Origin of the sequence: Bradyrhizobium sp. 33ap4, assembly GCF_032654765.1 — a bacterium.
Classification (GTDB): domain Bacteria; phylum Pseudomonadota; class Alphaproteobacteria; order Rhizobiales; family Xanthobacteraceae; genus Bradyrhizobium; species Bradyrhizobium australafricanum.
Map to the genome: position 1 here is coordinate 1 of NZ_JAUMTJ010000007.1, position 56,324 is coordinate 56,324.

At 65.0% G+C, this 56,324-nt stretch carries 51 protein-coding genes and 3 pseudogenes (1 of these 54 running past the window's edge); 34 read left to right on the forward strand and 20 right to left on the reverse strand.

Annotation, left to right across the window (positions count from 1 at the left end):
• The 5 genes and pseudogenes from Q2M23_RS07210 to Q2M23_RS07230 all read left to right on the forward strand — a co-directional run.
• Positions 1–210 (forward strand): annotated as a pseudogene (locus Q2M23_RS07210) (transposase); the annotation flags it as partial.
• Positions 211–303: 93 nt separating this feature from the next.
• A complete protein-coding gene (locus tag Q2M23_RS07215) occupies positions 304–879 on the forward strand; it encodes a GNAT family N-acetyltransferase (protein ID WP_316395102.1) in 576 nt (191 codons plus the stop codon).
• A gap of 31 nt (positions 880–910) precedes the next feature.
• Positions 911–1,985: pseudogene (locus Q2M23_RS07220) on the forward strand (helix-turn-helix domain-containing protein).
• Between the two features lie 311 nt (positions 1,986–2,296).
• Complete coding sequence (locus Q2M23_RS07225; RefSeq protein ID WP_316395104.1) at positions 2,297–3,733, forward strand: serine hydrolase; 1,437 nt, start codon at positions 2,297–2,299, stop codon at positions 3,731–3,733.
• 129 nt (positions 3,734–3,862) lie between these two features.
• Positions 3,863–4,153, forward strand: a complete 291-nt coding sequence (locus Q2M23_RS07230; RefSeq protein WP_316395106.1) for a DUF1330 domain-containing protein — start codon at positions 3,863–3,865, stop codon at positions 4,151–4,153.
• A 272-nt stretch (positions 4,154–4,425) separates the two neighbouring features.
• Here the strand turns inward: Q2M23_RS07230 and Q2M23_RS07235 are convergent, their stop codons facing one another.
• A complete protein-coding gene (locus Q2M23_RS07235; RefSeq protein ID WP_057015325.1) occupies positions 4,426–5,796 on the reverse strand; it encodes an MmgE/PrpD family protein in 1,371 nt (456 codons plus the stop codon).
• Positions 5,797–5,958: 162 nt separating this feature from the next.
• On the opposite strand from Q2M23_RS07235, the gene Q2M23_RS07240 reads away from it, so the two are divergent.
• Complete coding sequence (locus tag Q2M23_RS07240; protein WP_076824532.1) at positions 5,959–7,098, forward strand: FUSC family protein; 1,140 nt, start codon at positions 5,959–5,961, stop codon at positions 7,096–7,098.
• 14 nt (positions 7,099–7,112) lie between these two features.
• Here the strand turns inward: Q2M23_RS07240 and Q2M23_RS07245 are convergent, their stop codons facing one another.
• The 9 genes from Q2M23_RS07245 to rpsT form a co-directional block, all read right to left on the reverse strand.
• Positions 7,113–7,586 carry a DUF2867 domain-containing protein gene (locus tag Q2M23_RS07245; protein WP_076824534.1) on the reverse strand — a complete coding sequence of 158 codons (474 nt, stop codon included), beginning with the start codon at positions 7,584–7,586 and terminating at the stop codon, positions 7,113–7,115.
• The gene (locus tag Q2M23_RS07250) at positions 7,583–8,980 is read right to left on the reverse strand and encodes an MATE family efflux transporter (protein WP_057015328.1); all 1,398 of its coding nucleotides are present in this window, start codon (positions 8,978–8,980) and stop codon (positions 7,583–7,585) included. The genes Q2M23_RS07245 and Q2M23_RS07250 overlap by 4 nt, the downstream gene beginning before the upstream one ends.
• Positions 8,981–9,037: 57 nt before the next feature.
• Positions 9,038–10,330 carry a UDP-N-acetylglucosamine 1-carboxyvinyltransferase gene (gene murA / locus Q2M23_RS07255; RefSeq protein WP_057015329.1) on the reverse strand — a complete coding sequence of 431 codons (1,293 nt, stop codon included), beginning with the start codon at positions 10,328–10,330 and terminating at the stop codon, positions 9,038–9,040.
• A 164-nt stretch (positions 10,331–10,494) separates the two neighbouring features.
• The gene (gene gyrB, locus Q2M23_RS07260) at positions 10,495–12,930 is read right to left on the reverse strand and encodes a DNA topoisomerase (ATP-hydrolyzing) subunit B (RefSeq protein WP_057015330.1); all 2,436 of its coding nucleotides are present in this window, start codon (positions 12,928–12,930) and stop codon (positions 10,495–10,497) included.
• A gap of 485 nt (positions 12,931–13,415) precedes the next feature.
• Complete coding sequence (recF, locus tag Q2M23_RS07265; RefSeq protein WP_057015331.1) at positions 13,416–14,552, reverse strand: DNA replication/repair protein RecF; 1,137 nt, start codon at positions 14,550–14,552, stop codon at positions 13,416–13,418.
• 46 nt (positions 14,553–14,598) lie between these two features.
• Positions 14,599–14,886, reverse strand: coding sequence for a GIY-YIG nuclease family protein (locus Q2M23_RS07270; RefSeq protein ID WP_057015332.1), 288 nt, complete (start codon positions 14,884–14,886; stop codon positions 14,599–14,601).
• A 52-nt stretch (positions 14,887–14,938) separates the two neighbouring features.
• Positions 14,939–16,057, reverse strand: a complete 1,119-nt coding sequence (gene dnaN / locus Q2M23_RS07275) for a DNA polymerase III subunit beta (protein WP_074126563.1) — start codon at positions 16,055–16,057, stop codon at positions 14,939–14,941.
• 264 nt (positions 16,058–16,321) lie between these two features.
• Positions 16,322–17,752 carry a chromosomal replication initiator protein DnaA gene (dnaA, locus tag Q2M23_RS07280; RefSeq protein ID WP_057015334.1) on the reverse strand — a complete coding sequence of 477 codons (1,431 nt, stop codon included), beginning with the start codon at positions 17,750–17,752 and terminating at the stop codon, positions 16,322–16,324.
• Positions 17,753–18,979: 1,227 nt separating this feature from the next.
• Complete coding sequence (gene rpsT / locus Q2M23_RS07285; protein ID WP_057015335.1) at positions 18,980–19,246, reverse strand: 30S ribosomal protein S20; 267 nt, start codon at positions 19,244–19,246, stop codon at positions 18,980–18,982.
• 373 nt (positions 19,247–19,619) lie between these two features.
• On the opposite strand from rpsT, the gene Q2M23_RS07290 reads away from it, so the two are divergent.
• From Q2M23_RS07290 to Q2M23_RS07300, 3 genes are all read left to right on the forward strand, one after another.
• The gene (locus tag Q2M23_RS07290) at positions 19,620–19,937 is read left to right on the forward strand and encodes a hypothetical protein (protein ID WP_016842666.1); all 318 of its coding nucleotides are present in this window, start codon (positions 19,620–19,622) and stop codon (positions 19,935–19,937) included.
• Positions 19,938–20,067: 130 nt separating this feature from the next.
• Complete coding sequence (gene msrA / locus Q2M23_RS07295) at positions 20,068–20,724, forward strand: peptide-methionine (S)-S-oxide reductase MsrA (protein WP_316395115.1); 657 nt, start codon at positions 20,068–20,070, stop codon at positions 20,722–20,724.
• A 173-nt stretch (positions 20,725–20,897) separates the two neighbouring features.
• Positions 20,898–21,653 carry a polysaccharide biosynthesis/export family protein gene (locus tag Q2M23_RS07300; protein WP_410469699.1) on the forward strand — a complete coding sequence of 252 codons (756 nt, stop codon included), beginning with the start codon at positions 20,898–20,900 and terminating at the stop codon, positions 21,651–21,653.
• A gap of 131 nt (positions 21,654–21,784) precedes the next feature.
• Here Q2M23_RS07300 and Q2M23_RS07305 read toward each other — a convergent pair whose 3' ends face one another.
• The 3 genes from Q2M23_RS07305 to Q2M23_RS07315 form a co-directional block, all read right to left on the reverse strand.
• On the reverse strand, positions 21,785–22,459 hold the full coding sequence (locus Q2M23_RS07305; protein ID WP_057015338.1) for a dienelactone hydrolase family protein: 675 nt from the start codon (positions 22,457–22,459) through the stop codon (positions 21,785–21,787).
• Between the two features lie 134 nt (positions 22,460–22,593).
• Complete coding sequence (locus tag Q2M23_RS07310; protein ID WP_057015339.1) at positions 22,594–22,929, reverse strand: hypothetical protein; 336 nt, start codon at positions 22,927–22,929, stop codon at positions 22,594–22,596.
• The gene (locus Q2M23_RS07315) at positions 22,926–23,714 is read right to left on the reverse strand and encodes an alpha/beta fold hydrolase (protein WP_057015340.1); all 789 of its coding nucleotides are present in this window, start codon (positions 23,712–23,714) and stop codon (positions 22,926–22,928) included. The genes Q2M23_RS07310 and Q2M23_RS07315 overlap by 4 nt, the downstream gene beginning before the upstream one ends.
• Before the next feature lie 309 nt (positions 23,715–24,023).
• Between Q2M23_RS07315 and Q2M23_RS07320 the strand changes: the two genes are divergently transcribed.
• The 4 genes from Q2M23_RS07320 to Q2M23_RS07335 all read left to right on the forward strand — a co-directional run bounded on the left by Q2M23_RS07320 (position 24,024) and on the right by Q2M23_RS07335 (position 29,626).
• Complete coding sequence (locus Q2M23_RS07320) at positions 24,024–24,515, forward strand: (2Fe-2S)-binding protein (RefSeq protein ID WP_026192016.1); 492 nt, start codon at positions 24,024–24,026, stop codon at positions 24,513–24,515.
• Positions 24,512–26,797, forward strand: a complete 2,286-nt coding sequence (locus Q2M23_RS07325; RefSeq protein WP_168856618.1) for a xanthine dehydrogenase family protein molybdopterin-binding subunit — start codon at positions 24,512–24,514, stop codon at positions 26,795–26,797. Before Q2M23_RS07320 ends, Q2M23_RS07325 begins: the two co-directional genes overlap by 4 nt.
• Before the next feature lie 290 nt (positions 26,798–27,087).
• Positions 27,088–28,185, forward strand: a complete 1,098-nt coding sequence (locus Q2M23_RS07330; protein WP_076824550.1) for an HD-GYP domain-containing protein — start codon at positions 27,088–27,090, stop codon at positions 28,183–28,185.
• A gap of 151 nt (positions 28,186–28,336) precedes the next feature.
• Positions 28,337–29,626, forward strand: a complete 1,290-nt coding sequence (locus Q2M23_RS07335) for a cytochrome P450 (protein WP_316395125.1) — start codon at positions 28,337–28,339, stop codon at positions 29,624–29,626.
• Between the two features lie 102 nt (positions 29,627–29,728).
• Here the strand turns inward: Q2M23_RS07335 and Q2M23_RS07340 are convergent, their stop codons facing one another.
• Positions 29,729–31,309 carry an AMP-binding protein gene (locus Q2M23_RS07340; RefSeq protein WP_316395127.1) on the reverse strand — a complete coding sequence of 527 codons (1,581 nt, stop codon included), beginning with the start codon at positions 31,307–31,309 and terminating at the stop codon, positions 29,729–29,731.
• A 209-nt stretch (positions 31,310–31,518) separates the two neighbouring features.
• The gene (locus Q2M23_RS07345) at positions 31,519–31,938 is read right to left on the reverse strand and encodes a VOC family protein (protein WP_057015344.1); all 420 of its coding nucleotides are present in this window, start codon (positions 31,936–31,938) and stop codon (positions 31,519–31,521) included.
• A gap of 204 nt (positions 31,939–32,142) precedes the next feature.
• Between Q2M23_RS07345 and Q2M23_RS07350 the strand changes: the two genes are divergently transcribed.
• The 13 genes and pseudogenes from Q2M23_RS07350 to Q2M23_RS07410 all read left to right on the forward strand — a co-directional run bounded on the left by Q2M23_RS07350 (position 32,143) and on the right by Q2M23_RS07410 (position 41,611).
• Positions 32,143–33,114 carry a Bug family tripartite tricarboxylate transporter substrate binding protein gene (locus Q2M23_RS07350; RefSeq protein ID WP_057015345.1) on the forward strand — a complete coding sequence of 324 codons (972 nt, stop codon included), beginning with the start codon at positions 32,143–32,145 and terminating at the stop codon, positions 33,112–33,114.
• Positions 33,115–33,285: 171 nt separating this feature from the next.
• A complete protein-coding gene (locus Q2M23_RS07355; RefSeq protein WP_410469700.1) occupies positions 33,286–33,573 on the forward strand; it encodes a DUF3551 domain-containing protein in 288 nt (95 codons plus the stop codon).
• A 130-nt stretch (positions 33,574–33,703) separates the two neighbouring features.
• Positions 33,704–34,159, forward strand: coding sequence for an ArsR/SmtB family transcription factor (locus tag Q2M23_RS07360; protein ID WP_225162100.1), 456 nt, complete (start codon positions 33,704–33,706; stop codon positions 34,157–34,159).
• A pseudogene (locus Q2M23_RS07365) lies at positions 34,144–34,506 on the forward strand (SRPBCC family protein); the annotation flags it as partial. The gene Q2M23_RS07360 and the pseudogene Q2M23_RS07365, both read left to right, overlap by 16 nt.
• A gap of 18 nt (positions 34,507–34,524) precedes the next feature.
• Positions 34,525–35,262 carry a DUF899 domain-containing protein gene (locus Q2M23_RS07370; RefSeq protein WP_076824560.1) on the forward strand — a complete coding sequence of 246 codons (738 nt, stop codon included), beginning with the start codon at positions 34,525–34,527 and terminating at the stop codon, positions 35,260–35,262.
• A gap of 144 nt (positions 35,263–35,406) precedes the next feature.
• Positions 35,407–35,763 carry a DUF1428 domain-containing protein gene (locus tag Q2M23_RS07375; protein WP_028335567.1) on the forward strand — a complete coding sequence of 119 codons (357 nt, stop codon included), beginning with the start codon at positions 35,407–35,409 and terminating at the stop codon, positions 35,761–35,763.
• Between the two features lie 128 nt (positions 35,764–35,891).
• Entirely contained in the window at positions 35,892–36,509 is a 618-nt protein-coding gene (locus Q2M23_RS07380; RefSeq protein ID WP_057015349.1) for a hypothetical protein, read from the forward strand.
• The gene (locus Q2M23_RS07385) at positions 36,496–36,918 is read left to right on the forward strand and encodes a transcriptional regulator (RefSeq protein ID WP_057015410.1); all 423 of its coding nucleotides are present in this window, start codon (positions 36,496–36,498) and stop codon (positions 36,916–36,918) included. Before Q2M23_RS07380 ends, Q2M23_RS07385 begins: the two co-directional genes overlap by 14 nt.
• 29 nt (positions 36,919–36,947) lie before the next feature.
• Positions 36,948–37,688, forward strand: coding sequence for a di-trans,poly-cis-decaprenylcistransferase (locus Q2M23_RS07390; RefSeq protein ID WP_057015350.1), 741 nt, complete (start codon positions 36,948–36,950; stop codon positions 37,686–37,688).
• A gap of 113 nt (positions 37,689–37,801) precedes the next feature.
• Positions 37,802–39,328: a magnesium-protoporphyrin IX monomethyl ester anaerobic oxidative cyclase gene (gene bchE / locus Q2M23_RS07395; RefSeq protein ID WP_316395134.1), complete on the forward strand. Its 1,527-nt coding sequence runs from the start codon at positions 37,802–37,804 to the stop codon at positions 39,326–39,328.
• A gap of 211 nt (positions 39,329–39,539) precedes the next feature.
• Positions 39,540–39,863, forward strand: coding sequence for an aminoacyl-tRNA deacylase (locus Q2M23_RS07400; RefSeq protein ID WP_225646649.1), 324 nt, complete (start codon positions 39,540–39,542; stop codon positions 39,861–39,863).
• A gap of 54 nt (positions 39,864–39,917) precedes the next feature.
• On the forward strand, positions 39,918–40,073 hold the full coding sequence (locus tag Q2M23_RS07405) for a response regulator (RefSeq protein WP_316395137.1): 156 nt from the start codon (positions 39,918–39,920) through the stop codon (positions 40,071–40,073).
• 314 nt (positions 40,074–40,387) lie between these two features.
• Positions 40,388–41,611: a threonine ammonia-lyase gene (locus tag Q2M23_RS07410; RefSeq protein WP_316395138.1), complete on the forward strand. Its 1,224-nt coding sequence runs from the start codon at positions 40,388–40,390 to the stop codon at positions 41,609–41,611.
• Between the two features lie 139 nt (positions 41,612–41,750).
• Here the strand turns inward: Q2M23_RS07410 and Q2M23_RS07415 are convergent, their stop codons facing one another.
• The 3 genes from Q2M23_RS07415 to Q2M23_RS07425 form a co-directional block, all read right to left on the reverse strand.
• On the reverse strand, positions 41,751–42,272 hold the full coding sequence (locus tag Q2M23_RS07415) for a DUF1697 domain-containing protein (RefSeq protein ID WP_316395139.1): 522 nt from the start codon (positions 42,270–42,272) through the stop codon (positions 41,751–41,753).
• Between the two features lie 3 nt (positions 42,273–42,275).
• Complete coding sequence (locus tag Q2M23_RS07420) at positions 42,276–42,581, reverse strand: hypothetical protein (protein WP_316395140.1); 306 nt, start codon at positions 42,579–42,581, stop codon at positions 42,276–42,278.
• 153 nt (positions 42,582–42,734) lie between these two features.
• Complete coding sequence (locus tag Q2M23_RS07425; RefSeq protein WP_316395141.1) at positions 42,735–43,847, reverse strand: helix-turn-helix transcriptional regulator; 1,113 nt, start codon at positions 43,845–43,847, stop codon at positions 42,735–42,737.
• A gap of 657 nt (positions 43,848–44,504) precedes the next feature.
• Between Q2M23_RS07425 and Q2M23_RS07430 the strand changes: the two genes are divergently transcribed.
• The 4 genes from Q2M23_RS07430 to greA all read left to right on the forward strand — a co-directional run bounded on the left by Q2M23_RS07430 (position 44,505) and on the right by greA (position 50,894).
• Positions 44,505–45,641: a hypothetical protein gene (locus Q2M23_RS07430; protein ID WP_316395143.1), complete on the forward strand. Its 1,137-nt coding sequence runs from the start codon at positions 44,505–44,507 to the stop codon at positions 45,639–45,641.
• A gap of 312 nt (positions 45,642–45,953) precedes the next feature.
• Positions 45,954–47,189: an efflux RND transporter periplasmic adaptor subunit gene (locus Q2M23_RS07435; RefSeq protein WP_410469701.1), complete on the forward strand. Its 1,236-nt coding sequence runs from the start codon at positions 45,954–45,956 to the stop codon at positions 47,187–47,189.
• Positions 47,186–50,332: a multidrug efflux RND transporter permease subunit gene (locus Q2M23_RS07440; RefSeq protein WP_316395145.1), complete on the forward strand. Its 3,147-nt coding sequence runs from the start codon at positions 47,186–47,188 to the stop codon at positions 50,330–50,332. Before Q2M23_RS07435 ends, Q2M23_RS07440 begins: the two co-directional genes overlap by 4 nt.
• A 79-nt stretch (positions 50,333–50,411) precedes the next feature.
• On the forward strand, positions 50,412–50,894 hold the full coding sequence (greA, locus tag Q2M23_RS07445; protein ID WP_316395147.1) for a transcription elongation factor GreA: 483 nt from the start codon (positions 50,412–50,414) through the stop codon (positions 50,892–50,894).
• 227 nt (positions 50,895–51,121) lie between these two features.
• On the opposite strand, the gene Q2M23_RS07450 is transcribed toward greA, so the two are convergent.
• The gene (locus tag Q2M23_RS07450) at positions 51,122–51,760 is read right to left on the reverse strand and encodes a GntR family transcriptional regulator (protein ID WP_316395149.1); all 639 of its coding nucleotides are present in this window, start codon (positions 51,758–51,760) and stop codon (positions 51,122–51,124) included.
• A gap of 124 nt (positions 51,761–51,884) precedes the next feature.
• On the opposite strand from Q2M23_RS07450, the gene bioB reads away from it, so the two are divergent.
• The 4 genes from bioB (at position 51,885) to Q2M23_RS07470 (ending at position 55,988) form a co-directional block, all read left to right on the forward strand.
• Positions 51,885–52,880, forward strand: a complete 996-nt coding sequence (gene bioB, locus Q2M23_RS07455) for a biotin synthase BioB (RefSeq protein ID WP_316395150.1) — start codon at positions 51,885–51,887, stop codon at positions 52,878–52,880.
• 65 nt (positions 52,881–52,945) lie between these two features.
• Positions 52,946–54,100, forward strand: coding sequence for an 8-amino-7-oxononanoate synthase (locus Q2M23_RS07460; RefSeq protein ID WP_316395152.1), 1,155 nt, complete (start codon positions 52,946–52,948; stop codon positions 54,098–54,100).
• Positions 54,097–54,729, forward strand: coding sequence for a dethiobiotin synthase (gene bioD, locus Q2M23_RS07465; RefSeq protein ID WP_316395154.1), 633 nt, complete (start codon positions 54,097–54,099; stop codon positions 54,727–54,729). The genes Q2M23_RS07460 and bioD overlap by 4 nt, the downstream gene beginning before the upstream one ends.
• Positions 54,726–55,988: an adenosylmethionine--8-amino-7-oxononanoate transaminase gene (locus tag Q2M23_RS07470; RefSeq protein ID WP_057015366.1), complete on the forward strand. Its 1,263-nt coding sequence runs from the start codon at positions 54,726–54,728 to the stop codon at positions 55,986–55,988. Before bioD ends, Q2M23_RS07470 begins: the two co-directional genes overlap by 4 nt.
• Positions 55,989–56,101: 113 nt before the next feature.
• On the opposite strand, the gene Q2M23_RS07475 is transcribed toward Q2M23_RS07470, so the two are convergent.
• Positions 56,102–56,324: the final stretch of a hypothetical protein gene (locus tag Q2M23_RS07475; RefSeq protein ID WP_316395157.1), read on the reverse strand. Its footprint extends 947 nt past the window's final position; the window shows 223 of its 1,170 coding nt (coding positions 948–1,170); its start codon lies off the right edge, out of view; its stop codon occupies positions 56,102–56,104.

Below are 56,324 nucleotides of genomic sequence, written 5' to 3' on the forward strand. Positions count from 1 at the left end.
ACGCTCAGGGCCATCAACAAAACCATGAAAGGTCGCACCGAGCTTCAGAAAAACCACCATCGCCCCAACACTCTTGCTTGGGCGGCATGGATCATCGCAAAACTCGGCGGATGGACCGGCTACGCCTCCCACCGTCCACCTGGACCAATCACCTTCCACACCGGAATGGCCCGCTTCCAAATCCTCGCAAATGGCCCGACAAACGTGTAGATGCACTAGTGCTTTCGCAGGGACGACGAATTACTTGTGGCTTGCACCTGCTCTCGATGGCAGCAAGTTCAAACTTGGAAACCGGAGACAGTCATGGTTTCTCTGATCAAGCCAGGCGCAAGTCTGCTGCAGGTCGACGGTCCCGTGATCGAGACCGCGCGGCTCATCCTGCGGCCGTGGCGCGCATCGGATATTACTGCGAACACGCGGATGCTGTCCGATCCCGAGACGGCGCGCTTCATCACGCCGGATCACCAGCCGGTCACGTCTGAGCTGAAGGGCTCGCGCAATGCCGCCGTCATCTCGGGCCACTGGGCGCTGCACGGCTTCGGCATGTTCGCGGTGGAGGAGAAATCTTCCAGCCGCTACATCGGCCGCGTCGGCCCGTATTATCCGCCGGAATGGCCCGGCTTCGAGGTCGGCTGGGGCATCGCCAAAGAGCATCGCGGCAAGGGCTATGCGGTGGAAGCGGCGCGTGCCGCGATCGACTTTGTGTTCGCGAACTTCACGGTCGACCGCATTATCCATTGCATCGATCCGGCCAACGCAGCTTCCCAGGCCGTGGCGCGGCGGCTAGGTGCCGTGAATGAGGGGCCGGGCCAGCTCGAGGGTGATGTCGTCGACATCTGGGGGACGTCGCGTCAACGCTGGCAGCGCGAGCCATCTTGAAAAACCACGTCCGACCGACGATTGTCCGGCGATGACATCGGCTGCTTCACATTGGCCTGCACTTGAACTCTGCCTGCGCAGCGCCAGCGTGGCGCTGCTGCTGGTGCTTGCCGCCTTGCTGCTGACTGATTTTCGTAAGGCGCTTTCCGGGCGCCTTGCGGCCGCTTTCGCGCTCGGTTCGGCCGCGCATGCGGTGACCGCGTCGATCGGTGCCGGGCCGCCGGTCTCGGACTGGCATGCGCCACTGATCGCGCTCTCGACCGGCGATATCGTGGTGTTCTGGCTGTTCACGCGCGCGCTGTTCGATGACGCGTTTCAGCTGCGCTGGTGGCACGGCCTGATCTGGGCCGCGGTCGTGGCCTACAGCTTCGTCAATTGCATGTGGATTGCACCCGCCGGTCACGCGCGGATCGCGATCATCATGGTCAATTCGCTCACGCTCGTCTTCGTTGCGCTCGCGGTGGCGCAAACCATCGGATCGTGGTCGGCGGATCTGGTCGAGCGTCGCCGACGTGTCCGCGTCTTCATCGTCGCCGCCTCTGCGCTGTACGGCGGAATGAACGCGCTGCTGCAGATTGCCTATGCCGGCAGCCGCGTGACCGTGGAATGGGCCAACCTGGTGAACGCGGCCGTGCTCACCGCCATCGTGGCCGCAATCACCTGGGCGATGATGCGCGTCGACGGCGCCGACCTGTTCACGGTGCCGGCGGAGGCCGTCGTGCCGACGAAGCCGGCCGCGGCCGAGGAGGCGGCCGACCGCAAGCTGATCGATGCCCTGATGCGGCTGATGGCGGACGAGCGGATCTACCGCCATGACAATCGTCACCATCGGCGCGCTGGCGACCCGGTTGAAAATCCCTGAATATCGTCTCCGACGGCTGATCAACCAGCGGCTCGGCTACCGCAACTTCAATGTCTTCTTGAACAACCACCGGATCGAGGAGGCCAAGGCGGCGCTCGCCGATCCCTCCCAAGCCGAAGTCCCGGTCATCACCATCGCCATGGACGCCGGCTTCCAGTCGCTCGGCCCCTTCAACCGCGCCTTCAAGGCGACGACCGGCGTGACCCCGACAGAGTACCGGAAGCTGAAGGCAAGCGCGGTGTAGATGTCCTGCTTGCGGCGGATACCGCTGCACCCTCTCCCCTTGTGGGAGAGGGTGGATTCGATGCGGTAGCATCGAAGCCGGGTGAGGGGTTTGTCTCCTCGGATAGAGAGAGACCCCTCATCCGTCGCGGACTTCGGCCGCGCCACCTAAGAGGCGTCGCGATTACAGGCCCTTGTAATCGCTGTAGAATTCCAGAATCGACCAGTCGCCTCCAATCCTCGACCAGCCCGATTTCCAAATCCGGCGAGCGCTCTCTCGTCCCCGGCGGCCCGATCCGGCCACGCGCCCGTTGCGCCATGCCGGAGGATCCCGTGACCCGTCGAAAGCTCTTTCTCATTCTCGCCGCCACCACCGCCTTCGGTGCGTTGGCGCTGTCCGCCGCCCGCGCCCGCGATGTGCCTGAGGTCGCGACCGGCTTTGTCGCCAACGTGATCTGCTCGGAGACCTTCGTCAGCGGGCTCGACCCCAGGCGAAACCTGACCGAGACCACTGACGCGATGCCGGGGGCCGGCCTGATCACTTGGGCGATGGACACCGAGGTCGACCTCGACCGCAAGGACGTCACCGTGACGCTGTTCGGGCTTGGCCGCAGCCATGCGGTCTATCGCGAGGGCATGGGCTGCACGCTCGAACATGACGAGACGCTGGGCGAGACTGCGTTGCCGCCTTTGAGGCCGCAGGCCGCGCTGCTGCCCGAGATCGCCGGCCCCGCGCTCGTCGCGCCGCAAACCCCGCAGCTTGCGGCTGCGCTCGACCGCGCCTTTGCCGAGCCGGCCGAGCCGGCCGAGCCGCCGTTCCGCCGCACCCGCGCTGTCGTCGTGATGAAGGACGGCCGCATCGTCGCCGAGCGCTACGCCGCCGGCGTTGGCACCGACACGCCGCTGCTCGGTTTCTCCGCGACCAAATCGGTGATCTCGGCGCTGATCGGAATCCTGGTGCGCGAGGGCAGGCTGACGCGCGACCAGCCGGTCCCAATCGCGGCCTGGCGGAATCCTGACGATCCGCGCCACGCGATCACGGTCGACGAGCTGTTGCGCCACACCGCGGGCCTCGCACTCGGCAGTTCGCTGCAGGCGTCGCTGGCATCCGTGCTCGAGCCGGTCAACCGCATGAAGTTCATGGAATCGGATATGGCCGCCTTCGCCGAGAGCGCTCCGCTGGAGAGCGCGCCCGGCCGGGTCTGGAACTATCACGACGGCAACTACCTGATCCTCTCGCACCTGATCCGCAACGCCGCCGGCGGGCATGCGACTGATGTGATGCGCTTCGCGCGTGAGGAGCTGTTCGGACCGCTCGGCATGCGCAATGTCGTGATGCAGTTCGATGCTGCGGGCACGCCGGAAGGATCGGGCGCGATGATGGCGAGCGCGCGCGACTGGGCGCGCTTGGGTCAGCTCTATCTCAATAACGGCGTGGCCGGCGGCAAGCGTATCCTGCCCGAGGGCTGGGTGAAATACTCGGCATCGCCGACGCCGAATGCCTTGGTCGGCTATGGCGCGGGCTTCTGGACCAATCTCGGCGACAGCTTTGGCGCTCGCTTCCGTGTCGAGCACGGCTGGCCGCGCGATGCCTTCTTCGCCAAGGGCACGATCGGGCAATATGTGATTATCGTGCCGTCGCAGCACCTCGTCATCGTCCGCCTCGGCCGCTCGCCGAACATGCCGCCCGAGGCGGACGGCGTGTTCGATCTGGTCCGTGACGTCGTCACAGCGACGTCTGCAAGTGCGCGGCTCGCGGGCGGCAATTGACCGGCATGTCACACAACACCCGCGCGATCGTGAATTGAATCTCGGCCTCCGGAATTTTCTGATGCTGTGGCGCATCTCGCGAGGAGGCGCGCCATAGTTTCTTGAAGCACGCGTCAACCGGAGACCATCATGCCGAAAGCCTACTGGATCGTGCACGTCACGGTTCACGATGAAGCGCGCTATCCCGAATATCTCGCCGCCGCGATGCCGGTGTTCGAAAAGTACGGCGCCAATTTCATCGTGCGCAACGGCCCCTATGACGTGATGGAAGGCGCAACGCGCCAGCGCAACTTCGTCATCGAATTCAGGGACCGCGCCACTGCGATGGAATGCTACACCTGCCCGGAATATCAGGCCGCGAAGGTGATCCGGCAGAAATATTCAGAGGGGGATTTTGTGATTATCGATGGAGCGGAGTAGGACGCGCCGTCATTCCAGGGCATGCGAAGCATGAGCCCGGAATCCATTTCGCCACGCGGGCGATGACACCGCGCTGTTTGACTTCTTGAATTACGACGCATCCCCGCCGTCGTCGTCCCGGCGAAGGCCGGGACCCATTACCCCAATGAGACTTGTTGCGCGACGCTGGGGCCACGATCCCCTTCATGATCAAATGCGGTGGTTATCGGTCCTGGCTTTCGCCAGGACGACAGCTGTGGGCGTGGCGTGCAGCCTGCGCCTCGACGGCCTGCTTACTGCCTTCCCAGCTGCGTCGCCTTCTCCACGCGATCGAAGCGCTCCAGCGTCAGGATGGCGTCGGCGAGCTGGTCGGCGCGCTTGTCGAGCACCGGGCGAGCCAGCGTCAGGAATTTCTGCTGCATCGCCTTTGCGTCGGGGAACGAGGTCGGCTCGCCGGAGGGATCGGCATAGAGGCGCTCATGGGTGCCGTCATCTGTCGTGATCGAGACGCGGGCGCCGAACGGATGGGTGCGGCCGACCTCGAGCCGGTCGTCCTGCACCACGTCGAACTTGTCGGCGAGCGCGTCGATGGCCTTGTCGCCCAGCCGGTCGTAATCGTCCCAGCCGAAATGGCCCTGGTCGAGCGCGATCGCGCCGGTGAAGAACATCGAGAACTGGCCGCCGACCACCGAGGTCGGGTGGCGCTTGGTGGCGGCGTCGCCGGTCAGCGTGATGCCGTTGCGGTGCAGACCGATTTCGACCTTCCTGATCTGGTCCGGCGTCAGATTGTGCTCGCGCCGCATCGCGATCAGCGCGTCGATCGCGGCGTGGGTGTAGCGGCAGCTCGGATACGGCTTCACGCCGATCTTCAGCGTCTCATAGGTGTGGCCCAAGTCCGCCACCGCCTTGTCCGGATGCGCATCGTCGCTGTAGCCGACCAGCAGGCCGTGCTTGCCTTCGACCGACTCGCTCGAGCCGATGAAGTCGTTGCGCGCCAGGGTCGCGGCGATCACGCCGTTCATCGCGGCGGCACCGACCTGGTAGCGCTTGTTCCAGGCGCCGTTGACCAAAAATTGCAGCGAGCCCGCGGCCTGGCTGCCGGAGACGCCGAACGCGGAAACGATCTGCTCCTTCGACAGGCCGAACAGCTTGGCCGCCGCCGCGGCAGCGCCATAGGTGCCGGCGGTCGCGGTCGGATGGAAGCCGCGGGCGTAATGCGAGGTCGGGTCGAGTGCGTTGCCGAGCCGGCAGCACACTTCATAGCCGGCGACGATCGCGGTCAGCACGTCGCGGCCGGAGGCGCCGACCATCTCGCCGACCGCAAACGCGGCGGGCACCACCGGTGCGCTCGGATGCAGCGAGGAATCGGCATGGGTGTCGTCGAAGTCGAGCGAATGGCCGAGCGCGCCGTTGAGCAGCGCCGCGACCGCCGGGGTCCAGGTCTTGGTGTCGCCGAATACGGTGGCCTCGCCCTTGCCGTCGAGCGCCAGCGCCTCCAGCATCTTCATCAGCGACGGCGTCGATTCCGCATCGCGCCGGGCGCGGATGGTGCTGCCGAGGAAATCCAGCGTCAAAACCTTGGCGCGCTCCAGCACCTCCGGCGGAATGTCGGAATATTTCAGGTCGGCGACATAGGCGGCGAGCGTTGCGGTTTCGTGGGCCATCGTGTTTCCTCAATTTTGCGGCGCAGGGTAGGCGGGCAGGTCAGGCCTTTCAAGCCACCTTGCCGCCGCGGGCAGCTGCCATGCTCCAGATCGGTTAGCTTCAGGTCGGTTAGCTTCAAGTCATGTAACACGGGCCTTTCCTTTGATTGCGGATCACGGTGCATGAGGACCTTCGCAAAACGCATGTTCGACCAGCTCTGGGCTCGCAAGACGCAGCTGGCGCTGGCGGTCCGGATCGCGTCCGCCGGCGTGGCGGCCTATACCATCGCGCTGGCGCTCAACCTGATGCTGCCGCTCTGGGCGGTGCTGACCTCGCTGATCGTGACCCAGATGAGCGTCGGCCGCTCGCTGAAGGCCAGCCGCGACTACATGCTCGGCACTATCGGCGGCGCCGTCTATGGCGGCGCGATCGCGGTGTTGATCCCGCATTCCGGCGAGGGCAGCCTGCTGGCGCTGCTGGTGCTGGCGATCGTGCCGCTGGCCTTCATCGCCGCGCTCAATCCGAGCCTGAACTCGGCGACGGTGACGGCGGTGATCGTGTTGCTGCTGCCGACGATGCATCACTCCAACCCGCTGGACTCCGCGATCGACCGCGTCCTCGAGGTGACGGTCGGCGCGCTCACCGGGCTTCTGATCTCGTTCCTGGTGCTGCCGTCGCGCGCGATCAGCCAGATCAGGGTCAACGGATCGAAGCTGCTGGAACTGCTGTCGGCGGCGTTCGCCGAATTGCTCGCCGGCCTGACCCGCGGCCTCGACAACGACGCGCTGCACCGGATCCAGGACGGCATCGGCACCGCGGTGACCAATCTGCACGCGACCGGCCTCGAGGCCGAGCGCGAGCGCTCCATGCATCTGTCATCAGGACCGGACACCGGCCCGTTGCTACGGACAATCCAGCGGCTGCGGCACGACGTCGTGATGATCGGGCGGGCCTGCGTGGTGCCGCTGCCGGCCGATATCCAGGCGAGGCTGGCGCGCCCATTGGCAGACGTCAGCAAGGCGATCGTGACTTACATGGTGGCGGTCGCGACCGCTCTGCGCGCCGGCAGCGGCCCGGCCGACATGGCGCCGGTCGATGCGGCGCTGCACGCCTATAGCGAGGAGGTCGCCGCGGTGCGCAGGGATGGCCTGATCCGCGGCCTGCCGGTCGATGCCGCCGAGCGCTTCTACGCGCTCGGCTTCTCGCTCGACCAGATGCGGCAGAATCTCAACGACCTCAAGCGCTGCCACGGCAATTGGTGCACCAACGCCGACGCCTCCGAGAAGATCGTCGCCGACACGCCGGAGAAGAGCGCGGCTTGAGATCGAGTACTACTTCAGCGTCCGGCCTTGCGCAGCATCGCGGGCACGATCAGGCGATGGAACGGCAGGATCACCGCGAGATAGGCGCGCCCGAACCAGTTGTGGGTGAGCACCAGCGTGGTCGCGGTAATGCTGCGCACAGCTCCCGCGGAGGCGACGTCGACGACGAGCCGGAAGTCGAGATGCTTGTCGTTGAATCCCGCGACCAGCCGCTCCGGCGTCTCGCTGACCACCGGAAAGATGCCGATCATATCGCGTGTCGCGCCGTCGGCTGCGCCCGAGGTTTTCAGGCCAAGCGGCGCGACGATGAAATTACGCAGGGCAAGCAGCCATTCGATCCAGCGCGGCTGCCGCGCCACCATCGCCTCGGCGGCGTGCCGCGCATCGAGGTCGGGGCGCGCGGTCGCGATGCGGAACGCGTCGACGAACTGCGCGCCGGCGAGCAGCGCGGCGGAATCCACGTTCGGCGTGACCTCGTCGACCCTCATTTGCCCAGTCTGCGTGCCAGCAGGCGGAAACGCAAGACAAGGAGGGTCGCATAGACCGCCGTCCCGAGCGACAGCCCGATCCAGACACCGGCGGCGTCGAGCTTGACCCAGAAGGCGAGCGCGGAGGCCGACGCGAAGCCGATCAGCCAATAGCTGATGACGGCAAACAGCAGCGGCACCTGGGTGTCGTTCATGCCGCGCAGCGCGCCCGCGGTGGTGGTCTGGATGCCGTCGGCGATGAAGAAGGTCGCGCCAATCAACAGCAGCGCCGCGGTGAGCTGCGCGGTGGTATCGGAGGCCTCGCCGAGGAACAGCGCCGCGATCTCGAAGCGGGCCAGGATCACCGCGAACGTCATGATGCTCATGAAGATGCCGCTGAGCGCGATCGCGACAAAGCCGGCGCGCTGCACCGCGTCGGTATCGCGGCGGCCGACGGCCTGACCGACCCGCACGGTAGCGGCCATGCTGACGCCGAACGGCACCATGAACAGGATCGCCGCGATCTGCAGCGCGATCTGGTGCGCGGCCAGCGCCGTGGTGCTGATCAGCCCCATCAGCAGGCCGGCCGCGCCGAACAGGCCGTACTCCAGCAGGAAAGCGATCGAGATCGGCGCGCCGACGGCGACCAGCTTGCCCATCAGCGGCCAGTCGATGCGCCAGACGCGGCTGAATACGTGGTACTTGCGGAACGGGCGGCGGCGCGCCGCGAACCACACGCCGGCAAGGAAGGTGCCGAGATTGACGATCGTGGTCGCAAGCCCGGCGCCGAACATGCCGAGTTCGGGCATGCCCCATTTGCCGTAGAGCAACAGGTAGACCATCAGCGCATTGGCCGGGATCGCCGCGAGCGTGATCCATAGCACCGGCTCCGGCCGGTTCACCGCGCTCATGAAGCCGCGGAGCGCGATGAACCACAGCGCCGGCAGGATGCCCCAGGCGAGACCGAACAGATATTGCTGCGCCAGATGCGCGGTGGCCTGGGTCTGGCCGAGCATAAGCAGGATGCGCTCGCCCTGGAACGGCAGCGCCATCAGCGGCAGCACCATGAAGAAGCCGGCCCACAGGCCGACGCGGAGCGCGCGCCGCATCACGCGCGGGTTGCGCGCGCCGAACGCCTGCGCGGCCAGGGGCGAGACCGCCGACATCATGCCCATGCCAATGGTGAAGCTGACGAAATACACGGTGTGCGCCAGCGCCGCGGCGGCGACGTTTTCGCTGCCGAGCCGGCCGATGAAGGCGAGATCGGTCGTCATCATCGCGATCTGCCCGAGCTGCGTCAGCGCGAGCGGCACCGCGAGCTTCAGCGTTTCCGCGAGCTCGGCCGTGAACAGGTTGCGAGGGACGACAACGGCCGCGTTCGGCGCGGCCGGGTCGATCTTGTCGATGCAGGTCATGACGGCACGCTTAGCACGGCAAACCGGCCGGAAGGATGGCCAAGCTGCCGCAGGGAATCACGATCGCGCGGGAATCCGCTTGATCTTGGCGCCGAGGGCGTTGAGCCGCTCATCGATCCGCTCATAGCCGCGCTCGATCTGGTCGGCGTTGTTGATTGTGGAGGTGCCCTCGGCACACACCGCGGCCAGCAGCATCGCCATACCGGCCCGGATGTCGGGCGAGTTCATCGGCGCGCCGCGCAGCCGGCTGGGGCCGGCGACGATCGCGCGGTGCGGGTCGCACAGCACGATGCGGCCACCCATCGCGATCAGGTTGTCGACGAAGAACATCCGGGATTCGAACATCTTCTCGTGCATCAGGATGACACCGTCGCACTGCGTCGCGGTGACGATCGCGATCGACATCAGGTCGGCCGGGAAGGCCGGCCAGGGCTGGTCCTCAAGCTTCGGCACATGGCCGCCGAAATCGTCCTGGATCTTCATGGTCTGGCCGGACGGTACGACGAGGTCGTCGCCCTCGACGCCGCAGACGATGCCGAGCCGCTCAAAACCCATCCGGATCGAGCGCAGATGCTCGACGCCGGCGCGCGCGATGCGCAGCGGCGAGCGGGTCACCGCGGCGAGCCCGATCAACGATCCGACCTCGATATGGTCGGGCTGGATCGCGAAAGTCGTGCTGCCGAGCGTTGTCGGCCCGTGCACGATGATGGTGTTGGTGCCGACGCCTTCGATCCTGGCGCCGAGCGCGATCAGGAAATTGGCGAGGTCCTGCACATGCGGCTCGGAGGCCGCGTTGCGCAGATAGGTGGTGCCGCGGGCGGCGACCGCGGCGACCAGCGCGTTCTCCGTCGCGGTGACGCTGGGCTCGTCGAGGAACACGTCGGCGCCCTTCAGCCGCGTGGCGCGGAATTCGAGCCGGTGCGTCGCGGTGACGGTGGCGCCGAGCTGCTCGAAGGCCAGGAAGTGCGTGTCGAGCCGGCGGCGGCCGATCACGTCGCCGCCGGGCGGCGGCAGCGCGACCTCGCCGCAGCGGGCGAGCAGCGGGCCTGCGAGCAGAATCGAGGCGCGAATGCGCGCGCACAGCGCCGGATCGAGATCGGCGGCGCGGATCTCCCTGGCATGAATCTGCAGGGTGTTGCGTTCGGTCCATTCGGCGGTGGCGCCGACCGAGCGGCACAATTCGACCAGCGTTTCGGTGTCGCGGATGCGCGGCACGTTGGTCAGCGTGACCGGGTGCTCGGTGAGCAGTGCCGCGGCGATGATCGGCAGCGCGGAGTTCTTGTTGCCCGACGGCTCGATGGTGCCCGAAAGGCGGCGGCCGCCTTCGACGATGTATTGGATCGGCGGCACGCGGAATGTCCCCTAACGCATCATTCAGACTGGGCCATTGGAAATTCCGCAACGGAATCAACGGCCGTCCGGCACCGTAACACAACTGGCGGCGCAGCTTCCACACGAAAGGTAGCGCCGCGACGGCGCCGAAAAGCGCACACCCGCTTGGCCGTGCGCGGAACCTAGATGTCGATGGTTGCGCTGAGCGAATTGTCCTGGATGAACTCGCGGCGCGGCTCGACCACGTCGCCCATCAGCTTGGTGAAGATATCGTCGGCCTCGTCGACCTCCTTGATCTTCACCTGCAGCAGCGAGCGCGCCTCGGTGTCCAGCGTGGTCTCCCAGAGCTGCTCCGGGTTCATCTCGCCGAGACCTTTGTAGCGCTGCAGCGAGATGCCCTTGCGGGCGGCGTCGGTCACCGCCTCGAACAGGTCGATCGGGCCGTGGATGATCTGCTCGGCATCCTTGCGCCGCAGCTTGCCCGCGCGCACGTAGATCTCTTGCAGTTCGGTCGCATACTCATCGAGCTTGCGGGCGTCGGCCGAGCCGAGAAAGGCGTCGTCGATCACGGCGAATTCCCTGACCCCGCGCACGGTGCGTTCGAACTGGAACCCCTGGCCCTCCGTGAAGGTGCCGATCCAGCCGCGCTCGACTTCTTCGGCCACGGCGTCCAGCCGCTTGGCGATGTATTCGGCCGCCGAATTAGCGGTGGCGATATCGCTCGTGATCCTGGGATTGAGCACGCCCGCGATCGCGGCCTGCTCGATGACGGCGCGATTATAGCGGCTATGCAGGTTGCGCAGCACCGAGCGGATGACCCGGGCGTCTTCGACCAGCGACAGCAGATCACGGCCCGAGCGGTCGTCGCCGGAGGCCGGCTTGAAGACGCATTCGTCGAGTCCGGTCGAGATCAGGTAGTCCTCGAGGGCGCGCTCGTCCTTCAGGTATTGCTCGGACTTGCCGCGCGAGACCTTATAGAGCGGCGGCTGTGCGATATAGAGATAACCGCCATCGATGATCGAGCGCATCTGACGATAGAAGAAGGTCAGCAGCAGCGTGCGGATATGGGCGCCGTCGACGTCGGCGTCGGTCATCACGATGATCTTGTGATAGCGCAGCTTGTCGACCGAGAAATCGTCGCTGATGCCGGTGCCGAGCGCGGTGATCAGCGTGCCGATCTGCTCGGACGACAGCATCTTGTCGGGACGGACGCGCTCGACATTGAGGATCTTGCCGCGCAGCGGCAGCACCGCCTGGAATTCGCGGTTACGGCCCTGCTTGGCGCTGCCGCCTGCCGAGTCGCCCTCGACGATGAACAGTTCGGATTTGGCCGGGTCCTTCTCCTGGCAGTCGGCGAGCTTGCCGGGCAGCGAGGAGACGCTGAGCGGATTCTTGCGGGTCAGCTCGCGGGCCTTGCGCGCAGCCTCGCGGGCCGCGGCGGCCTGGATCACCTTGCCGACGATCTCCTTGGCTTCCTTCGGATTCTCCTCGAACCAGGCGGCCAGCGCCTCGTTCAGGACGTTCTCGACCACCGGTCGAACCTCCGAGGACACCAGCTTGTCCTTGGTCTGCGACGAGAATTTCGGATCGGGCACCTTCACCGACAGCACCGCGGTGAGGCCTTCGCGGCAATCGTCGCCGGTCAGCGCGATCTTTTCCTTCTTCGCATTGGCCTCGGCATAGCCGTTGACCTGGCGCGTCAGCGCGCCGCGGAAGCCGGCCAGATGGGTGCCGCCGTCGCGCTGCGGGATGTTGTTGGTGAAGCACAGCACGTTCTCGTGGTAGCTGTCGTTCCACCACAGCGCCGCCTCGACGCCGATGCCGTTGGCTTCCGAACGCACCATGATCGGTGCCGGCACGATCGCCTTCTTGTTGCGGTCGAGATATTTGACGAATTCCTCGACGCCGCCGGAATAGTGCATCTCCTCGCGCTTCTCGACCGCGTGACGCATGTCGGAGAGCACGATGTTGACGCCGGAATTGAGGAAGGCGAGCTCGCGCAGCCGGTGCTCGAGCGTCGCGAAATCATATTCGATGTTCTTGAAGGTCTCGACCGAGGCGAGGAAGGTGACCTCGGTGCCGCGCTTGCCTGGGGCATCGCCGACCACTTTGAGCGGCGCCACGGCATCGCCGTGCGCGAATTCGATGTAGTGCTCCTTGTCGTCGCGCCAAATCCGCAGCGCGAGCTTGCTGGAGAGCGCGTTGACGACGGAGACGCCGACGCCGTGCAGGCCGCCGGAAACCTTGTAGGAGTTCTGGTCGAATTTTCCGCCGGCGTGCAGTTGGGTCATGATGACCTCGGCTGCCGAGACGCCCTCTTCCTTGTGGATGCCGACCGGTATGCCGCGTCCGTCGTCGTACACGGTGACGGAATTGTCGGCGTTGAGGGTGACCAGGACGCGGCTGGCATGGCCCGCCAGCGCCTCGTCGATGGCGTTGTCGACGACCTCGTAGACCATGTGGTGCAGGCCGGAACCGTCGTCGGTGTCGCCGATATACATGCCGGGGCGCTTGCGGACGGCGTCGAGGCCCTTCAGCACCCGGATCGATTCCGCGCCATATTCGGCCGGAACGGGATGCTCAGATTCGGCAGGGGTCTGCCGGGCAGGTTCAGTCATGTGAGGCCTTCGAGGATATCCGAATCAGCTGCGCAATATGAGGCGCTGATTCCGCTATTTGTGCCATGAAAGAGGGGTTGCGCCTAGCGCAAAGTCTCCATCTACAAACTATTGAATAAATAGGATTTTTTAGGCCTGTTTCAAGGCTTTCAAAGGCGGATTCCGAGGGCTTTGAAAAGCCCGATTCGGTGGCGGATTCGGAGCCCCTATCGAGGCCGATTCTGCGCCGCCAGAAACATGATGAGACCAAGCTGAATTGGAGCGACTTCGGAGGTTCGCTTCTCCCCGCTGGGCAGGGCGAACCGGGGCGAGGGATGCTCGCGTAATTTCGGAATATTAGAATATTGTTCCTGAGTTGCCCGACGTGTCAAGCCGCTTGGTCGAACGCCTGCCGCCGCTGGCCACTTTGCATGGGGTTGTTTTCGATATTTTGGCAATGCGCTCTGCGACGGCGCCATCGCTTCAGATTGCCCTAGACTAGCCAATCAGCCGCGCCGCGTGGCGCGGCCGGATTCGACGTCGAAAATCTCTCCTCGCGGGCCGATATCGACGAACGCCGCGGGATCGGCGCCGGTCATCCAGACCTGCGCGCCGAGCTTGGCGAGCTCGTCGAACAGCGCCTTGCGGCGGTTCGGATCGAGATGGGCGACGACCTCGTCGAGCAGCAGCAGCGGCACGATGCCGGTCATCTCCGCGACCATCGTGGCGTGCGCCAGCACCAGCCCGATCAAGAGCGCCTTCTGCTCGCCGGTCGAGGCGTCACGCGCCGGCATGTTCTTCGGCGCGTAGACCACCTGCAGATCGGTCAGATGCGGGCCGTCGAGCGTGCGCCCGGCGGCGGCATCGCGCGGCCGGCTGGCGCGCAGGATCTCGCGGTAGCGGTCCTCCACCGCCGTTGCAGGCTCCTGCAGCAGCGCATTCTCCATCCAGCCGTCGAGCATGATCTCGGCGGAGGGGAAGGCCGAGGCCGCGCCGCGCTCGCGCAGCATCACGGCGAGCTTGGCGGCGGTCTGGCCGCGTGATGCGGCGACCGCGACCGCAAGCTCGGCGGTCTCGCGCTCGATCGCATCACACCAATGGTCGTCATAGTTGCGCACCTCGAGCAGCCGGTTGCGCGAGCGCAGCGATCGCTCCAGCGCGGAGACGCGGCTGGAATGCTCGGAATCGATCGCCAGCACCAGGCGGTCGAAGAAGCGCCGCCGTTCCGAGGCGGCGCCCATGAACAGGCCGTCCATCGCCGGCGTCAGCCACACGATGCGCAGATGATCGCCGAACGCGGTTGCGGACCCCACCGGTTCGCGGTCGATGCGGCAGCGCCTCGCGCTGCCGGCGTCGCCGGTCGGCGGATCGATACCGGTGCCGAGCGTCGCAAGGCCGAGCGCGCCCTCGACTTCGGCGGAGACCGCCCAGGAGCCGTCGCCCTGGTTGTCGGCGATGTCCTCCAGCGTCGCGCGGCGCAGGCCGCGGCCCGGCGACAGGAACGAGACCGCTTCCATGCAATTGGTCTTGCCGGCGCCGTTCGGCCCCACCAGCACCACCATGTCGCCGGCGACCTGCAGCGTCGCCGTCCGGTAATTGCGGAAATGCGTCAGCGACAGGCGGTGAATGCGGGACGGGGTCATGTTACCTTGTCATTGCCGGGCTTGACCCGGCAATCCATCGTCCGCGTCAGCGGACAATTTCATCATATAAGTCTCTCCAGTCGGGATTGCCGGCAACGATCAGATCGATCTTCCACTCACGCGACCAGTGCTTGATATTCTTCTCGCGCTGAAGTGCGGCGGCAATCGTCTCGTGTGCCTCAAAATAGACGAGCGTCTTGATGCCGTACTTCTTGGTAAAGCCCTCGGCCAGACCTTCGCGATGCTCGTAGACGCGCTGGACCAGATTATTGGTTACACCGACGTAAAGGGTTCCACCGGGCTTGCTGGCGAGGATGTACACCCAATAGGTCATCTCTTGCTCGATGGATGGCCGGGTCAAGCCCGGCCATGACGAGAAGGAGGAATCACACCCGCATCGGCATCAGCACGTAGAGCGCGCCCTTGCTGTCGCGGTCCTGCACAAGGGTCGGCGAGCCGGGATCGGCGAGCTTCAGCACTGCGACCTCACCCTCGATCTGGGCGGCGATGTCGAGTAGATAGCGCGAGTTGAAGCCGATATCGAGCGCGTCGGAGGCGTACTCGACCTCGAGCTCCTCGGTGGCGCTGCCGGAATCCGGGTTGGTGACCGAGAGCACCAGCTTGCCCGCGGACAGTGCGAGCTTCACCGCGCGGCCGCGTTCGCTGGAAATCGTCGAGACGCGGTCGACGGCGGCCTCGAAATCCTTCTTGTCGACGACGAGTTCCTTATCGTTGTTCTGCGGAATGACGCGGCCGTAGTCCGGGAAGGTGCCGTCGATCAGCTTCGAGGTCAGCACCACATTGCCGAGCGTAAAGCGGATCTTGCCGTCCGACAGCTCGATCGAGATCTCGGCGTCGTCGCCCTCGATCAGCCGCTGCACCTCGCCGACGGTCTTGCGCGGGACGATCACGCCGGGCATGCCGGTTGCGCCCTTGGGCAGCGCGAGGTCGATCTGCGCCAGCCGGTGACCGTCGGTCGCAACGCCGCGCAGGGTCGCCGCCTTGGCGCTGCCGGCCGCGTGCAGATAGATGCCGTTGAGGTAGTAGCGGGTCTCTTCGGTCGAGATCGCGAACTGCGTGCGGTCGATCAGGCGCTTGATGTCGGACGCCGGCAGTGAGAACGAATGCGTCATGTCGCCGGCGGCAAGGCCCGGGAAGTCGCTCTCGGGCAGCGTCTGCAGCGTGAAGCGCGAGCGGCCGGCACGCACGGCCAGCACCGAGCGGTCGCCGTCGGCTTCCAGCACGATCTGCGAGCCGTCGGGCAGCTTGCGGACGATGTCGTAGAACATGTGCGCGGGCACCGTGGTCGATCCGGCGGTTCCGGTCTCGGCGGCCAAGGTCTCCGTCACCTCGAGGTCGAGGTCGGTCGCCTTCAGCGACAATTTGGCGCCCTCGGCGCGGATCAACACGTTGCCGAGGATCGGGATGGTGTTGCGGCGCTCGACCACGCGGTGAACGTGACCCAGCGATTTCAGGAGTTGCGCGCGCTCGACGGTGACCTTCATTGCAATACCCGCCAGATCCCTCAGATGGAAAAGCCGGGCGGCCGTTCAGGGCAGCGCCGCGGCATTGGAAACCCGAAAAGCCGGATCAATACCGGATTTGATCAAACCCACGGGGGGACCGCAAGGTGGCGCGGATGGGCGGCCGGTGCAAGCGATACGGGCGCGAAACGAGCCCCGTTCCCCACGTTTTGGGTCGGAAAAAAGTTTAGCCCTCCCCTTTGGCGAGGGGAGGGCTATGGAACGATTCGGCCGGATGAAGCGGCCCTATTCCTGCAGCTGGCGCTTCAGCGATTCGACTTCCTCCGACAGCGCCGTGTCCTTGGCGACCAGTGCCTCAATCTTGCGCACGGCGTGCAACACCGTGGTGTGGTCGCGGCCGCCGAAGCGCCGGCCGATCTCCGGCAGCGAGCGCAAGGTCAGCGTCTTCGCCAGATACATCGCGACCTGGCGCGGGCGTACCACATTGGCGGTACGGCGGGACGACAGCAAGTCGGAGCGGCTGACATTGTACTGCCGGGCGACCACGCGCTGGATGTCCTCGATCTTGATCCGCTTCGGCTCCTGTGGGCGGATCAGGTCGCGCACCTCGCGCTCGGCCATCTCCAGCGTCACCGGCTGGTTGTTGAGCTTGGAGTGCGCCAGCAGGCGATTGATCGCGCCTTCAAGGTCGCGGCCGTTATGGGTGATGGTGCGCGCCAGATAGTCGAGCACTTCCTCCGGTACATCGAAGCTCGCATGGTGGGCGCGGGCGGCGGCGACGCGCGACTTCAGGATGCCGAGCCGCAGTTCCTCGCCGAGCGAGCCCATCTCGACCACGAGGCCACCGGCGAGCCGCGAGCGCACGCGGTCGTCGAGGCTTTCCAGATCCGACGGCGGACGGTCGGCTGCGATCACAACCTGGCGGCCGGCATCGATCAGCGCGTTCAGCGTGTGGCAGAACTCGGCCTGCGTCGACTTGCCCTGCAGGAACTGCAGATCGTCGATGACCAGCACGTCGATGCCGCGCAGCGCCTCCTTGAAGGCCAGCGCCGTCTGCGTCTTCAGCGCCGCGACGAAGCCGTACATGAACTTCTCGGCGGTGAGATACAGCACCTTGCGCTCGCCGCCGGAATTGCCGGCCCAGGTCACCGCCTGCAGCAGATGCGTCTTGCCGAGGCCGACGCCGGCATGAATGTAGAGCGGGTTGAACATCACGGGATCGCCGCGGCGACCTTCCGCGACCTGGCGGGCCGCCGCATGAGCCAGCGTGTTGGACCTGCCGACGACGAAGCTGGCGAAGGTCAGGCGCGGATCGAGCGGCGAGCCGCCGAGCGCGTCGTGGCTCGCGGACACCGGCGCGGTCGCAACCGAGCGCAGTTCAGGCACGAGCCGGCCGTCAGTGCGCTCGATGCGGCGCACTTCGACGGGCGCAACCGTTTCCTTCACCGGAGCCGTCGCGCGGATTGCCGAGCGCACGGTGAGGTCGATGCGATGCACTTCGGGCATCTCGGCCTGCCAGCAGGAGAGCACGCGTTCGGCATAGTGCGCCTGGATCCAGCTCTTGAGGAACCGGGTCGGAACCGACAGGTGCACGCTCTCGTCGTGCACGCTCTCCAGATCCATCCGAGCGAACCAGCTCGTGTAGACGTCCTCGCCAACGCTCGTCCGCAAACGTCCCTTCACCCGCGACCAGCGATCCTGTTCCGTGTTCGTCATTGCCTTCGTACTTCCAAGTCTGAGAGATAATCGTTGCGAAAGCGCCGTGCAGGTTTCCTGCCGCGGCGCGACCTCTAGCGAGCGCGGTCTGCTCCGGACAAAGCTCTCCCGTGTGGCGTCCATGCGCCACCCGACAGATCAGCTGTTTGGAGAAGATGCGCCCCGCGAGGTCAGCGCGTACTCGACGGACGCTTCGGGTGGGAGCTGACGTCCGAGGGGTTGATTACGGCACCACTGGAAATTTGCGCTTCGGCTGTCGTTGGTTCGACTGCAGTGATGATACCGTAAGCCATATGACCTCCCCCTCCCGCCGCGACGTATCGCGGCAAGTTGTCAGCTTGCTCGTGTCTTCAAATTCGAACTGCTGCTACCGAACACCGAAATGCCCGGCGCTTCGCCGCCGCCGTGTCGTCGTCAACCCGTTCACTCGCTCCGCGTTCCCGCTGCCAAATTCCGACTGACGTCCTGGTCTCTCTTGTTCGATCCCTCAAATTGCCGGGGACACCGCCGGAGAAATTTTGACACAGGTCGACCGTCCTCATATCGCTATGAGCCGTCAATTCAGCTTCGCTTGGAAAGCGTCGCTAACGCACACACCGCCGCCGATTTGTGCGTCCGCCCCTGGGTCTCAAACCGCGCTGATCTGGAGAGCCGTGGGCGTCGCGAACAAGAAATAAATACACCAAGCTGATTTTCTGACAATCCGTGGATTCGACGGGGATCGAGACTCTTCGCGACTGTTGCGGCGTTGCCGATGCTGAGTTGCGAAAGCAAGTTTTTGAATCAGCGCACAGATTCACGCGTGTCACAAACGACGGTGCAATACCAAAAATTTTTCATAGAAAATTTACATTTGGTCTCGCGCCGGTCATTTTTCCAATCGCTGTTCGGCGCTATGTGCATAAGTAATTCGCGAGACGTCATTTTTCTCGATTACTTTTGCAGGGTAACCCCGCTTCGCAAGTTTCGTCCGCGAAATGCTCGCGCGCTATTCCATCTATCTAGCTTAGCGAAGAACAATCTGTGGGCGAGTGCGGCGCGTTAAGCATGTCGAGCCGGTAGAACTACGGACGCGACGAAACATGACACGCAGTTCGTTGCGCGGCAACGCGAAGTGTTCTCGCGCTATGAAACTTCCACGACAAAAGTCGAGACAAAAACAAAAAGCCCGGCGCGAGCCGGGCTTCGTGACAAATGTGTTTTCCAGTCAGCTCTGGTGGCAAGCCGTTACTTCGCGAGCTTGGCGATGCTCTGCGTGAGGCGCGACACCTTACGGCTCGCGAGGTTCTTGTGAATGATGTTGCGCTGTGCTGCCTTCATCAGCTCGGGCTCAGCGCGGCTCATCGCCTTCAGTGCCGCCTCGCGGTCGCCGCTCTTGATCGCTTCCTCGACGGTGCGCACCGCGCCACGCATCTGCGTGCGGCGCGACTTGTTGACGATGGTGCGGCGGGCAATCTTGCGGGTCGCCTTCTTGGCGGAGGTGGTGTTGGCCATGGTTCTCTAACTGTCCTTCGGCGGTGATCGCTCGGTGGTCGGGCTTGCGCGCACCGGCCGGTTCAAATCTCAACTCTGATGTATTTGTCCAAGGTGGTTTTCTTGGGTGTCCTTGAGGCGGCCATGCGAAGAGCGCAAAATGCTGCCTCCGCATGCGACACTGTCCAAAGAACAGCGGCGGCAGGATTGCGCCCGCCGCCATCGGTCGGTCTTATAGATGGCGCGGGCTTAAGCGTCAACGCTTTCGGGACCCCAAAAGGGCCCGAAATCGTCCCTGCGGGGGCCGGATAAGCCGCTGAAGAGGTTGAATTTCCGGGGGGCGCCCGGTAAGGCCTGACGACGCGTGGGGCGCGACTGGGAGTTAGGGTGACGCATGATCCGCGGCTTTTTCCGTCTGATCGGCCTTCTGCTGCTGGCCGGCAGCTTCATCTTCATGGTCTATGACGGGGCCCGCTACGTCGCCGACCAGAGCCTGCGGTTCACCCAATTCGGCCAGTTCTGGAACGACATCCACCAGTCGAGCCAGCAGGCATTCCATGCCTGGGTGGATCGCTTCGCGCCCTGGCTCTGGAATGACGTGATCCGCCTGCTTCTGGAGCAGCCGGTATTCGCGGTGCTCGGCATTGCCGGCATCCTGCTGATGATCCTGTTCCGGCCGCGTAAGCCCCTGATCGGCTACGCGCGCGACTGACTTGTCGGCAGCCCTCCTTGGCTGCACCGCCCCGTAACGGGGCTGCCATCATCCGCGTAAGGACATATATAGGTGACAGCCGGCCCGCAGGCCGTTGCCGCGTCGGCCGATGTCCCGCCTGGAGGTGTCCATGTTGTTCATGCGCAAGACCACTGCGTTGCCAAGCGCCGCCGAGGCGTTGCCGGGCCGCGCGCCGCCGATCCCGACCGCGATCACCCATTTCGTCAATGGCAGCAAGTTGCAGCCGCCTTATCCGCAAGGCCTCGAGCAGGCGGTGTTCGGGCTCGGCTGCTTCTGGGGCGCGGAGCGCAAGTTCTGGGAACTCGGCGAGGGGATCTACACCACCGCGGTCGGCTATGCCGGCGGCCACACGCCGAACCCGACCTATGAGGAAGTATGCTCGGGGCGCACCGGCCACACCGAAGTGGTGCTGGTCGTGTTCGACCCGAAGAAGATCTCCTACGAGAGGCTGCTGAAGACGTTCTGGGAGAACCACAACCCGACGCAGGGCATGCGCCAGGGCAACGACATCGGCACGCAATATCGCTCCGCGATCTACACGTTCAGCGACGCGCAGCGCAAAGCCGCCGATGAGTCGCAGGCGATGTATCAGAAGGCGCTTGCCGCCAAGGGCCTCGGCGCCATCACCACCGAGGTCGCGCCAGCCGGTGAATTCTACTTCGCCGAGGACTATCACCAGCAATACCTCGCCAAGAATCCGGCGGGCTATTGCGGGCTCGGCGGCACCGGCGTGTCCTGCCCGATCGGCGTCGGCGTCACCGCCTGATCGTCTTGTTGAGAAAGAGCTCGCTCTGGAAAGCCGGTTTGCGCTCTTCCCGGGCACGGCTCCAAGCCAATGGGAGGCCGGCTGTTCCGGCCTCCCGCTCGATCCTCGAAAACCCTTTGTTAACCATAAGTGGTGCAAGACTGGGCCTGTCTCGCCGTTGAGGGATAGGTCCGGTGCCGGTTGCACGCGCGTTACGATTGCCGATCACTGCCGTTGTGGCTGCGCTCGCGCTGTCTGGTTGCATGAGCACGTCCCGTCCCGTCGCCGTCGGCCCGCAAGGCGTCGATGCCGTCACCTACGGCCCGGCCTACGCACCCGCTCCGGTTGCCGATGCAGGCGGCGGCGGTGCGATCAGCGCATTGCGTTCCGCCTTCGCCAGCACGTCCCCTGGTTATGGCTATGCCGCACCGGCCGCCGCCCCGGTCGTCTATGCCGCCGCCTCCCCGGGTGGACCCCCCGCCGGTTACGACAACGGCTATCACCTTGGCCCCGGCGACAAGCTTCGCGTGGTGGTCTACGGCCAGGAAGGCCTGACCAATTCCTATGCGATCGACGCCGCGGGCGCGATCACCATGCCGCTGATCGGCTCGGTGCCGGCGCGCGGCCGCACGCCGGCCGGGCTTGCCGGCGAAATCTCGGCACGGCTGCGCAACGGCTATATCCGCGAGCCTTCGGTGGCGGTCGAGATCGAGTCCTATCGTCCGTTCTTCATCCTCGGCGAAGTCCAGGCCCCCGGCCAATATCCCTACGTGCCGAACATGACGGTCGAGAGCGCGGTCGCGATTGCCGGCGGCTTCTCGCCGCGTGCCCGCCGCGACAGCGTGACGCTGACCCACACCGATGCGTCCGGCTCCGGGCGCTTTGTGGTGCCGCTGGGCACGCCGATGAGCCCGGGCGATACGGTATTCGTCGGCGAGCGCTGGTTCTGAAGAAGGATAGTGTCCTTCTTCATTCCGGGATGGTGCGTTAGCACCAGACCCGGAACCTCGAGATTCCCCGATGCGCAATTGCGCATCTGTGGTTCGATACTGCGCATCGCCCCGGAATGACGCTTGCAGCGTCACTTCTTCAGATGCTTTGCGAAAAACTCCATGCTGCGCGGCCAGGCGATGTCGGCGCTTGCCTTGTCGTAGCTGGCGCGCTCGTCGCAATGGAAGCCGTGCTGCGCGCCGGGATAGATGAAGACCTCGACCTCGGGCCGCTTCGACTTGATGGTCTCGACATCGCCCAAGGGAATGCCGGCATCCTTCTCGCCAAAATGCAGCTGCGTCGGTACCGCCGGCTTGTCGTCGGCGAAGCGCACGACGGCGCCGCCGTAATAGCCGACCGCGGCTGACAGCCCGGCCAGCTTGGTGGCGGCAGCATAGGCGACGCTGCCGCCGAGGCAGAAGCCGATGATGCCGACCGGACCGGCCGGCTTCGCCGCGTCGATCGCCGCCTGGCTGTCGCGCAGCATCGCGGCCCAGTCCGGATTGGCGACGAACTTCCGCGCCTCGGCGATCTCGTCGGGGGAATAGCCGCTCTGGAAGTTCGGCGTGATGCGGTCGAAGATCGAAGGTGCAACCGCGACATAGCCTTCCTTCGCCAGCCGGTCGCAGACCGAGCGGATGTGGTGATTGACGCCAAAAATCTCCTGGATCACGACGACCGCGCCCTTCGGCGCGCCGGCAGGATCGGCGCGGTAGGCGCCGAGTTCAAATCCGTCCGAAGCTTTGAGTTTGATGTCTTGTCCCATGGTCCATCCTTGTCAGTTTGGGGGGTGCATGAAGCTCTCGATGATGAGGCGCGATGACATCGTCGTCGCGCTTTGGCTCTTCGTTTGAACATGGCCGTTTCGGAAAACCGCTTCGCACTTTTCCGGACCATGCTCTAGCGCCACATCCAGTTCTCGCCCCAGTCGGCCTTCCAGCCGGTCAGCCGGTGTTTGCGGAATTGCAGGAAGAGGCGGTCGTGGTGCGGAAACAGCCCGCTGCCGCCGAGGTCGCGGAAGGTCAGGAAGATCTCGTTGCCGGGCCGTCCGCTGACATAGGTGAAAGGCGTGCCGAGCGCGCGCTGCGCGTCCGCAACGCCCATGCCGAACACCAGCGGCGTGGTGTTCGACAACGTCGCAGTGAAAGTGGACGGGGCTGTGACGAACGGCAGCTTCTGCGCGCTCGCCCCTGTCGTCGCCGCAGTCAGCAACAAGGCAACGGCGATTGTCTTCATGGCGCGGGCTTTCCCGGCGCGCCGGCTTCAAGGCCATCCAGGAACGGCAGCACCGCGGCGATGAAGGCCTGCGGCTGGTCGATGTTGACGGCATGGCCGGCGTTCGGAATCACCGCCTTCCGCGCCCCGGGGATTTTTGCCGCCATGTAGTCGGACGCCGCCAGGAACGGCGTGTCGTCGGCGCCGACCACAACCAGTGCTGGCACCTGGATCCCGGGCAGCGATTCGATCACCCGTGCATCGCGCTGTGCCAGCATGCCGCGCGCGGCGAGCGCGAGGCCCCTGGCGTTGCGATGGGTGACCGACGCGCGCTCGGCGCTCAACGATCTAAGCACCTCGAGCCCTTCGCGGTCGAAGCGGTCGCCGGTCTCGCGGGCGCGCTTGTTCCAGACCTCACGGGCGTCGTCCTTCTTGAAGCCCGGACCGGTGTCGATGATCAGCAGCGCCCGCACCCGCTCCGGATGGGCGCGATGAAAGGCGAGCGACATGTAGCCGCCGAGCGACAGCCCGCCGACGATCGCCTTGTCGGCGCCGGCGGCGTCGAGCAGAGCGGCGATGTCGCCGACCGTCAGCGCTTCGCTATAGGCATCGGAATCGTCGGGATAGTCGGACTGGCCGTGCCCGCGCATGTCCCACAGGATCAGCTTGTGCCGTTGCGACAGCGCCTCGATCTGGCCCTGCCACATCGCCGAGGTCGAGGAATAGCCGTGGGTCAGGATCAGCGGCGGGCCATTGCCGTGAACCTCGTAGTAGATCTCGACGCCGTTGCGGTTGAGCTTGGCCATTGACGGGCTCCTTGTGTTTCTCTTGCCGCTGTCATCGGACGGCGTTGCCGGTGCTTGCTGCCGACGCTTTGAGCAAGCGCCTGGCGATTAGACACGAACGCTGGCATTCCAAAAAGCGTCATGCCGTTGCCGCATCGCACAACAGGCATCTTCGGAAATTTATTCTTTTCGAGCAATTCCAAATTGGATTGCCTCCAGCCGGGAACCGGATCATTGTTTCGGCAACTGTCGCTTACCCGGTGGGCGCCGGCCAAGACCCAACAGTGAGTTGCCGCCGTAAGCGGCTTCCTACACCGGAAGGGGAGAGAGATGCCAAATCTCAATATCAACGGACGGAATATGTCCGTCGAGGCGGCCAATGACACGCCGCTGCTTTGGGTCATCCGCGAGCAATTGCAGATGACGGGCACCAAATTCGGTTGCGGCGCCGGTCTGTGTGGCGCCTGCACGGTTCACGTCAACGGCGAAGCGGTGCGGTCCTGCCAGACCTCGGTCGCCGACGCCGTCGGCAAGAAGATCACTACCATCGAAGGCCTCTCCGCCAAGGGCGATCATCCCTTGCAGAAGGCCTGGGTCGCCGAGCAGGTGCCGCAATGCGGCTACTGCCAGTCCGGCCAGATCATGCAGGCGGCGGCACTGCTGTCGAAGAACACCAACCCGACCAAGGAAGAAGTGGTCGCGCATATGGACGGCAACCTCTGCCGTTGCATGACCTATTCACGAATCCAGAAGGCGATCATGCGCGCTGCGTCCGACATGCGCACCGCATCGGCCACCGGATCCGAGCGGAGGGCCACATGAACAAGCACGTGAAAAACCTCGCGCCAGAGACGACCGATCTCAGCCGCCGTTCCTTCCTGGTCGGCACCGCTGCAACCGGCCTCGTGCTCGGCTACGCCGGGTCCGGCATCGATCAGGCGCTCGCGGCACCCGCGCCCGCCAACTTCGAGCCGAGCGTCTGGTATTCGATCGCGCCCGACGGTCTCGTCACCGTGACCTGCGGCAAGGCCGACATGGGCCAGCACGTCGCCTCGACCATGGCGCAGATCGTGGCCGAAGAGCTCGGCGCGAACTGGAAGGACATGCGGGTTCAACTCGCCTCCAACGATCCGAAGTTCAACGATCCCGTGCTGGGCGCGCAGATCACCGGCGGCAGCTGGTCGACGATGATGAACTTCGACGCGATGAGCCGCGCCGGCGCAGCCGGCCGCATTGCATTGACCGAGGCGGCGGCGGCCTCCATGGGCGTGCCGGCCGGCGAGCTGGTGGTACGTGACTCCAGGATCAGCCATGCGAAGTCGAAGAAGTCGATGTCGTTCGCCGAAGTGGTGAAGAGCGGCAAGGCGACCAAGACCTTCACGGCGGATGATCTGAAGGCGATCAAGCTCAAGACGCCCGACCAGTACACGATGATCGGCGTCTCGGTGCCGCAACTCGACATCCCGTCGAAGACCAACGGCACGGCCAAGTACGGCATCGACGTGATGGTGCCGGGCATGGTCTACGGCGCGCTGGTTACCCCACCGGTGCGTTACGGCGCCACCGTGAAGTCGGTCGACGATAGCGCGGCCAAGAAGCTGCCCGGCTTCATCAAGGCCGTCACCCTCGACGACAAGACCACAACCACGACCGGCTGGGTCGTCGCGGTCGCCAACACCTATGCGCAGGCGAAGAAGGCCGCGGCGGCGCTGAAGATCAGCTATGACGGCGGTCCGAACGCGAAGCTGTCGAGCGAATCGCTGCTCGCCGAGGCCAAGCGGCTTCAGGGACTGGACGATTCCGGCCAGTTCTTCGTCAAGGACGGTGATCCCAAGGCGGCCTTCGGATCGGCGGCCAAGGTGCTGGAGGCGGAATACACCACCAACATCAACATCCACGCGCCGATGGAGCCGATGAACGCCACCGCGGAGTTCAAGGGCGACATCCTGCACATCTATTCCGGCAACCAGTTCGCGACGCGCTCCGGCGCGATTGCGGCCGGCGCCGCCGGGATCGATCCGAAGTTCGTGGTGATGCACCAGATGTGGCTGGGCGGCGGTTTCGGCCGGCGTCTCGACGCCGACATGATGGTGCCCGCGGTGCAGGCGGCGAAGGCCGTCGGCAAGCCGGTCAAGGTCATCTACACGCGCGAAAACGACATGACGATGGATTTCTCGCGTCCGCTGACCTACCAGAAGGTGAAGGCCGGCATGGACGGCGACGGCAAGATCGTCGCGATGAGCCACGACGTGGTCTCGGCCTGGCCGACCGCGCGTTGGGGAATCCCCGATTTCCTCACACCGTCGGTCGACAAGAAGGGTCCGCTCGACTCCTTCACCGTGAACGGAGCGGACTTCTTCTACACCGTGCCCAACCACTATGTGCGGGCGATCAAGAACGAGATGGCGCACAACGCCACCCCGTCTGGTCAGCTCCGCTCGGTGGCGCCGGGCTGGACGTTCTGGGCGGTCGAAAGCATGATCGACGAGATTGCGCATGCGACCGGCAAGGACCCGGCGCAGCTGCGCATCTCGTTGCTCGACGGCAAGGGCAAGAATGACGGCGGCGCGCAGCGTCTCCGCAACACCTTGCTTGCTGCGATGGGCCTTGCCGGCTACGGCACCAAGCAGCTGCCCAAGGGCGAAGGCATGGGGGTGGCCTGCGTGTCGTCGCAGGAGCGCGCCACGGCGAGCTGGACCGCCTGCGTCGCCCATGTCGCGGTCGCCCCGTCGGGCGAGGTGACGGTGAAGAAGCTGACGGTTGCGACCGACGTTGGTACGCAGGTGAATCCCGACGGCATCCGCGCCCAGGTCGAGGGCGCGGCGCTGTGGGGCATGTCGCTGGCGCTGTTCGAGAAGGCGACGTTGAAGGACGGCGGCATCGAGCAGACCAACTTCGACAGCTACACGCCGCTTCGGATGAGCCAGCTGCCGGAAGTCGCGGTCAACGTCATCGCCAATGGCGAGAAGGCGACCGGCGTCGGCGAGCCCGCGGTGACGGTGGTGGCGCCGGCGATCGGCAACGCCGTCTTCAACGCGGTCGGTGCCCGCGTTCGCGGCCTGCCGATCACCGCGGAAGCCGTCAAGGCTGCGATGAAGGCGTAACGGCCTGAACGAACAAGAACGCCGGAGAGCACGAGCTCTCCGGCGTTTTTCTTTGCTCCGCGCGTCGGCCGGGCAGTGACGGCATCAACTTCGACGCCGCAGAAATTCATGATTCACCGCCGATCTGCGCAACTGCATCGATTTCCGGCCGGCCTGATTTTGCTGGCGGATTCGGCGATCCCTCAAATTGTATCCATTGCGCTTAAGCGCCGTTCAGCATCCCCATTAAGCCGGAGGGAACGCATCGTCAGGTAGCGTCCGGCGTCGGTCGTTACCGCGACGGGGATGCCATGACTGCCTTAGCCAACAACCAGACTTCGAAGCGCCGCCTCCTGCTGGCGTCAGATCGAAGCGATCAGAGCAATGAGCTCGCCAACATCCTGCGCTCGGTGGGCGAGGTCGATACCGTTCCGACCTCTGACATTCCCGAGCAGCCGGCCCGCGATCTCTCCGGCATCGTCGTCGACATCAATCTGCGCTCGCCCGAAGCCGTGCAACTCGTCCGCGCCAAGCTGCAGGCCGACGCCTATCGCGAGATGCCGCGGCTGTTCGTGCTGGCGGACGCCTTGCATCACGCCTCGATGCAGGCCTGGGCGCTCGGCGCCACCGACACGATCTCGCGGCCGTTCGATGCGCGCGGCATCCTGCAGCGCATCCGCGCCGCATTCCCCGACGACAGCGGCTATGACGAGACCGATCGCGGCAAGGCGCTCAACCGCGGCGTCGAAGCCGCGCACGGCGTGATGGTCAAGATGTTCGAGCGGATGCGCGCCGGGGAGCCGCTCAAGTTCGAGGACATCGTCGCCGCCGAGAATAAGATCCTCAAGGCGATCAAGCACAACTCGCTGCGCGAATGGCTGACCACGGTCGGCTGCCATCACCAGGAGACCTATCGCCATTGCCTGTTCGTGACCGGTTTTGCGGTTGCGTTCGCGCAGCACCTCGGCATGCGTGAGGACGATCAGCGCCGGCTCGCCCGCGCCGCGCTGCTGCACGACGTCGGCAAGGCCTTCGTCCCGGTCGCGCTGCTCGACAAGCCCGGCGCCTTGACGGTGGAGGAAATGGCCGAGATGCGCGAGCATCCGCGCCGCGGCTACGAGGCGCTGTCCGCGCAGGGCGGCTTCCCGCCGGAAATGCTCGACGTGATCCTGCATCACCACGAATTCCTCGACGGCACCGGCTATCCGAACGGCCTCAGCGGCAACCAAATCAGCGACATCGTCCGCGTCACCACGATCGTCGACGTCTATGCCGCTTTGGTCGAGAAGCGCGCCTACCGGCTGCAGTTCACCCACGCCAAGGCGTTCTCCATGATGGAGGAGATGGGCGGCAAGCTCGACCAGCAATTGCTGCAGGCGTTCCGCCCGGTGGCGTTCGGGCACTATTGAGTCCTCAACCCCGTCATTGCTACGTCGCTTCGTCGTCGCAATGCCGGCTGAGGCGACGGCTCTAGCCAATCAACGCAAGTCGTGCTCCTTACCTCCGCCTAGATTCCGGTGATCATCGGCAAGACCGATGCTCCGACGGGTGAGGACGATCATGGATACGGCAACGACCGGGGATTTCGACATCCCCGCCGACATCGCGGCAACCCTCGTCGATCCCGTCGCCTATGCGGACGACCGCATCCACGACAGCTATCGCTGGCTGCGCGCCAACAACCCGCTCGGCATCGCGCGGCCCGAGAAGTTCGACCCGTTCTGGGTGGTGACCAAGCACGCGCATATCCAGGCGATCAGCCGGCAGAACGAGCTGTTCCACAACGCCGATCGGCCGACCACCCTGACGACGCAGGCGCTCGAGGAGCGCGTTCGCAAGATCACCGGCGGGCCCAATTTGGTGCGCTCGCTGGTGCAGATGGACGCGCCAGACCACCCGAAATATCGCGCGCTGACGCAAGGCTGGTTCATGCCGGCCAATCTCGGCAAGTTCGAGGCCCGCGTCCGCGAGATCGCGCGCGCCACGGTGCAACGCATGCTCGCGAGGGGCGGCGCCTGCGACTTCGTCGAGGATGTCGCGCTCGGCTATCCGCTGCACGTCATCATGGAGATCCTCGGCGTGCCCGAGACGGACGAGCCGCGCATGCTCAAGCTGACCCAGGAACTGTTCGGGCCGCAGGATCCCGACACCGCGCGCGTCCGCGACGCGCTGAGCGCGGAGCAGGTCTCCGCGATGTTGCAGGCGATCATCGCCGACTTCTCCGCCTACTTCCGCAAGATCACCGAGGATCGCCGCCAGCACCCGCGCGACGATCTCGCCACCGTCATCGCCAACGCGAAGATCGGCGGCGAGTACATGCCGGAGCACGATCAGACCAGCTATTACATGATCGTCGCGACGGCGGGCCACGACACCACCTCATCCTCGACCGCCGGCGCGATCTGGGCGCTGGCCAGGGACCCCGCGGAATTCGCCAAGGTGAAGGCCAATCCGGACCTGATTCCGGGCCTGGTCGACGAGTCGATCCGCTGGATGACGCCGGTCAAGCATTTCATGCGCTCGGCCACCGCGGATACCGAGCTCGGCGGCCGCAAGATCGCCAAGGGCGACTGGCTGATGCTGTGCTACGCCTCGGGCAATCGCGACGAGGAGGTGTTCGAGGACCCCGATCGCTTCCGCAGCGACCGCAAGCCCAACCGCCATGTCGCGTTCGGCTATGGCGCGCATCTCTGTCTCGGTCAGTACCTCGCCAAGCTCGAGATGCGCATCCTGTTCGAGGAGCTGCTTCCCCACCTGAAGTCGCTGTCGCTCGACGGCGAGGTGAAGATGACCCAAGCCTATTTCGTCAATGGCCCGAAGAAGCTGCCGATCCGGTTCGAGGTGAATTGAGTACTTGTCATTCCGGGATGGTCCGAAGGACCAGGCCCGGAATCTCGAGATTCCGGGTTCGATGCTAACGCATCGCCCCGGAATGACGCGATCAAGTCCGCCTCACTCCAGCATCTTCCTGAGCTCCGCCTTCGCGACCTTCTCCAGCGTCGAGCGCGGCATCTCCTCGACAAAGCGGATTTCGCGCGGCAGCTTGAAGTCGGCGAGGCCTGCACGGCAAGCGGCCATGACGTTGTCGTGGAGGTCGACGGGCAGCTTGGCGACGCCAGCCTGCGGGATGATGAAGACGACCGGGACCTCGTCCAGCATCGGATGCTTCTTCGCCACCACGGCGGCTTCGCGTACGCCCGGCACCACCGCGATCACCTGTTCGATCTCGGAGGCCGCGACATTCTCGCCGCCGACCTTCAGCATGTCCTTGGAGCGGTCGCCGAACTTGATGTAGCCGCGCTCCAGCATCGTGACGCGGTCGCCGGTGATGAAATAGCCGTGCTCGTCGAAGCTCTCGCGCGTGGCCTTTTCGTTGTGCAGATATTCGGCGAACAGCGACAGGCCGGGGATTCCCTTGATCAGGAGGTTGCCGGTCTCGCCGACCCCGGTCGGCGCGCCGTCGTCATTGACGATGCGGATTTCGTATTCGGGAGCGGCGCGGCCGATCGACATCGGCGTGTTGGGCTGATCGACCTCGCCGATGATGCCGTGGGTGATGGTCTCCGTCATGCCCCACCAGCCGATGATCTTGATGCCGAACACGCTGAACGCCGGCGGCTCGTTCACGGCGGTGCCCCAGAGCCGGAACCTGTGATCCTTCGGCACCTCGTGCTCCAGTAGCGCCTTCATGCAGAACGGGATCGTCGAGGTCCAGGTCGAGCCATGCTCGATCGCCACCGGCCAGAAGCGGCTCGCCGAGAAGCGCGGCTGGATCACGCAGGTGCCCCCGACCCACAGGCTCGCCAGCATCGAATAGGCCAGCGCGTTGGTGTGAAACAGCGGCAGATAGGTCTGGTGCACGTCAAAGGCGTGCAGGTCCTGATGCGCGGCGTTGATCTTGGCGCCCCACAGCGCGTTAGCGTGGGTCCACAGCACCGCCTTCGGCCGCGACGTGGTGCCGGAGGTATATTGCACGCTGCAGGGGGCGAGCGGATCGGTCGGGCGACGCGGCCGGTCGGCGCTGTCGGCAAACAGCGCGTCGAAGCTGTCGCCGCGCGCAAGCGACTGTGCCGGCGCTTGCCCGGCGTCGTGCGAGGTCACCGCGATCCAGCGCAGGCTCCTGCAGTTGGCGGCGATCAGTTCTGCATAGGCCGGCTGCGTGATCGCGGCGACCGCGCCGCAATGGCCGGCAAAATATTCGATCTCGGCGGCGGCGGAACGGGTGTTGGTGGTGACCGCGATGGCGCCGAGTTCGACGCAGGCGAACCACGACATGATCGCCTCGACGCAATTGTCGAGATGGATCAGGACGTAGTCGCCTTGCCGGATGCCGCGCTTCGCAAGGCCCGCAGCCAGCGCGCCGACCCGCTCATGGAATTCGCCGTAGCTCCAGCGCCGTGCCGGCGTGTCGAACGGCGCCCAGATCAGGAATGGATGGTCGCGGCGCACCTCGGCGCGCATCCGCAGCAGCCATGGTACGTCGAGCCCCGCAAACGGTCCCACGATGCCTGGTGCTGGATTCGAGTTGGCCATATGTCCTCCCGCGCAGCCTTGTCGGCCGCCCTTGGTCTTGGTTGGGAGCAGTTCTGCCATCGGCGTGCGCCGAGAGCAAATCGGGATTTGCAAAGCGGTTTTGCGCTGAAGCAATCTGTTCCGCCGCACGGAAGAGATCAATTTATTCGCAGCATCCGTTATCGGGCGCGCCTTCGCACGCCGCGCCGGCTCGCAAGGACGAACGAAAGCTAGGTCGCGTTCTTCTCGTACGACGAGATCTCGATCAGGCTGCCGTCGGGGTCGCGGCAATAGACCGAGCGCAGCGTGCCGCGCGCGCCCTGCTTCGCCACCGGGCCTTCCTCGATCCTGACGCCATTGGCCTTCAGATGTGCGACCACTTCCTCGGGCGTGCTCGAAGTGAGGAAGCAGAGATCGTCGCTGCCGGCCGCCTCGTGATCGGCGGTGAACCAGTCCACCTTGTCGGCATCGCGCGGCCGCACATTGATCTTCTGGTTGCCGAACACCAGCGAGGTGCGCGGTGTCTTGCCCTTGCCGGGGTCGAACACCTTCACCTCCATGCCGAGGATCCTGCTGTACCAGGCAACCGAGCGCACGACATCGGTGACGTTGATCACGAGATGGTCGAGCCCATTCACCTTGACGGACATGATCGATCCTCTTCGGTCCAGAGTGCTTTCGAGCGATGTGGTCGCCGGTTCTGGTGCGATCAGAGCCGAAGCTTAGTCTTTCGTCGCGGTCGGCGGCGCACGTGTCGCACTGGTCGCTTCAGGCATTGTTTGTTAAAACCGCGCCGCACGCAACGCAACAGAAACGGGCAGGGCGCCAAACCCTGCTGGATTGGGAGAAACTTCATGATTTCACGCCGTACCGCGCTGGGCCTGATCGGGTCGGGGATTTCGACATTCGCGATCGGCCGCGCTTCCGCTGCCGACTATCCGGCGCGGCCGGTGCGCTGGATCGTGGGTTATCCGCCGGGCGGCGCCACCGACATCATCGCGCGCCTGGTCGGGCAGCGGCTGTCGGAGAGGCTCGGGCAGCAATTCGTGATCGAGAACAAGCCGGGCGCCGGCAACAATATCGGCACCGAGGCGGCGATCAATGCCGAGCCGGACGGCTACACCGTGCTGCTGGTCAATCCGGCCAATTACATCAACGCCTCGCTTTACGCCAATCTGAAGTTCAACTTCGTGCGCGACGTCGCGCCGGTTGCTTCCTTCAATCGCGTGCCGAACGTGATGACCGTCAACAAGGACGTACCGGCCAAGACCGTCGCCGAGTTCATCGAATATGTGAAGGCCAATCCCGGCAAGGTGAACATGGCCTCTTCCGGCAACGGCACCTCGGTGCATCTCTCCGGCGAGATGTTCATGGCGATGACCGGCTGCAAGATGCAGCATGTGCCGTATCGCGGCGCCGCGCCCGCGATCACCGACATGCTCGGCGGCCAGGTGCAGGTGATCTTCGACAACATGCCCTCGATCATCCAGCACATCCGCTCCGGCGCGCTGCGCGCGCTGGCTGTGACGTCAACGGAGCGATCCTCGCAACTGCCCGATGTTCCGTCGGTTGCCGAAACCGTAAAGGGCTACGAGGCGAGTGCGCTGTTCGGCATGGGCGCGCCGAAGAACATGCCGAAGGAAGTTATCGCCAGGCTCAACACCGAGATCAACGCCGTGCTCGCCGAACCCGACATGAAGAAGCGCCTGGTCGAGCTCGGCGGCGATCCGCTGATCCAGACGCCGGAAGCCTTCGGCAACGACATCAAGGCCGAGACCGACAAGTGGAAGAAGGTGGTCGAGTTTGCCGGCCTCAAGGTCGAGTAGGCCTCGCAAGAGGCGCGATGCTGGATCGCGCGGGACAAACGTGGCCCGCGTGGTACAGCCGGTCCCTGGCCGAAGCCGGTTTCGTCGGCCTTGACGCGGAATAAAATGACCTTCAGGAACCTTATCAAAGATGCCGCACCTGGCTAACTGCGGCGTCCGAGGAGCCGGATCATGCGCGCATCGGGATTGGCAATGCTTGTTCTGGGAACGATGACGCTCGCAGGCGCGGCGAGTATCACGCCCGCTTCCGCCGATCCTTATGACTACCCATGGTGCGCGCAGGGCCCGAGCCTGGGTTATCCCGGCGAATGCGCTTACCGGACCTACCAGCAATGCCTCGCGAGCGTGTCCGGCCGCTATCTCTATTGCGGCGAGAATCCGCGCTTCCTGTTCAGCGAACCGCCGCCGCCACTACCGGGCCGCTATCAGCGTCGGCACCGGACCGTTTATCCCGACTAGCGTTGCGGCATCACCGCAAGGCAGTCTGTCGCCACTGTTCCTGACGTTCGTCCCTCGCGTCGGGTCCATGCTGACGTGATCGTGAAGCCGCGCACTTGACGTCACGCCGTTTGCGCCTATACTAAACCAAATGGTTAAGTATCAGGATGAGACGCTGGACCGCACCTTTGCGGCGCTTTCCGATCCCACCCGTCGCGCGCTGCTGGCGCGGCTCGGCGACCAGGAAAGCCTGTCGGTGAGCGAGCTGGCGCAGCCATTCGCGATGTCGCTGCCGGCGATCATGAAGCATCTCGACGTGCTCACCGATGCGGGTCTCGTCGCGCGCGAAAAGACCGGCCGCACGGTGGCGTGCCGGCTCACCGCACGGCCGATGGAGCAGGCGATGAACTGGCTCAATCGCTATGCGCAATTCTGGTCCGACAATCTCGACCGCCTTGCAGCCTTTGTGGAGGAAGAACCATGGCAAACCAATCCGCAGTCGCCGCCGACGCCGGCCTCGCCGCGCGCCCAAGCCTCACCCTCACGCGGCGCCTCCGCGCGCGGCCGGAAAAAGTCTACGCCGCGTGGACCGAGCCGGAAAATCTAGCGCAGTGGTTCGGACCGGGTGGGGTCAAGCCGGCCACGACGCGTGCGGAGCTCGATGTCCGCGTCGGCGGACGCTATCGCATCGGATTCATCGGCACCAACGGCGAATATCACGAGGTCGGCGGCGTCTATCGTGAGGTGGTGCCGAACGAGAAGCTGGTGTTCAGCTGGGCCTGGCATTCGACGCCCGAACGCGAATCCGAGGTAACGATATCGATCAAGCCCGATGCCGGCGGTACGTTGCTCACCTTCCATCACGCGCAGTTCGTCGATGAGACCGCCCGCGACAACCACCAGCGCGGCTGGACCGCATTCCTCGGCAATCTGGAAAGCTTCGTCGACGCCTGACCTGCAAAGGAGCATCCCATGCAACAGCACATGATCGTCTCGCGTGAAGAATGGATCGCAGCCCGCAAGGCGCTGATGGCCGGTGAGAAGGAACTGACCCAGGCCCGCGAAGCGCTCAGCCGGCAGCGCCGCGAACTGCCCTGGGTCAAGGTCGACAAGGACTATGTGTTCGACGGGCCGGGCGGCAAAATGACGCTCGGCGATCTCTTCATGGGCAGGCCGCAACTCGTGGTGCAGCATGTGATGTTCGCGCCGGAGTGGGACGCGGCGTGCAAGAACTGCTCGTTCTGGGCCGACGGTTTCGAGCGCATGGTTCCGCATCTCGCCGCGCGCGACACCACGATGATCGCGATCTCGCGGGCGCCGCTCGTCAAGCTCGACGCATTCAAGGCGCGGATGGGCTGGACCTTCGACTGGGTCTCCTCGGGAGAGAGCGACTTCAACTACGATTACGGCGTGTCGTTCACGCAAGCGCAGATCGATGCGGGGAACGCGAAATACAATTATGGAACGACGCCGCTCTATGGTCCCGAACTGCCCGGCATCAGCGTGTTCTTCCGCGATGAGACAGGGAGCGTGTTCCACACTTACTCGACCTTCGCGCGCGGCCTCGACATGATGAATGCCGCCTATCACTATCTCGACCTGACGCCACTCGGCCGCCACGAGGAAGGATTGCCCTATCCGATGGATTGGGTGCGGCTACGTGACCAGTACCAACCGGCGCCGGTTCAGGCATCCTGCTGTCACAGCTGATCGTCATTGCGAGGGGCTCGCGACAAAATTGCAGGGCAATTTTGCGTGGAAGCGACGAAGCAATCCATCTTCAGCGTTTGGAGAGATGGATTGCTTCGCTGGCGCTCGCAATGACAGGGAGCCCAAACAGCAGGAAACCGCCCAATGCCTTACGTCGATGGATTCATCGTCGCCGTGCCGAAGAAGAAACTCAAAGCCTATGCGCAACTCTCGAAGAAGGCCGGCAAGGTCTGGCGCGAGTATGGCGCGTTGGATTATCGCGAATGGGTCGCCGACGACGTCAAGCCGGGCAAGCTGACCTCGTTTCCGCAGAGCGTGAAACTGAAGGCCGGCGAAACCGTCGTGTTTGCCTGGATCACCTACAAGTCGCGCGCCCAGCGCGACCGGATCAACGCCAAGGTGATGGCCGATCCGCGCCTGGCATCGATGAGCATGGGTGACGTGCCGTTCGACGGCAAGCGGATGATCTATGGCGGCTTCGCCAGCCTGGTGAAGGTCTGACGCGGCACGGTTTCGCCGCAATCCGCGCAGTAACCAGCTGTTAAACATCACGCTCGGCAAGCCGCGCGATGCCGCTTGCGTTTACTTGGTGATCCCGTATACTTTGCAATACAAAGTTCGGGCGAATCATGCGTGACCTCGACAAGGCGTTGGCCGATATCCTCGCCATCCGCAGCCAGATTGCGGCCGGAACGGCGTTCCGCGGCTACGGTCCGGCAACCGTCGCCGCCACCAGCGGCATCGCGCTGGTCACGGCGCTTGCGCAATATCTCTGGCTCGCCGATCCCACCGCTCATCCGATCGCGTTCCTCGCAGGCTGGGCGGCGGCCGCGTTGGTCTCCGCCGTGCTGATCTGGATCGAGATGCAGGCGCGCTCGCGGCGGCATCATTCCGGCCTTGCGGACGCGATGGTCCAGCAGGCGATCGAGCAGTTCGTTCCCGCGGCGATCGCCGGCGTGCTGCTCGCGATCCTGCAATGGAAGTTCGCGCCCGAGACGTTGTGGATGCTGCCCGGCCTGTGGCAGGTGCTGGTCAGCCTTGGCGTGTTCGCTTCGGTCCGCCTGCTGCCGCGCACGATCGCGCTCGGCGGCGCCTGGTATTTCCTGTCGGGCTTCACGGTGCTCTTGATCGCAAGCCAGAGCCACGCGCTGTCGCCCTGGACCATGGGACTGCCATTCGCGATCGGCCAGTTGCTGCTCGCAGCGCTGCTCTATTTCGCTTCCGGAGGCCATGATGCCGAAGACTGACCTGACCACCGCGCCGTTCGCCTATGACGGCCTCGACCGCGTCATCCACGAGAAGGCGCGGCTCGGCCTGCTGACCTCGCTGATGGCGCATCCGAAGGGGCTCGCCTTTGCCGATCTCAAGCAGCTCTGCGGCCTGACCGACGGCAACCTCAGCCGGCACCTCCAGGTGCTGCAGGAGGCCGGTCTCGTCGACGTCATCAAGGGCTATGAAGGCAATCGTCCGCACACCACCTGCCGCCTGACCAAGAGCGGTCGTCGCCGCTTCCTCGACTATCTCGCCGTGCTCGAGCAGCTGGTGCGTGACGCGGCCAAGGCCGCCGGCACGGCCGAGAGGGCCGCCGGCACGGCAGAAAAGGCCGCCGGCAAGGACGACCGCGCAGCTGGCCGCCTCGGTATCCAGCCGGTTTGAACCATCTCATTTTGTCCGGAGACTTTGTGATGCAAAGTAACGTCGCGCTCAAGCCGGAAGCCGCCTTCAGGCTCCATGTCGGCATCATCATGGATGGCAATGGCCGCTGGGCAACGCGGCGCGGCCTGTCACGGCTGCGCGGACACGAGGCCGGCGTCGAGGCGATCCGCCGCATCGTCGAGGCCGCGCCGGACCAGGGCGTCGGCACGCTGACGCTCTACGCCTTCTCGAGCGATAATTGGCGCCGTCCGAAGGCCGAGGTCGCGGCACTGATGGGCCTGCTGCGCTTCTATCTCGCCAACGAGATCGCTGCGCTCGTGCGCAACGGCGTTCGCCTCACCGTGATCGGCCGCCGCGACCGGCTGCCCGACGGAATCGCCGCCGCGATCACGCGCGCCGAGGCCGAGACCGCCGGCGGCACCACGCTGCATCTGCGCATCGCGATCGATTATTCGGCGCGCGACGCCATCCTGAACGCCGCCGCGCGCGCGGCCGGCGCCGGCGAGCTCAGCCGCGAGACGTTCTCCGATCTCATTACCGGCGAGGCCGGGCTGCGCGACGTCGACCTGATCATCCGCACCTCGGGCGAGAAGCGGCTGTCGGACTTCCTGCTCTGGGAGGGCGCTTATGCCGAGCTGCATTTCACCGAGCGGATGTGGCCCGAATTCGATGCCGACGATCTCGCCGACGCACTCGGCTCCTTCCATCGCCGCGAGCGCCGCTTCGGCGGACTGACCGCGATCGCGCCGGCGGAGGTGCCGAACCTCTAACGCGTCAAGCCGCGCCAACTGCTCTCTTCCTAAAGCCCGGCCGGGGGGTTGGGCTTTCTCTCACAAGATGCGGGGACGAACGATCACGCCAACCAAAGCGGGAGCGATCATCCATGCGCATTCTTCTCATCAACGTGCCGCACCCGGCGATCGGCAGCCGGATCCCCGACGACCATCTGCCGCCACTTGGCCTGTTGTCGATCGGCGGCCCCCTGATCGATGACGGCCACGACGTCGGTCTTATCGATGCCGAGTTCGGGCCGATGCCGGTCCAAGCCATCGTGGCGGAGGCATCGAGATTTGCACCGGATGCGGTGCTGTTCGGCCATTCCGGCTCGACGTCGGGCCATCCGGTCATCGCCGAGGTGGCGCAGGCGATCGTCAAGGCCGTGCCCGGTGTGCGGATCGTCTATGGCGGCGTGTTTCCGACCTATCACTGGCGCGACATCCTGCGCGAGGAGCGCTACGTCACCGCGATCGTGCGCGGCGAGGGCGAAGAGACGGCGCGGCGTCTGATGCGGGCGCTGGAGGCCGGCGAGGATCTCCGCATCATCAACGGCATCGCATTTCGCGACGATTACGGGCCGCGCGTGATGCCGCCTGCGCCTGTCATCCGTGATCTCGATGCCTATCGCGTCGGCTGGGAATTGATCGATCACGCGCGCTACAGCTATTGGGGCGGCCTGTGCGCCGTCGTCGTGCAGTTCTCGCGCGGCTGTCCGCATCTGTGCAATTACTGCGGCCAGCGCGGCTTCTGGACGCGGTGGCGGCACCGCGATCCCGTGCGCCTTGCGAAGGAGCTGGCGCGGCTCCATCGCGAGCACGGCGTCAAGGTGATCAATTTCGCCGACGAGAATCCGACCGTCTCGAAGAAGGCGTGGCGGGCCTTTCTCGAGGCCCTGATCGCGGAGGATGTCGATCTGATCCTGGTCGGCTCGACCCGCGCCGACGACATCGTGCGCGACGCCGATATCCTGCATCTCTACAAGAAAGCGGGGTGGCAGCGCTTCCTGCTCGGCATGGAGAACACCGACGAGAAGACGCTGGAGCTGATCCGCAAGGGCGCGACCACCACGATCGATCGCGAAGCCATCCGTTTGATGCGCCAGCACGGCATCCTGTCGATGGCGACGTGGGTGGTCGGCTTCGAGGAGGAGACCGATCGCGATCATTGGCGTGGTCTCAGGCAGCTGTTGTCCTATGATCCCGACCAGATCCAGATGCTCTACGTCACGCCGCATCGCTGGACGCCGTATTTCCGTCTCGCGGCGGAGCGGCGCGTCATCCAGACCGATCGCAGGCTCTGGGACTACAAGCATCAGGTGCTGGCGACCCGGCACATGCCGCCATGGCGCGTGCTGCTCTGGTTCAAGTTCACCGAGATGGTGCTGCAGTGCCGCCCGAAGGCGCTGCTCCGCGTGCTGCTCCACCGCGACGCCGGACTTCGTCACGCGATGCGCTGGTACACGCAGATGGGCCGCCGGGTCTGGCCGCACGAAATCCTCGGCTTCCTGCGCGACAAGAGGTTAAAGAACGGGCCCACCGTGCAGGAATTTTGGGGCGCGCCGCAGGATATGGAGGAGGAATCGATGTCGTCGCACCGGCCCGAGCGCCGCGTCGGCCCATCACGCGCGGCGTAAGTCGATACCGTCTTGTCGGGTTCTGGATATCTGACGCTGATGACTGGACGCCTCAGTCATCAGCGCGATAATTTCCAGGTCGGCTGCGCAGAACAAAAAGAACCGTGGCGGTCGAGGCGTCGAGTTGAGCATACAGGTTGCGATCTTAAAAATATTGGCCAGTCACGTCCGCGGCAAAGCCACAATCAATTCACTTAAGCACGATCTCGCCGTGCTCTCATCGAGCGGCGACGATTGGCATGCGCGGATCAAACGTCTGGCGTCGCGGGTCCCCGAACTCGACATCTTTAGCCATGGCTATGTGCTCCGTGACGTCGAAGGCTGGGAGATCACATCGGCCGGTCGCGAGTTCCTGCGTGCACTGGAAGCGGTCACGCAAGACAATCTGCCGTCCGCGCCATCGGCCGATACCGTAATCCGCGCCGAGGGCAGGCTGATCGTGGTCGGTCACCGCTTCAAGAATCGGGTGCGGGCACCGAGTGATCCCGAACAGAGCACATTGGCGCGCCGCCGGCCGATCCGCGAGCCGCATTGAACCTCACTGCGCTGCACGCTACCTACCTTCGGGACGTGGCTCTGGAGGTCGCAAATGACTGCTTTGGCTCAATCGATCGCACGCGCGTTTCCGGCCAATTCGCTTCGGAGCAGCATCGTCCGGCATCTCCTGCTGTTCGCCTTGGCGGTCCTGCTCGTCGCGGCGCTCAGGGCAGGCTACGGCCTCGATCTCAGCGCCGGTCTCTTTTAGCCGCGACAAATTATCCGGCGGCAAGTCATATTGGGTTAACCGGACCGGGGTAGCCAGGCGCACGCTCTCCTTGCATCTCGAACCCGGGCCGGTTTTCCATGGATAAGCCGATGCGCTGCCAGTGCGGCAGGACGCGAACCATTGTGCTCGACAAGCATTTCCGCACCGCGCTGGTATGCCCGAAATGCGATGAAGTTCAGCCGGCCGGGCCGGCGAGGGCGGAGGAACGGGTGTTAGCCGCACGCTAACGCGGTCGTGTTCGGCGCCGAAACCCGCTAGGTTCCGTCCGACGAAACGGACCAAAGCGAAACCCGATGCCGCAGCCTTCCGACACCGCCGCCATCACCCTTGCCGACATACGCCGTGCCGCGGATGTGATCCGGGATGCGGTCATGGTCACGGCCTGCAACGAGAGCCGCACGCTGGGCGAGATCTGCGGCTGCCGCCTGTTCCTCAAATTCGAGAACCTGCAATTCACAGCGACCTTCAAGGAGCGCGGCGCGCTGAATCGTCTGCAGGCGCTTTCGCCTGCGGAACGGAAGCGCGGCGTGATCGCGATGTCGGCCGGCAATCACGCCCAGGGCGTGGCCTATCACGCCAAGCGGCTCGGCATCCCCGCCACCATCGTGATGCCGATCGGCACGCCAATGGTGAAGATCGAGAACACCAGGCGGCACGGCGCCGAGGTCATCATCACCGGGCAGACGCTGGAAGAATGCTTCGCGTTCGTCGGCTCGCATGCCGCGCAGAAGGGCCTGATCCTGATCCACCCCTATGACGATCCGCTGATCATTGCAGGACAAGGCACGATCGGACTTGAAATGCTCGCGGCGGTGCCGGACCTCGATATCCTGGTGGTGCCGATCGGCGGCGGCGGGCTGATCTCGGGCATCGCCACGGCCGCAAAGGCGCTGAAGCCGTCGATCCAGGTCGTCGGCGTGCAGGCCCAGCTCTATCCGTCAATGTACAATGCGGTCAAAGGCGAGCAGCTGCCGATGCGCGGCGACACCCTCGCCGAGGGCATTGCGGTCAAGGCGCCCGGGCAGATCACCACGAAAATCGTGCGCGAGCTCGTTGACGACATCATCCTGGTCAGCGAGGACCAGATCGAGCGCGCGGTCGCGACCCTGATCTCGATCGAAAAGACGGTGGTCGAAGGCGCCGGCGCCGCCGGTCTCGCGGCGGTGCTCGCAGCTCCCGAGCGCTTTGCGGGCAGCTCAGTCGGCCTGGTGCTGACCGGCGGCAATATCGACACCAGGCTGATTGCCTCGGTCCTGACCCGCGAGCTCGCGCGCGAGGGACGACTGACGCAACTGGCGCTCGACATCGTCGACCGGCCCGGACAGCTCGCGGCGGTGTCGATCCTGCTTGCCGATGCCGGCGCCAACATCATCGAGGTCTCGCATCAGCGCACCTTCTCCGATCTTCCGGCGAAGGCGACGCTGCTCGAGCTCGTGATCGAAACCCGCGACCGCGCCCATCTGGAGGAGGTGCTGGCAAGGCTCAGCGCCGAAGGATTCGCGGTGCGGGAGAGTTAGCTGTCAGACTGCTTGACCGTCATCCTGAGGCGCGAGCGGAGCGAGCCTCGAAGGATGAATCGGCCACCAGCCGGGCCGTGCATCCTTCGAGACGCGCGCAAGTGCGCGCTCCTCAGGATGACGGATTTCAATGGGCGAACTAACCCTCGTTGTCCCCCGCCGCCAGCTCGGCGAGCTTCGCGATAGTGTTGATGTTGCGCGCGGTGCCCTTGGCGGCGGCGGGGATCTTCAGCTTCGAGCGGCCCATGCCGCTGCCATAGGCGACATAGATCTCGCGCTTGCCGAGCCGCACCTCTTCGTCCTGCTGGCCCTTGATGTCCTTCAAGGCGTCCTTGGGCGGCGGCTCGTCGAGGAAGATCGCGACAGTATAGTTCGGCGGCGCTTTCGGAAACGGATTGGCCTTCAGCACCGCGGCGATCTCGTCCGCGCTGCGGACGGCGACGCCGACCGGCTTGCCGGCATAGGCCTGCAGCCGCCGCTCCAGCGTGGCCTTGACCTTGGCCGCGCCGAGCTTCGAGGAGAACACGACATTGCCGCTGGCGATATAGGTCTGCGCGTCGGCAAATCCCTCGTCGACGCACATTGCCTTCAACTCGGTCATTGGTAGCTTGCCGGTGCCGCCGACATTGACCGCGCGCAGCAGGGCGACGTAACGCGGCATCGACTAGCCGTCGGTTTTCTTCTTCGCGGGCTTCTTGGCCGGCGGCGGCTCTTCCATCGCCTTCTTCATGGCGCGCGCATAGGCGTCGGCGGCGTTCTCGGCCGAATTCTGCAACCGCTTGGCGGTTGCGGTTGCGTTCAGAATCGTGCTCTTGGCCAGGAAGCGGAAGCGCGCCTTGGTCTCCTTGTCCTTGGCCTTGGCGGCGCGAGAGACCCAGGCGGCCTGGCGTTTCTTGGCAGCCGCCATCACGGCCTTGGTCTGCGCTTTTGCGGTTTGCCGGATGACGGCGTCGAGGTCGGCTTCGGCCATTCAGTTGCACTCATTGACTGGACATGCGCCGGGCGGGCGCACGGAGGGAGGGACGCTACCCCTAGCGTAACCGGCACCGTTTGAACATGCGATCGTTTTGCGAATTCCCGGAGGATCGCATCGACCCCTGCACCGAGGCTTGCGCGGCGTGCGCTAGTCTCCTGACGACCCCGGCGGCACCTTCGCGCCGGCGAGCAGTCTGGCCAGCTCCACCTGCCGGCCTAGTCCGGTCTTGGCCAGCACCGCCTTGAGCTGGTTGCGCACCGTTTCGCGGGAGATGCCGAATGCGCCGGCGATTGCCTCGACGGTGCGTCCCTCGCCAATGCCGCGCGCAACGCGCGCCTCCGCCGGCGTCAGGTCGAACAGGCCCTGCAGCACTTCCGCGGTCGGCACCTCGGCCGGCACCACCGGCGTCACGATCACGATCGCCGCCGCGCGGTCGAACAGGTCACGCGCCGCGCCATGGATCGGGACCAGATGCACGATCAGCGGCGGCCGATCCTCCTGCGCCGCGATCGGCACCGAGCGCACCTCCACGCTGATCAGTCCCTGATCAAGCGCGGCTAGCGCCTGTGCGAACAGCGCATCGGCAGTGGTCGCCGCCAGCGTCAGGCGCTCGCCGCGATCCTGCATCACGTCGGGCACCAGGCGGTCGAACAGCGTGTTGGCTGCCATCAGGCGGCCGCCGCGCCGCAGCACTGCCGCGGGCAGGCCGAGCATCGCCAGCGATTCGGTCGCCGCCCTGGCGCGCTCCATCCCAAGCCGTGCCGACAGCAGCGCGGCACGCGCCAGATGCGGCCGCAGCGCGTCGAGCTGCTCGATTGCTTCCCGCTCGATCGGTCCGTGCTGGTATTCACGCTCGACGCTGTAGATCAGCACGTCGCCGCTCGGCACCGGGATCGCAGTACCGGCGCCCCATCCGAGCCCGCGCGGGCGGAAGAATTCGCGGATCTGGAAGTCCTGCTGCACCTCCTCGGGCGTATCGAACACGTCGATGTCGCGCAGGAAGCCGGCATGGTTGGCCGCGAGCAGGCGCGGCAATCGCCCGTTGCGCTCGTGCCAGCCGCCCTCGACATAGGCCACCGTGTCGTCGTGCATGTCGGGCGACGCGACCCAGCGGACGTCGTGTGGGGCCGCCGTCAGCAGCACGATACCGCGCGCACGCGCGATTGCACCGACCTGATGCAGGACACTCGGCCACAATTCGGGGACGACCGCGGCCTCATAGGCCAGTTCAATCAGATGCTCGTGCAGGTCGTTCGCCATCGGTCATCCCAAAAACCGTTGTTGCCCAATAGATAAACCCGGCGACCTCGGAAATATTGCGTAAAGCAATTCAGCCCGAGCCACGAGTCCGGGTTATTCCGGTGCGCGTTCACGCGCATCAGGGGGAATTCCGACGTTTTCGCCGCCTCTTCTTCGCGATTTTCGCGCGGCGGCCGGGGTCTCGCTCGCTCGGCTGCGATCCGGCGCGCGGCCGCCGGCGCACGGACGACGAAGGCGAAGCTCGATGCCAGGTCGGCGGGGCGGCCCCATGACTTGATAGAGACTTGATGAAGACTCGATAATCAGGGCCTGACGATCATCGCCGCGCGCGGCAAAATCGAAGCTACGTGACAGATGGAAACATTCCGAAGCATCCCGAAACCGGATTGGCATGACTGGCGCTGCGCCAAGCCCGCCGGCGTCACACATTTGCAACGTTGCACGCGATCGTTCGAGCATGAACATCCTTTAATTTGTATCCGCGCAATCCGTGGCGCCAGCTAGGGCATGATCCGGAAAAGTGCGAAGCGGTTTTTCGAAAAGGATCATGCCTAACGGGCGGCCTAAGGCGCGATGACGATTCAAACCGGGTCTGATCGCGCTTTGAGCGGCCACCTCTGACATTCATACGAGCCATCGTCGGCTCGGGGAGAGTCGATGATCAGTCGCAGGGCTCTTTCCGGATTGTTGATGACGCTGGTCGGCCCCTCGTCGCGGGCCGGCAGCGACAGGCTGGTGCTGGGCCATTGCCAGGGATCATGCGCGAATGTCGACTTGCCGACCCTTGGCTACGATCAGTTCTGCCGGTCGTTGTTCGATATCGCGGCAAGCGGCAGGCTGCGCGCGGTGGCAACCGGTTCGGAGATTCGCGGAGAGATGCGATCTCTCTTCCGCGCGCGGCGGCTTTATCGGCCGTCGCGTGACGAGATCCGGGTTCTCTGGCGCGCGCCCGCGGATGGCTTCTCGGTCGTGAAGGTCGAGTTCGATCTGGAATGCGGCGTGCCGGTGCGCGGATGTCTTGGAATTCCCGACGGAGAATTCAAGGGATTGATCCTGCTCGGCCACGGCATGGCGAACACGCCGGAGCGCTGCTTCGACGATGCCGACAAGGACTACATGAACGCGCTCGGCAAAGGGCTATGTCGGGACGGCTATGTCGTCTGGTGTCCTTACATCGTCCAGATCGGAAATCAGGAGAGCCAGAACAACATCGCCGCGATGCTGGCATCGCACGGTGTCTCCGCCCACAACGTGTCATGCGCATCGCTCGATGCCGGCGAAATCGTTTGCAGGAAGCTCACCGGCGCGTCGGGTTTGAATGTCGGCGTCTACGGGGTTTCCTGGGGCGCCTTTCTCGCGCTGCATCTGGAAGCCGCGACGGGGCGGATGCGGCCGACTGTTGTGTCCGGATATATGCGCGACGAGAAGAGGTTTCTGACGTCATCCGTGATCACCAGGAATCTCGGCGTCGAACTTGCGGCTTACATTCATTTCAGCGCCGGCCGCGCCAAGTACGCCGGCGCGGAGCTGGCGTACTTGCTCTGCCCGTGTCCGCTGTTCGTCGAGATCGGGAGCCGTGACGGTGCAAACGCGCTGGAACTTGGGCGGGATGAAAAGTTTTCACAAATGCAGTCGATCTACGCATCGTCAGGCCATTCGCATTTGATCGACATGGACATCTTCGACGGTGTGCACGAGGTCAGCGGCAAGCGCGCGCGGCCGTGGCTATCCGAACGTCTGGCGTCGCCAGCCTATCAAGACACCTCTCGCTTGAAGAACGCCATCGCGTTGTGAGCGCAGCCTGACCTCGAGAGTACCGAGAGTGCGCTCGTGTGGGATCACATTGACGGGAGCTTTCGGCGCCGGCGGCATGCACTGAGCCGGTCCGCGCGGCCGCAATGGCTGTGTCATGGTGGCGTCGCAGCGCTTCACAAAGCTGGCTGTCGTCGGGATCGGCGCAACGATCGCGATCAGCTTACAGCATTGTCGGATTGGCCGCGTTATGATCTGCTGCAACGCACCTGCCCATCCTGACCTTCGGGTCTGAGGGAACTCGACGTCATATCCGTCTCGTAGCGTCTGTTGGTAGCCGAAGGGTTGGACTGCATGAGTGGTACGGAACGCATGCTCGGTGGCTTGGCAGGGTTTCTCGTATCGGCGGGACTAATGGCGGCGGGAGTATCGGCGGCCCATGCCCAGGCTGGGCCGCCCGGGCCTCCTGCCGTGGGCGTGTTCGAGGCGGTGAAGCGGCCGATCACCGAAACCAATGAATTTCTCGGACGCATCGAAGCCCCCAACCGCGTCAACGTGGTGGCGCGTGTGACCGCGTTCCTGGACAAGCGGAACTTTGTCGAGGGCTCCGAGGTCAAGGCCGGTGATCTCTTGTATCAACTCGAGCGCGGACCGTTCGAGGCCGATCTCGCATCGAAGAAGGCACAGGTCGCCCAATTGCAGGCGACGCTGGTCAACGCCAAGCTGACCACCGATCGCGCCAAGGCCCTGATGGGCGGCCCGGCCGGCCAGCAATCCAATGTTGATGCGGCGGTCGCCAACCAGCAGAGCCTCGAGGCACAGGTGCAGGCCGCGCAGGCGCAGGTCGACCTGTCCCAGATCAATCTCGACTACACCATGATCCACTCGCCGATCGACGGCAGGATCGGACGCACCGCGGTCACCGCGGGCAACGTCGTGACGCCGAGCTCGGGAACCCTGACGACCATCGTCAGCCAGGACCCGATGTATGTCACCTTTCCCGTGCCGGTGCGCGAGGCGCTCGATCTGCGCGACCGTTATGCGACGCGCGGCGGCTTCAAGGCCGTCGTCATCCGCCTGCGGTTGCCGGACGGCCGGCTCTTCGACAAGACCGGCGAGCTGAATTTCGTCAACAACACGATCGCGCAGAACACCGATACCATCTCCCTGCGCGGCACCATCCCCAATCCGCCGACATATACCTCCGTCGCGGCCGGCGGCTCGCTCCGCGAACTCACCGACAATGAGTTCGTGACCGTTCTCCTCGAAGGCGTGCAGCCGGTCGAGGTGCTCGCGATCCCGCGTTCGGCGGTGCTGTCGGACCAGCAAGGCGAATATGTCTATGTCGTCGGCGCGGACAACAAGGCCGAGCAAAGGCGGATCCAGCTTGGGCAATCGACCGCAACGATTGCGGCGGTGACGGGTGGCATCTCGCTCGGCGACAAGGTCGTCGTCGAGGGGTTGCAGAAGGTCAAGCCGGGCGAGGTGGTGGCGCCGGGGCCCGTCAGCGCGCTGATCCAGTCGAGCATGAAGGTTTCGGCGGACAGCGGCGCGAGCAACACGCCGAAATCGACGGGCAATAACCCATGATTTCTGCCGTCTTCGTCGATCGTCCGCGGCTTGCGATCGTCATCGCGTTCGTGATCACGATCGCGGGCGCGCTGGCGCTGATGCAGATTCCGGTCGCGCAGTTTCCGGACATCGTGCCGCCGCAGGTCACGGTCTCCGCCGTATTCCCCGGCGCATCGGCCGAAGTGGTCGAATCGAGCGTCGCCCAGCCGCTGGAAGCGCAGGTCGTGGGTGTCGACAAGATGCTCTACATGAAGTCGACCAGCGGCAATGACGGCAGCTACACGCTGACGGTCTCGTTCGCGCTCGGCACCGATCCCGATATCAACACCGTCAACGTCAACAACCGCGTGCAGAGCGCGCTCGCGCAATTGCCGACCGAGGTGCAGGCGCAGGGCCTGACCGTGCAGAAGAAATCCTCGGCGGTGCTGCAATTCATCGTGCTGTACAGCAAGAGCGGCGATCAGGATCCGCTGTTCATCACCAACTACGCCATCATCAACGTGCTGGACGCGATCTCGCGCACGCCTGGTGTCGGACAGGCCTCGCTGTTCGCGAAGCTGAACTACTCGATGCGGATCTGGTTCGACACCCAGCGCCTGACCAGCCTCAACCTGGCGCCGTCGGACGTGATCGCCGCGATCAGGGCGCAAAGTGTGCAGGCGCCGGTCGGCCGCATCGGCGCGCGTCCGATCAGCAATGACCAGCAGTTCCAGTTCAATGTGCAGACGCAGGGCCGCCTGACGACATCCAAGCAGTTCGGCGACATCGTGCTGCGGGCCAATCCGGATGGCTCGGTGCTGCGGATCAGGGACGTTGCTCGTGTCGAGATCGGCGCGCAGAACATGGATTCGGAGTCGCGGATCGACGGCAATCCCGGCGTGCCGATGGGCATCTATCTCGCGCCCGGCGCCAATGCGGTGACCACGGCCAAGGCGGTGCAGGCCACGCTTGCGCGGCTGTCGGAGCGGTTTCCGCCGGGGCTGACCTATCTCGTGCAGTACGATTCCACCACATTCGTCTCCGATACGATCAAGGAGGTGATGAAGACGCTCGGCGAGGCCTTCGTGCTCGTCGTGATCGTGGTGTTCCTATTCCTCGGCAATCTGCGCGCCACGGTGATCCCCGCGGTCGCGGTTCCGGTCAGCCTGATCGGCGCCTTCGCGGTGCTGCTGGCGCTCGGCTATTCCGCCAATACGGTCTCGCTGCTGGCGATGGTGCTGGCGATCGGCATCGTGGTCGACGACGCCATCGTCGTGGTCGAGAACGTCGAGCGCGTCATGGAGGAGGAGCCGGAGCTGTCGCCGGCCGACGCCACCAAGAAGGCGATGGCCCAGATCACGGCGCCGATCATCGCGATCTCGCTGGTGCTGCTCTCGGTGTTCGTGCCGATCGCGTTCATCCCGGGCATTTCCGGCACGCTGTTCCGCCAGTTCGCGGTGACGATCAGCGCCGCGATGGTGATCTCGGCGCTGAATGCGCTGACCTTGTCGCCGGCACTGTGCGCCGTGTTCCTGCGTCATGGCGGGCCGCGCCGCGGCATCATGGGACGGGTGCTCGGCAGCATCGACTGGGTACGTGACCGCTACGCCGGCGTGGTGCAACGGCTGGTTCGTGTGGCGGTGCTGTCACTGGTTGCGGTGCTGGTGTTTGCCGGCGCGGTGTTCGGCGTGTCGAAGATCACGCCGACCGGCTTCCTGCCTGAGGAGGATCAGGGCGCCTTCTTCATCGCGGTGCAATTGCCCGACGGCGCGTCGGTGGCACGCACCAGCGAGGTCACCAAGCAGGTCGAGGCACTCTTGAAGAAGAATCCGGCGATCGACCATGTGCTGTCGATCATCGGCTTCTCGCTACTCGACGGTGCCAGCGAGCCGAATTCGGCATTCATGGTGGCACGCATGAAGGCGTTCGCCGATCGCAAGGCCGTCACCGACTCGGTGCAGGCTGCGATCGGGCAGACCTTCGTTGGGGGATCGCAGATTCGCCAGGCTTCGGTGCTGCCGTTCAACCTGCCGCCGATCATCGGGCTTTCGACCTCCGGCGGTTTCGAATATCAGCTCGAGGCGCTGGAGGGGCAGGATCCGGCTTCGCTCAGCAGCGTGATGGGCGGGCTGATCGGTGCTGCGAACCGCAATCCAAATCTGGCCCGCGTGTTCTCGACCTTCACCGCGACCAACCCGTCGGTCTATCTCGACATCGATCGCGCCAAGGCGCAGGCGCTCGGCCTCAACATGGCCGACGTCTTCACCGCGCTGCAGGCCACGCTCGGCGGCATCTACGTCAACAATTTCAACCTGTTTGGCCGCACCTGGCAGGTCAATGTACAGGGCGACGCGGCCAACCGCCGCGACATCCCCGACATCTGGCAGATCTATGTGCGCAACAGCGGCGGCGAGATGGTGCCGATCCGTTCGATCGCAAGCCTGCGCATCGTGACCGGACCGCAGGTGATCACGCGCTACAACAATTATCGTTCGGTCACCGTGAACGGCAGCCCGGCGGCGGGCGTGTCCTCGGGCACCGCGATCGCGACGATGGCCGAGCTCTCCAAGTCGACGCTGCCTTCCGGCTATTCCTACGAGTGGACCGGCACGGCCTATCAGGAGCAGGCGGCCTCCGGCCAGACCGGCATCATTCTCGGCCTCGCGGTGCTGTTTGCCTATCTGTTCCTGGTCGCGCTGTATGAGAGCTGGACGATCCCGATTCCCGTGCTGCTATCGGTCGCGGTCGGCGTGTTCGGTTCCTATCTTGCGATCAAGCTCGCGGGCCTCAACCTCGATCTCTACGGTCAGATCGGCCTCGTGGTGCTGATCGCGCTCGCCGCCAAGAACGGCATCCTGATCGTCGAGTTCGCCAAGGAGCAGCGCGAGGCCGGCAAGCCGATCGCGGAGGCCGCGACGATGGGCGCGCAAATGCGCTTCCGCGCCGTCATGATGACATCAATTGCCTTCATCCTCGGCCTGGTGCCGCTGGTGGTCGCGACCGGTGCCGCGGAAATCAGCCGCCGTGCGGTCGGCACCGCGGTGTTCGGCGGTATGCTCGCCGCAAGCTCGGTCGGCATCTTCCTGGTGCCGATGCTGTTCGTCACCTTCCAGGGCTGGCGCGAGGGTGTAAAGAACCGCTTCGGCAGACGGACCAAGGCGGAACAGCCTGCCTCGCATTAGATCCTGCCTAATCCCTTCGCGCATTAGGGAGGCGCGTGGGGCGGGTCTATGCTGCTGGCCTCATCGATGGAGTTCTGGATTGAGCGTTGCCTTCACCAAGGAAGAAAGTGCCGAGACCGCGTCCGAAACGCTGTTGCCGGACCGCCCCATTTCGCCGCATCCCAACCTGGTGACCGAAGCAGGACGCAAGGCGCTGGAGCGTGAGCTCCAGGCGGCACGCGAGGCCCTTGAGGCCGCGCAGCAGCTGGACGACGTCAACGAACGGCGGCGGCAGTCGGCGGTTCCGTTGCGCGACGCGCGCTATCTCACAGAGCGGCTCCGCACCGCGCAGGTCGTGCCTGACCCTGCTTCCACCGAAACTGTTGCCTTCGGCAGCACGGTGACTTTCAGCCGCACCGACGGGCGGGTGCAGACCTATCGCATTGTCGGCGAGGACGAAGCCGACCCAAAGGCAGGCTCGATTTCCTTTGTCTCGCCGGTAGCGAGGTCGCTGATGGGCAAAGCCCTGGGCGACGTCGCAGGCTCGGGCGATCAGGAGCTGGAGATCGTCGCGATCGCTTAGAGAGTGATGGGATTAGATTGAATGGCGGTCGCAAAGGCGGCGCGTCCCCTCGCCCCGTTCTTACGGGGAGAGGGTTTGGGGTGAGGGGCTGCCTCCGCACACGCGGAGACAGATACTCTCGCGGAGACCCCCTCTCACCCGGAACGCATCTGCCGATGCGTTCCGAGCTCTCCCCGCACGCGGGGCGAGGTGAACCGGAGTCCGCCGCTCGATTCGGAGCAAAGTGATCACGCTGCCGGCAGGGCAAGCCGCTCGATAGTCTGAATATGCCGCGCCAGCAGGCTGCAGGCCTGTTCGATGTTGCGTGCGCGCAGCGCCTGCAGGATCACGCGATGATCCTGGCTCGGCCGCGGCCGCCAGCCGGCGTTGCGCGCCATCGCGAACACCAGTCGCGAATTCGCAAGCTGCAGGCCGTCGAGGCTGGCAAGCAGCCGCGGCATCGCGCACGGCGCCACCAGCGCATGGTGAAAGGCGCGATTGGCCATCTCGAAATCCTGCACCGTCTCGGCACTGTCGCCTTGGATCATGGCGAGTTCGATCCGTGCCAGATGGGCCGATGTGAGCCTGGGGGCGGCATTGCGCAACGCGACCACCTCGAGCGCGGCGCGCATCTCGGCGATTTCCTTCACCGACCTGGTGTCGAGCGGCGCGACCCGCACCCCGCGTCGCGGCACCGCAACAACGAGATGCTGCGCCTCCAATTGCATGAAGGCCTCGCGCACCGGCACGTGGCTCGAATGGAATTCGCGCGCGATATGATCCTGCCGCAGCGGCGCGTCCGGCAGCAATTCGCCGTTGATGATGCGCTCGCCGATCGCTTCGGCGATGCGCCCCGCGGTGGTCGTGTTCTCGCCTTCGCTCGTCATAGATTATCTATCGTAAAAACGGGTGCGCGCGCGTACTGGCTCGGCTAGCATCGTTCTAAGTCCACAGATCATAGATAATATACCAGATTATCTATGGTCCACAGCAAACGAGAAAGCAAGCCATATGGTTGATGTCGTGGAAATCGAACGGACCGACAGCGGCACCAGTGCAGCGCCCCGCAAGACCTGGGACCGTACCGAGGCTGAAGCACTCTACAATTTGCCGTTCGCGGATTTGATGTTTCAGGCGCAAGGCGTGCATCGCGCCAACTTCAATCCGAACCATGTCGAAACCGCGAGCCTGCTCAGCATCAAGACCGGCGGCTGCCCGGAAGACTGCGGCTACTGCTCGCAAAGCGCGCATTACGACACCGGCCTGAAGGCCACTCGCCTGATGCCGCGGGACGAAGTGGTCGCGGTCGCGCAACGCGCCAAGGACGCCGGCGCAACCCGCTTCTGCATGGCTGCGGCCTGGCGCAGCCCGAAGGACCGCGATCTCGATCAGGTCTGCGACATGGTCAGCGCGGTGAAGGGCCTCGGCATGGAAACCTGCGTCACGCTCGGCATGCTGACGCCAAAGCAGGCCGAGCGTCTCTCTGACGCCGGGCTCGATTTCTACAACCACAACGTCGACACCTCGCCCGAGTTCTACGACAAGATCATCACCACCCGCACCCTGCAGGATCGCATCGATACGCTCGCGCATGTGCGCGACGCCGGCATCAAGGTCTGCTGCGGCGGCATTATCGGCATGGGTGAACAGGTCGATGACCGGCTCGGCATGCTGATGCTGCTTGCCAATCTCCCCAGCCATCCGGAGAGCGTGCCGATCAATCTGTGGAACGAGGTCAATGGCGTTCCGGTCAACGACACCGCGGAACGGCCCGATCCGATCGCGCTGGTGCGTCTGGTTGCCACTGCGCGGATCATGATGCCGAAGAGCGTGGTGCGGCTGTCGGCCGGACGGCAATACATGACCGACGAGCTGCAGGCGATGTGCTTCCTCGCCGGCGCGAATTCGATCTTCATCGGCGATGTGCTGCTGACCACCAGGAACCCGCAGCGCGATCGCGACGCCGATTTGCTGGACCGGCTCGGCATCAACTCCGCCCTCGCCTGAGCGCAACTCCGGCACGCGCGCGGCGGGATTCGCCGCGCGACCAACTACAAATCTGAGAGAGAAGCATGAGCGCAATCCATGCGGCCAAGGTCGCTGATTACGCCGCGGCCTTGCACGCCCTGAGCAAGGACGATCGGCTGCGCGGTCTCAAGCCGCGCGCGGGCATCGATTTCGTCTCGAACGACTATCTGGCGCTCGCGAACGCGCCGCGCATCAAGAATGCGGTCTCGGCCGCGCTCGAGGCCGGCACACCGATCGGCGCCGGTGGGTCGCGGCTGCTGCGCGGCAATTGCGAGGAGCACGAACGGCTAGAGGCCGAAGCCGCCGCGTTCTTTGGAGCCGAGACGGCGCTGTTCTTCGGCGGCGGCTATGTCGCCAATTTCGCCGTGCTGACGACGCTGCCGCAGCGCGGCGATCTCCTGGTGCTCGATTCTCTCGTGCACGCCAGCATCCATGAAGGCGCGCGGGCCGGCCGGGCCGAATTCCGGATCAGCGCGCACAATGATCCCCAGTCGGTCGAAGACACCATTCGCGGCTGGCGTGCCGAGGGCGGCACGGGCCGGGCCTGGATCGTGGTCGAAAGCGTCTACAGCATGGATGGCGACGTCGCGCCGCTCGACGACCTCGTCGGCATCGCGGACCGGCACGACGCGTTCCTGATGGTGGACGAGGCGCATGGCACCGGCGTCTATGGCGAGCAGGGGCGTGGGCTGACGGCGTCCTATGAGGGGCGCGAGAACCTCGTGATCGTTCATACCTGCGGCAAGGCGCTGGGCGCCGCCGGCGCGCTGGTCACCGCTTCGACCGTGCTGCGCGACTTCATGGTCAATCGCTGCCGCCCGTTCATCTTCGCCACTGCACCGTCGCCACTTGTGGCCGTCGCCGTGCGCGAGGCGCTGCTGATCCTGCAGCAGGAGCCCGTGCATCAGCAGCGCCTGGCAAAACTGGTCGCGTTCACGCATCGCGAGCTCGACCTGCGCGGTTGGCGCAGCCCGTCGCGCTCGCAGATCGTGCCCTATATCGTCGGCGACAATGCGCGTGCGATGCAGCTGGCGTCTGCGCTGCAGGCGCGCGGCTTCGATATCAGAGGCATCAGGCCGCCGACCGTGCCGGCAGGCTCTGCCCGGTTGCGGATTGCGCTGACCCTTAATGTCGACGAGGACGACGTGCGCGCGCTGCTCGACGCGCTGGTCGACGAGACCAAAGGCTGGTCGCGATGACGAGCCGGATCGTGATCGCCGGCACCGATACCGGGATCGGGAAGACGGTGTTCTCCGCGGGCCTCGCCGGCCTCCTCGGCGCGCGCTACTGGAAGCCGGTTCAGGCCGGCCTCGAGGAGGAAACCGATGCGCAACTGGTCGCACGGCTTGGCGGGCTCCCGGCGGATCGCATCGTGCAGGAGCGTTACCGGCTTCGAACGCCGGCTTCGCCGCATCAGTCCGCCGCGCTCGACGGCGTGCGCATCGACGCTGCCGCGCTCGGCGTGCCCGATGCCGGGGACCGTCCGCTGGTGATCGAGGGCGCCGGCGGGCTGATGGTGCCGCTCGACGGCAACACGCTCTATATCGATATCTTCGCGCGATGGCGCCTTCCGGTCGTGCTGTGCGCCCGCACCGCGCTCGGCACCATCAATCACTCGCTGTTGTCGGTCGAGGCGCTGCGCACGCGCGGGATCGACATTCACGGGATCGCATTCATCGGCGAGAGCAATCCCGAGAGCGAGCGCGCGATCTGCGAGATCGGGCAGGTGCGCCGGCTAGGCCGGTTGCCCTGGCTTGCTCCGCTTGCGGCAGACACGCTGCAGGCAGCGTTCAAGGCGTCGTTCCGGCGGGAAGATTTCAATCCATGACATCCGCTCGGAAGTCGCCGATCTGGCACCCGTTCACCCAGCACGCGCTGCACGGCGAGATGACGAGGATCGTGCGTGGGGAGGGCGCCTATCTCTACACCGCGGATGATCGCCGCATCATCGATGCGATCGCATCTTGGTGGGTCGTGACCCACGGCCATTGCCATCCGCACATCGTGCGCGCGATCCAGGACCAGGCGGAGCAGCTCAACCAGATCATCTTCGCGGGCCATACCCACGATCCGGCCGAGCAGGTCGCCGCGCAGCTGTTGAAGCTGGCGCCCGACGGGCTCGATTACGTGTTCTTCTCCGACTCTGGCTCGACCAGCGTCGAGGTGGCGCTGAAGATGGCGCTCGGCTACTGGCACAATATCGGCGCGACGCGCACGCAGATCATCGTGATGGAAAATTCCTACCATGGCGACACGGTCGGGACGATGTCGGTCGGCGCGCGCGGCGTCTTCAACAGGGCTTACGAGCCGCTGCTGTTCGACGTCGCGTCGATCCCGTTTCCGGCGCCTGGCTATGAACAGACGACGCTCGACGCGCTCGAAGCCGCGTGCAGGAAGGAATCCGCGGCAGTGTTCATTGTCGAACCGCTGATCCTGGGTGCGGGCGGGATGCTGATGTATCCGCCCTGGGTGCTGAAGGAAATGAAACGCATCTGCGCAGCCGCTGGCGTGTTGTTCATCGCCGACGAGGTGATGACCGGCTGGGGCCGCACCGGCACCTTGTTCGCCTGCGAGCAGGCGGACGTCAGGCCCGATATCGCCTGCTATTCGAAGGGCCTCACCGGCGGTTCGCTGCCGCTCGCGGTGACGCTCTGCCGGGCCGAGATCTACGACGCACATTATTCCAGTGATCGTTCGCGCACCTTCTTCCATTCCAGCTCCTACACGGCAAACCCGGTCGCCTGCGCTGCTGCAAAAGCAAACCTCGAGCTCTGGCAACACGGTGCAGGCGCGCGCGTCTCCGCGGTGGCTGCGATGCAGGAGCGTCTGCTCGCCGCGTTCCGTGCCGACGCCCGCTTCGAGAACGTCCGCCGCACCGGGACCGTCACCGCACTTGATCTGAAGGCGAGCGATGCGGGCTATCTCGCCGGCATCGGCCCAAAGCTTCAGGCCTTCTTCGAACGCCGCAATCTGCTGCTGCGGCCGCTCGGCAACACGATCTACGTCATGCCGCCCTATTGCGTCACCGAGGCGGATCTCGAGGAGATCTACGACGGGATCAGCTGTGCGGCCGACGCGCTGGCTTGACGGCGCGCTTCGCGCCCAAAAGTCAGGGATGATGATCGCATCGCGGTCGTGGTGTGCGCGATGGGGTCTCATACGACATCGGCGTGCCCTTGCAGGCACGCCGATGAGCCCGATCATGAGTGTTGGTGTGGCGCCGGACGCGGCCTCGCAGCAGGATGCGGCCGTGGCGCCGGTCGTGACACATGCGGCGGCGCGGGCCGATGCACAACCGCTTGCGCGACGCGCGGTGCCGGTGGATGCGCGACCGCGCGTGGCTGCGGCGGTGCACGCTGCACGAGCTGCGGTCTTGACGCCGGCGGAGCGACGTGCGGCGCGGGTGCGGGATGTGCGCCGGTG

What these genes read in the sequence shown, in the direction of transcription:
- Q2M23_RS07325 (WP_168856618.1), top strand. Translation starts at nt 24,512, where the DNA reads ATGAACAAGCACGTGAAAAACCTCGCGCCAGAGACGACCGATCTCAGC.
- Q2M23_RS07380 (WP_057015349.1), top strand. Translation starts at nt 35,892, where the DNA reads ATGCGTGACCTCGACAAGGCGTTGGCCGATATCCTCGCCATCCGCAGC.
- Q2M23_RS07345 (WP_057015344.1), bottom strand. Translation starts at nt 31,938, where the DNA reads ATGTCCGTCAAGGTGAATGGGCTCGACCATCTCGTGATCAACGTCACC.
- recF (WP_057015331.1), bottom strand. Translation starts at nt 14,552, where the DNA reads ATGACCCCGTCCCGCATTCACCGCCTGTCGCTGACGCATTTCCGCAAT.
- Q2M23_RS07270 (WP_057015332.1), bottom strand. Translation starts at nt 14,886, where the DNA reads ATGACCTATTGGGTGTACATCCTCGCCAGCAAGCCCGGTGGAACCCTT.
- Q2M23_RS07310 (WP_057015339.1), bottom strand. Translation starts at nt 22,929, where the DNA reads ATGAAGACAATCGCCGTTGCCTTGTTGCTGACTGCGGCGACGACAGGG.
- Q2M23_RS07425 (WP_316395141.1), bottom strand. Translation starts at nt 43,847, where the DNA reads ATGGCGAACGACCTGCACGAGCATCTGATTGAACTGGCCTATGAGGCC.
- Q2M23_RS07330 (WP_076824550.1), top strand. Translation starts at nt 27,088, where the DNA reads ATGACTGCCTTAGCCAACAACCAGACTTCGAAGCGCCGCCTCCTGCTG.
- Q2M23_RS07440 (WP_316395145.1), top strand. Translation starts at nt 47,186, where the DNA reads ATGATTTCTGCCGTCTTCGTCGATCGTCCGCGGCTTGCGATCGTCATC.
- Q2M23_RS07235 (WP_057015325.1), bottom strand. Translation starts at nt 5,796, where the DNA reads ATGGCCCACGAAACCGCAACGCTCGCCGCCTATGTCGCCGACCTGAAA.
- Q2M23_RS07390 (WP_057015350.1), top strand. Translation starts at nt 36,948, where the DNA reads ATGCAAAGTAACGTCGCGCTCAAGCCGGAAGCCGCCTTCAGGCTCCAT.
- Q2M23_RS07215 (WP_316395102.1), top strand. Translation starts at nt 304, where the DNA reads ATGGTTTCTCTGATCAAGCCAGGCGCAAGTCTGCTGCAGGTCGACGGT.
- gyrB (WP_057015330.1), bottom strand. Translation starts at nt 12,930, where the DNA reads ATGACTGAACCTGCCCGGCAGACCCCTGCCGAATCTGAGCATCCCGTT.
- Q2M23_RS07315 (WP_057015340.1), bottom strand. Translation starts at nt 23,714, where the DNA reads ATGGCCAAGCTCAACCGCAACGGCGTCGAGATCTACTACGAGGTTCAC.
- Q2M23_RS07435 (WP_410469701.1), top strand. Translation starts at nt 45,954, where the DNA reads ATGAGTGGTACGGAACGCATGCTCGGTGGCTTGGCAGGGTTTCTCGTA.
- Q2M23_RS07250 (WP_057015328.1), bottom strand. Translation starts at nt 8,980, where the DNA reads ATGACCTGCATCGACAAGATCGACCCGGCCGCGCCGAACGCGGCCGTT.
- msrA (WP_316395115.1), top strand. Translation starts at nt 20,068, where the DNA reads ATGTTGTTCATGCGCAAGACCACTGCGTTGCCAAGCGCCGCCGAGGCG.
- Q2M23_RS07370 (WP_076824560.1), top strand. Translation starts at nt 34,525, where the DNA reads ATGCAACAGCACATGATCGTCTCGCGTGAAGAATGGATCGCAGCCCGC.
- Q2M23_RS07410 (WP_316395138.1), top strand. Translation starts at nt 40,388, where the DNA reads ATGCCGCAGCCTTCCGACACCGCCGCCATCACCCTTGCCGACATACGC.
- bioB (WP_316395150.1), top strand. Translation starts at nt 51,885, where the DNA reads ATGGTTGATGTCGTGGAAATCGAACGGACCGACAGCGGCACCAGTGCA.
- Q2M23_RS07350 (WP_057015345.1), top strand. Translation starts at nt 32,143, where the DNA reads ATGATTTCACGCCGTACCGCGCTGGGCCTGATCGGGTCGGGGATTTCG.
- Q2M23_RS07320 (WP_026192016.1), top strand. Translation starts at nt 24,024, where the DNA reads ATGCCAAATCTCAATATCAACGGACGGAATATGTCCGTCGAGGCGGCC.
- Q2M23_RS07335 (WP_316395125.1), top strand. Translation starts at nt 28,337, where the DNA reads ATGGATACGGCAACGACCGGGGATTTCGACATCCCCGCCGACATCGCG.
- Q2M23_RS07340 (WP_316395127.1), bottom strand. Translation starts at nt 31,309, where the DNA reads ATGGCCAACTCGAATCCAGCACCAGGCATCGTGGGACCGTTTGCGGGG.
- Q2M23_RS07420 (WP_316395140.1), bottom strand. Translation starts at nt 42,581, where the DNA reads ATGGCCGAAGCCGACCTCGACGCCGTCATCCGGCAAACCGCAAAAGCG.
- Q2M23_RS07375 (WP_028335567.1), top strand. Translation starts at nt 35,407, where the DNA reads ATGCCTTACGTCGATGGATTCATCGTCGCCGTGCCGAAGAAGAAACTC.
- bioD (WP_316395154.1), top strand. Translation starts at nt 54,097, where the DNA reads ATGACGAGCCGGATCGTGATCGCCGGCACCGATACCGGGATCGGGAAG.
- dnaN (WP_074126563.1), bottom strand. Translation starts at nt 16,057, where the DNA reads ATGAAGGTCACCGTCGAGCGCGCGCAACTCCTGAAATCGCTGGGTCAC.
- Q2M23_RS07290 (WP_016842666.1), top strand. Translation starts at nt 19,620, where the DNA reads ATGATCCGCGGCTTTTTCCGTCTGATCGGCCTTCTGCTGCTGGCCGGC.
- Q2M23_RS07245 (WP_076824534.1), bottom strand. Translation starts at nt 7,586, where the DNA reads ATGAGGGTCGACGAGGTCACGCCGAACGTGGATTCCGCCGCGCTGCTC.
- Q2M23_RS07305 (WP_057015338.1), bottom strand. Translation starts at nt 22,459, where the DNA reads ATGGGACAAGACATCAAACTCAAAGCTTCGGACGGATTTGAACTCGGC.
- Q2M23_RS07415 (WP_316395139.1), bottom strand. Translation starts at nt 42,272, where the DNA reads ATGCCGCGTTACGTCGCCCTGCTGCGCGCGGTCAATGTCGGCGGCACC.
- Q2M23_RS07385 (WP_057015410.1), top strand. Translation starts at nt 36,496, where the DNA reads ATGCCGAAGACTGACCTGACCACCGCGCCGTTCGCCTATGACGGCCTC.
- Q2M23_RS07355 (WP_410469700.1), top strand. Translation starts at nt 33,286, where the DNA reads ATGCGCGCATCGGGATTGGCAATGCTTGTTCTGGGAACGATGACGCTC.
- dnaA (WP_057015334.1), bottom strand. Translation starts at nt 17,752, where the DNA reads ATGACGAACACGGAACAGGATCGCTGGTCGCGGGTGAAGGGACGTTTG.
- Q2M23_RS07450 (WP_316395149.1), bottom strand. Translation starts at nt 51,760, where the DNA reads ATGACGAGCGAAGGCGAGAACACGACCACCGCGGGGCGCATCGCCGAA.
- rpsT (WP_057015335.1), bottom strand. Translation starts at nt 19,246, where the DNA reads ATGGCCAACACCACCTCCGCCAAGAAGGCGACCCGCAAGATTGCCCGC.
- Q2M23_RS07405 (WP_316395137.1), top strand. Translation starts at nt 39,918, where the DNA reads ATGACTGCTTTGGCTCAATCGATCGCACGCGCGTTTCCGGCCAATTCG.
- Q2M23_RS07430 (WP_316395143.1), top strand. Translation starts at nt 44,505, where the DNA reads ATGATCAGTCGCAGGGCTCTTTCCGGATTGTTGATGACGCTGGTCGGC.
- Q2M23_RS07230 (WP_316395106.1), top strand. Translation starts at nt 3,863, where the DNA reads ATGCCGAAAGCCTACTGGATCGTGCACGTCACGGTTCACGATGAAGCG.
- Q2M23_RS07460 (WP_316395152.1), top strand. Translation starts at nt 52,946, where the DNA reads ATGAGCGCAATCCATGCGGCCAAGGTCGCTGATTACGCCGCGGCCTTG.
- Q2M23_RS07240 (WP_076824532.1), top strand. Translation starts at nt 5,959, where the DNA reads ATGAGGACCTTCGCAAAACGCATGTTCGACCAGCTCTGGGCTCGCAAG.
- Q2M23_RS07360 (WP_225162100.1), top strand. Translation starts at nt 33,704, where the DNA reads ATGGTTAAGTATCAGGATGAGACGCTGGACCGCACCTTTGCGGCGCTT.
- bchE (WP_316395134.1), top strand. Translation starts at nt 37,802, where the DNA reads ATGCGCATTCTTCTCATCAACGTGCCGCACCCGGCGATCGGCAGCCGG.
- Q2M23_RS07470 (WP_057015366.1), top strand. Translation starts at nt 54,726, where the DNA reads ATGACATCCGCTCGGAAGTCGCCGATCTGGCACCCGTTCACCCAGCAC.